This is a genomic window from Catenulispora sp. MAP12-49 (assembly GCF_041262705.1).
Taxonomy (GTDB): Bacteria; Actinomycetota; Actinomycetes; order Streptomycetales; family Catenulisporaceae; genus Catenulispora.
The window spans coordinates 56,611-106,993 of the sequence record NZ_JBGCCP010000035.1 but is presented as its reverse complement, the minus strand read 5'-3'; the positions used below and the strand labels follow the sequence as shown (position 1 = coordinate 106,993).

Genomic DNA, 50,383 nt, shown 5'->3' with positions numbered 1-50,383 from the left:
AGATCTACCGCCAACGCCTCGCGGAATCCTTCCGCCTGGACCCCGAAACCCCAACCACCACCACAGGAGGCGCAGTATGACAACACCGTCGGCACACCTAACACCCTGGTGCCCGCCCCATGCGCCTTCGGGATCTCAACGGCCTTCACCGGCGGCGGGAAGTACGACCCCGAGGACATCCGATTCCAGATCTTGAACAGATTATTCTTCAGATCCTTCTCAAACGCCTCGATCGACCGCCCATCCACCCCAGATGCGCCCTGGTTCGCCTTCACCTTCTCCCACGCCGCCTGGACAGCCCACTTCGAAATCACGAACGGCTTGTCCGGCGCTTTCAACTCGTCCACCCGACTCCTCCCCCAGACACCAGGTCTGAAGTTGATCGAACAAACAGGTCACGAACGACCCGGCCCCTTTGCTCCAGCCCCATTACAGGACCATCACCGCTACTACGAGCCGGTCCGCCGGCGCATCCGGCAACGGGTACTCAACAGCCACCGCCTACAGGCCCACGCCTGGACCGCGATGACCCTCCCCTGTCGCCCCACCCACGGCGAGGCTGCATCCGCATACGCCTTCTCCAGTTCCACTCGAACGCCGCAGACCGGGCTCACGCCACCTTCATGCCGGACACCACCTGGCCAGTAAGCGGATATCCGCCAGGCTCATCCCGGGACCACGACTACGCCCCGGTTTCGATGCCACCTGATTTTCTTTCGACACGTCAGCAGTGGTTCACTCACGTTCGCCTTCCCGGTCCCCACCTGACACCTCAACAGGTGCCTTTTCCTCGATCGCTCACCACGACGGTCTTCAGCCAACGCAGCACGAGGCGGTTTGAAGCCTCCCTCCGCAGGGCGACTCCGAAGGGCCAAACCTTCATCGTCCGAGCAGCACCGCTCCAGAGAACTCCCCTACAACGAGCCCCCTTCGCGTTCAGGACACACAGCCGTCAAAAAGGCTCAGCCCCCTGTGTCAGTCGGCCGCTAACCTCCAAGAATGACGACCGCCGCCGACATCGCCCGCTTCACAGGCCCCTACAACCTCCCCGACGGCGAAGTCCCGGTCATCGACGGCACACCGCGCTGGCCGTGGGACGAGGCGGTCGCGCGGCAGCGGTTGGTGCGGGTCGCGCGGTCGGCCGGGTTGGCGCTGACCGGGGACGAGGTGTTCGTCGAGAGCGGCTCCAACGACGCCTGGCTCCTGCCGGACGCGGTGCTGCGCGTGTGCTGGCGCGGCGACGTCGACCGGCTGGTGCGGGAGGCCGAACTCGCGGTGGCGTTGCCGGACGGCGTGCCGGGGCCGCGGGTGTTGGACTCCGGCCGTGACGACGCGGTGAGCTGGATGCTGGTCAAGCGCCATCATGCGACGTCGCTGTGGCACGCCTGGCAGTCCGAGCCCGCGCCGGTGCTGCGCGACTACGTCCGGCAGCTGGCCGATATCATCCGGCGGCTGCACGACTGGCAACCGCCGGCGGCGGTCCTGGAGCGCTACCGCGCCGCCGAGGCCGCCGACACCGAAGCCGACCCGATACGCATCGCCGCCAGTACCCTGACACCGTTGGCCGCCGCCCAGTTGCACCGGCTCATCGACCACGCCCGGGGCCGGCCGTACGTGGACGCGGACGTCCTGGACCGGATCGCCGCCCGCTTGTCGGCCACGGCCGCGGCCATCCTGCCGATCGACCGCGGTACCGACGTCCTCGTGCACGCCGACTGCACCCCGGCCAACGTCCTGATCGAGGACGGCCGCGTCATCGCGCTCCTGGACTTCGAATGGGCCCGCCTCGGCCCGCGCGACATAGACCTCACGCTGCCGGCGTTCTGGGCCTGGACCGACCGCCAGCGCCCCGACAACGGACGCCCGGCCATCGTGCCCTGGCTCACCGAGGCCTACCCCGCCCTGGCCACCACGCCCGAGCGCCTCTGGCTCTACCGCACCGGCTTCGCCCTCCGCGGGCTCATCCACTGGCCGGACTACGCACCGGAGGCCGAACTGCCACGCGCTCATCCGGTGCGGCAGCTGCGCCACCTCGCCAGCCCCGAAGAGGTATAGAGGAACAGTGAACGTCTCAGTGATCAGCGGGGTCCCCTTCGGTGCCGGCGGCCAGCGCTTGGATGCGTATTGCCCCGACACGGGCAGCCAGGCCTCCCCCATCGTGCTGCTGTGGCACGGAAAAGGACCGGACGAACGCGACGTCCTCGCACCCCTCGCCCTGGCGACGGCCGCCGAGGGCGTCGTGTGCTTCGTCCCCGACTGGCGGCCCGACGCTGAGGACGCCGGGCGTACCCACCTGCGCGAGTCCGTCACCTTCATCCGGGAGCACGCAGCCGACTTCGGCGGCGACGCGGCGTCGGCCACGCTCGCCGGCTGGTCCTTGGGCGGCAAGACGGCGGTGGCGGTCGCCCTGGACCCCGCGGCGCTCGACGGCTGGCGGCCCCGAGCTGTCGTCGCGGTGGCCGGAGGCTACACCACCCCGGATCCGCTCACCGGCCGGGCGGCGATGGACCGGCTCGCCAACAGCGACGAACCGGCGTCCTCACCCATCCCCATCCACCAGGTTCACGGCACCGCCGACACGATGGTCGACGTCGCGCAAGCCCGCGCCCTGCACGCGGCCCTGCGCCGCCGGAACTGGCCGACCACCCTCACCGAGCTCGACGCGGATCACGCCGGCGTCGTCATGACCGTCTACGACCCGGAGCTGTGCCGCTGCGTACCCAGCGATTCCGACCGTGTTCTGTCCGCCGGGCACCAGACGGCGCAGCTCATCGCTCAAGCCGCGACCGACCCGTCAACGAGCTCTGTCTAACCCCTCACCCGAGCTCACAGCTTCGACAGATCCACCACATTCGTCATCGCCTGATACCCCGCCGAGCTCGGGTGCAGGTGATCGCCGCTGTCATACGCCGCCAGCAGCGCGTCGGGGTTCGCCGGATCGCGCACCGCCGCGTCGAAGTCGACGTAGCTGTCGAACACGCCGCCGCTGCTGCGGATGAAGCTGTTCACCGCCTGCCGCTGCGTCTCGTAGGCACTCGTCCAGGCGCTGTAGCCCTCGAAGGGGGTGACGGTCGCGGCGATCACCGTGATGCCCTGGGCGTGCGCCTCGGCGGCGATCTGCTTCAGGCCGGCGATGACCGCGTCGGCCGAAGTGCCCGACTTGACGTCGTTGACGCCCTCGAGGATCAGCAGGGTCTTGACGTTGCTCTGGCTCAGGACGTCGCGATCGAGGCGACTCAGTGCACTGATTCCTCCGTTCCCGCTCCCCTGGACGCCGGTGAAGTCGTCGCTCACCACCCGGTTGGCGCTGATCCCCTCGTCGATCACGCCCCGGTGCGGGTACTGGCTGGCCGCCAGCCGCCGCCACAGGTCGTTCGGCCAGCGGTCGTTGCCGTTGTAGGTCGAACCGACGCCGTCGGTGATCGAGTCGCCGAGGGCGACCACCGTTCCGACGGCCGAGCCGCTGGGGACCACGTCCACGCCGGACAGCAGCGTCCAGAAGCCGAACGTGTTGTTCACCGGGTAGTTGCTCACATCAGCGGTCTGATCCCCGGCGTTGTCGGCCGTGGAGTACATGTCCTGCATGCCCAGGCTGTGTTGCGACTCCAGCTGCACCGTGCCCGGGAAGTACACGCTCACCAGCAGGTTCGCGTCGGCCGGCACGGTGAACGGCACCGCGTCGCTGATCGCCTGGCCGCCGCCGGGTATCGTCGTGGCCTGATTCCCGGCGAAGGTCAGCGTGGCCGGGGCGCCGGTGGCGACCGAGGTGCTGCTCTGCACCGCGACCGTGACGTGCCCGACGTTGACCGGCACGCCGACGAACGCGTTGTCCAGCCGCACCCGCACCTGCGTGCCGCCCACGCTGGAGTGCTCCACCATCCGCAGCGTGCGGTTCGTCCACGGCCCCGGCACGAGCCCGTCGTCGGCCGCCGCGGCCCAACTGCCGCTGAACGCCCCCGCCGAGGCCCGCACGCCAAGAGCGAACACGTGCAGCTCGTTGCCGGCCGGCGCAGAGACCAGGGTCGGCAGCGTCAGCGAGGCCAGCGTCTTGCCCGCCGCCAGCGGCACCGACTCGACATAGAACTTCGCCGTGGCCGTCGCCTGGCCGCCCGTCTGGTTCCAGTGCGGCAGCGTCACCGCGACGGTGTCCGTCGCCCCGGTGATCCAGTCCGGCGTGCCCATCGTGTAGTTCTGCGTGCTGCCGTCGCTGTACGTCAGCGTCCCCGAACCGGAGGCGGCGCCGTCGGTACTGGTGGCCAGGAAACTCAGGGCGCTGCCAGCGGCCGAGAAGGCGATCCGCTGTCCGTTGGCCACCACGTTGTCCGGCTGGCCCGCCGCGACCTGCGGCAGGGCCAAGGACGCGGCACCGGCCACCACCCGCGCGCCCGGCGACCAGCCGGCGGCGATCAGGTCCTGCTGGGAGAAGCTGTTGCCGTTGCCGTCCAGATTGGCGCCGGTGACGTTGCCGTCATCGCTGATGCCGACGTTGGTGAACGCCGCCGCCAAACCGGCCACCGGCGGCTTCGGCGCGAAGGCCGCGGCGAACACGTGCATCGCCGAGCCGCTGCCGCCGGTCGCGTGCGGCAGCGTCACCGAGGCCACCGTCTTGCCGGCCACCAGCGGCACCGAGGTCGTGAACAGGCTCACCTGGTGCACCTGCCGGCCGCCGGTGGAGTTCCGGTACGGCGCCACCGCCGCGATCGCGACGGTCCCGGTCCACCAGTCCGGCACCGACATCGCAAAGCTCTGCGTCGTGCCGTCGGAGTAGGTCACCGTCCCGGTCCCGGACGTCGTGCCGTTCGTGCTGGTCGCCACCAGGTCCAGCGCGCCGCCGGAGCCGGCGTCGGCGAACGTCTGGCCGGCGGCGACGGTGTCGTCGTTCTGGCCCGGCGCGATCTGCGGAACGCCCACCTGCGCCCCGTCGGCCAGGGTCACCACCGCCCCCGGCGACCAGCCGTCGGCGGCCAGCGCCTGCGCGGAGAAGGCCGAGCCGACCCCGTCCAGGTTCGCCGCGGTCGGCGCGGCGTCGTCGCTGATCCCGGCGTTGTCGAAGGTGGCCGCCAGGGCGTTCGAGGTCGAAGCCGCCGTCGCGGTCGCGGCACGCGCGGTGCCGTGCATGAAGCCTGCCGAGCTCAGGCACAGGGCGAGAAGGAGCACTGCGGGCCGGCGCAGCCGGGCCCGCTGGAAGGGAACGTTCACATCTTCCGAGTGTCGAAGTACTCTGCGACAATGTCAATGGCCTGCTACCGATTCTGGTAACGCTACCCGTCAAGGGATTCCGGGATCGCCCTGAGCAAAGCGGCGATCGAGGCGCTGCCGGTGCCCGCCAGATCCGCGGCGACCCGCGCCCGCTCCCAGGGCTGCGCGTCCCGCGCCAAGGCCGCGACCCGCTCGACGATCGCGGTGGAGACCACCGTGTCGCCGGCCGCCATCAGCTCCGCGGTCACCCCGTGCACGCCGCCCAGGAAGGCCCGGCCGTGCACCGCCAACTCGATCGTCCCGCACGCCCGCAACGCGCCCCAGTCACCGGCCGCGATCGCGGCACCGGCGACTTCGGAGGCCTCCTTCGGGCCGCTCACGCAGTGATAGCCGGCCTCGGCGCCGAGCGCCAGCAGCGCCCGGTGCACGGCGATCGTCCTGCGCAGCCGGGGATCGCCGAACGCGATCTCCACGAGCATTTCATCAGCATCCTGCGAACACAGCCGGCTGACCCGCGCGTCGTACAGCGCCCTGGACTCCTCCCACGACGGCGCAGAGATCCATGCCGCGACGTCATCGATGTCCTCGTCGGCGAAGAACGCCCACGCGGGAAGCCCCTCCCCCGTCTCGGCCCGCCACGTACACTCCACCACCTCCGGCTCGACCCGGGTCCGGTTCCGTACCAGAACCCTGACCTGTCCGCTCACCGGCGGTACCGGGCAGTGGCGCAGTCCGGCCGCCAGCCGTATGCCGTGCACGACCTCGCCGTGCAGCGCCTGGTACCACGCGTAGGCCAGCGTGATCAATGCCCGCGACGCCTCGTCGGGCAGGTTGGCGATCGCCTCCTCCCACAGCGCCGGCACCTCTGCCACCCGCCCCTGGGCCGCCATCGCGTTCGCCCGGTCGCCGAGCGAGGCCGCCACGGCGCGCATCGCGTCTGGATCCGGAGCCGGCATATCAGCCATCATGCGCCTCGATGTGTGTCAGCACTCTGTCATGCTGTGAATGAGTACAAATACGCGTATGTTCACGCTTGTCAGTCCGCACAGTGAGATATATACAGAACACATTGAGGACGAACCAGACGGTGATCCCCGGTCCGTCCCCCACCTTCCCCCCACCTTCGGAGGTCTCGCATGCCCAAAACCGAAGTCCTCGACCGCGCCGACGACGTCATCAGCAGCTGGCTGAGCTCGGCCGACGAGAGCCCGGCCGGCCCGCTGTACACCGGCGGCAAGTACGCCGAGGCCGACATCGTCGGCGCCGTGGTCATCATCACCCGGGGCACGTGCAGCTCCTGCACCGCCTCGCGCGGCGGCGAGTGCTGCTGACGCTCAGGTGACCTCCCGCTTCTCCGGCGAGTTCGCCGGAGCCCTGGGCTGCCTGGCCGCGCCGGTCTCGGCCGGCCTGGCGGCCCGGCTCGCCGGCGTCGAGGGCTTGTCCGGCCCCGAGCGTACCGCGATCGCGCAGGCGGCCGAGCGCGCCATCCTGGAGACCGTCCACCGCAAGGTCAGCAGGGTCCTGCTGCTCGAACTCAACGCGGCGCGCGTCACGGGGCGATTGACCGCCCCGGACCCGGCAGAGCGCTGGAACGAGTTCCTGAAGATCGCGGACGACCCGCAGTTCTGGCACTCCCTGGGCAGCCGCTACCCGAGCCTGGGCCGGCGCCTGGACACCGTCATGCAGCGCCGCGCCGACGCCGCGCTGACGCTGGGCCGCCGGTTCGCGGCGGATCGCAGTACCCTGACGGACCTGACCAAGGTCGACCCCGGCGAGCTGCGCCACGTCGACTTCGGTGCCGGCGACAGCCACCGGGGCGGGCAGTCGGTCGCGATCCTGGAGCTCGACCGGGCCAAGGTCGTCTACAAGCCGCGCCCGGTCGACGTCGACAAAGCCCTGGCGCACCTGCTGGACACCGTCCTGCCCGACGTCCCGGCGGCCACGCGCATCCGCGTCCCCGCCGTCATCACCCGCGACGGCTACGGCTGGAGCGAGTTCATCGAGCACCGCTACTGCGCCTCCGACGCCGAGCTCAGCACGTTCTACCGCGGCGTGGGCCACTGGCTGGCGGTGATGCGCCTGCTCGGCGGCAGCGACCTGCACACCGAGAACGTCATCGCGCACGGCCCTGTCCCGGTCGTCGTGGACTGCGAAACCCTGTTCAGCACCATCCCGCAGGGCCCGCCCTCCGGCATGGGCCTGGCGGTGGACGCCGCGGCCAAGCTCGTGGACGAGACCGTGCTGCGCGTCGGCATGCTTCCCAACCGCGGCGCGGCCCTGGGCTGGCGCGGCGTGGACTCCTCCTCCGTGGGCGCGCTGCCGGACGAACAACCCGCCGGCCAGGTCCCGGTCATCATCGACGCCGGCACCGACCACGCGCACCTGGGCTACGCCGAGGCGACGCCCCAGCCGGGCGCCAGCCTGCCCAGCCCGAAGCCGGCCCTGGCCGACCACTGGGAGACGGTCGCCGCGGGGTTCGAGGAAGGCTCGGCCGCGCTGGCCGCCGCCGATGACGCCGACGTCCTGGAAGCCGCGATGGCCGCCTTCGGCGACTGCCGGATCCGCATGGTGCTGCGCGCCACCGACGTCTACGAGGAAGTCGCGCGCATGCTCTGGCACCCGGTCTCGCTGCACGACGAGCCGGCCGCCGTGCACCGCGCCACAGGCCTGTTCGTCCAGATGGCACAGCAGTCCTCGGCGGCGCCGAGCGATCCGGACGTCGTCGCGGCCGAGATCGCCGACCTGCTGACCGGCGACATCCCCTACTTCGGCACCACGCCCCACACCGGCCGCCTCACCGGCCCCGACGACACCCACTGGCTGCCCGAGCGGGACCTGGTGGCCGACGCGCTGACCCGCTGGCGCGGCGCCGATCTGGAGTTCGACCGCAGCATCATCCGCGCGACGCTGGTCAGCGCGTATCTGAACTCCGACTGGACGCCCAGCAAGGGACTGCGGCCGCCGACCCTGATCAGCAGGCAGGACGTCGACAAGCGTCGCAGAGCCCTGGCAGCGGGCCTGGTCCGCGAGGTCCGCGACAGCGCGACCCGCGGCGCGGACGGCACCGCGACCTGGATCGCGCCGGTGCTCAGCCTCACCGGCTGGGTGGTCCAGCCGCTCAGCCCGGACCTGTACAGCGGACTGCCGGGCGTGGCACTGCTGCTGGCCGGCTACCGGCAGGAGGCCGAGGCCGGACGGGCCGATCCGCTCGAGGACCTCTCGCCGCTGCTCGACGCCACGGTCCAGACCATCCGCCTGGCCGGCGACCACGCGGCGAAGCTGCGCGCGGACGGCGTGGCGATGCGGCCCCGCGAGCCCGGCGGATGGGTCGGCCTCGGGTCGGAGCTGTGGACCTGGCTCACTTTGCGCGGCCTCGGCGTGGTCGGCGACGAGGCCCTGGACCGGGCCCGGGCACTGGCCGCCCAAGTCCCCGAGGCCATCGGCGACGCCGAGGAGTACGAGATCGTCTCCGGGCCGGCCGGCGCCGTCGTGCCGCTCCTGCACCTGGCGGCGGCGACCGGTGAGCAGCAGTGGACTGATATCGCCGCACACATCGGCACCGTGCTGTGCGATGCCGCGCTCCGCAAAGACGTCGGCGTCGCCTGGCCCACGACCCGCTGGCCCGGCGGCCTCGGCGGCTGCGCGCACGGAGCCTCCGGCATCGGCTGGGCCCTGGCCCGGCTCGCCCTGGCGACCGGCGACGCCCGGGCCGCCGCGACGGCGCGCTCCGCGTTCGCCTTCGAAGAGTCCTGCTACGACGAGGCCGCGGGCGGCTGGAGCGACCTTCGCGAGATCGAACCCGACCTGACCGCCAACGCCTGGTGCCACGGCTCGGTCGGGATCGCCTTGACCCAGCTGGATCTGGCGCGCCGCGGCTGGCGGGCCGCCAACGCCGCCAACGCTGCCAACACTGCCAACGCTGCCAACACCGACAGCGTCCTGCGACGCGCCGCTGCCGCCGCGTACGGCCACGGCATGGGCTGGAACCACACCGTGTGCCACGGCGAGCTCGGCGTGTGGGAGCTGATGGACGCCGCGCTGCGCGACGGCTTCGCCCCGGCCGGCGTGGACCGGGAGGGCTTCGAGGCGCGCATCCTGGCCAGCCTGGAGGAGAACGGCGCGATCAGCGGCATGGCCCGGGAGGCGTTCTCCCCGGCGATGATGTCCGGGCTCGGGGGCGTGGCCTATCAGCTGCTGCGGATGGGAGTGGGGAGCACCCTGCCGTCGGTGATGGTGCTCGACGATCCGCTTTAGAGGGCGGGTTCGGCCTCGGCGGGATGGATCGGTTGGGCTGGACCGATCCGCTCGCCGAGGCTGTCGCCTTTCTCAAAGCTCTGCCGCTGCAGCCGGTAGGAGCGCGCGTACCAGCCGTCGGCCGCGATCAGCTCGGCGTGCGTACCCTGCTCGGCGACCAGGCCGTCGGCGAAGACGTAGATGTAGTCCGCGCATTCGGCGACGTTGCCCAGGCGGTGCGTGATCATCACGACCGTCCCGCCGTACTCGCGCAGCCGGCGGTAGAACGCGGCTTCGGCGGCGGCGTCCAGGCTGGAGGTCGGTTCGTCGGCGATCACCAGACAGGCGCGCCGGAAGAAGCCGCGGGCCAGCGCCAGGCGCTGCCACTGGCCGCCGGAGACCGACAGGCCGCCGCTGAGGCTGCGCTCCAGCAGCGTGTCGTAGCCGCGCGGCAGGGCGCTGATGAACCGGTGCGCGTCGGCGTGCCGTGCCGCCTCCTGGATCCGTGCCGGTTCCGGATCCGCCGTCCACTCCCCGATGCGGATGTTCTCGCGGGCGGTGAACGGGAAGCGCGTGTGGTCCTGGTCGATGAAGGCGATCCGGGAGCGCAGCGTCTCGACGTCCATGGCGGCGCTGTCGTGGCCGTCCCAGGTGATCCGGCCCGCATCGGGCAGGTACAGGCGGGCCAGCAGCTTGGCCATCGTGGTCTTCGCCGCGCCGTTCTCCCCCACGAACGCGACGACCTGGCCCCGTTTCACCCGCAGCGAGACTCCCGCGACCGCCTGCGTCTTCGCCCCCTGATAAGCGAACACGACGTCCTCGGCGACGATCTCCTGGAAGTCCTCGGGTGTCGGTTCGTCCCCGGCCGGCGGAAGATGCCCGGCCGCGTCGTTGCAGAACGTGCGGTAGTCCTCCAGATACAGGCCCTCGGAATACAGCTCGTTGATGTCCATCGCCAGGCTCAGCAGCGCCTGCTGGACGCGGCTCACGGCCAGGTACGCCGTACCTCCGACGGCCAGCGGAATGGCCTGCTTCCACAGCAGCAGGGCCAGCACGGCGTAGACCACGCCGGTGAACAGCCCCGCGACGGCGTTGCCGGCGACCATGGACGAGGTCTCGGCACGGACCAGCTGCAGACGCTCGGTCAGGTAGGCGTCGGTGATGCGGCGGTAGCGCTCGACCAGGTATCCGGACAGCGACAGCGCGCGGACCGCCGCGGCCGAGGTGGTCGTCACCGACAGCTGGGTCAGCAGGGTCTGCCGGCGCCGCCCCTCCACCCAGCGGACGAAGACCTTGTAGTCCAGCCGTGCCACCCGTACCGCGGCCCACCAGCGCGGCACCACCGACAGCAGAAGCAGGGGCACCAGCACCGGATGCAGCACCGCCAGCACCCCGGCCACGCCGATGAGCATCGCAAGGCTCTGCAACACCTGCTGCGTGATGGCCAGCATGCTGCGCGCCGAGATGGATCCGCGCTCGGCGCGCTGCGAGGCGTCGACCCAGTCGGCCTTGTCGAACGCGACGAGTTCGGCGCGCGTGCACAGCTCCTGCAGCCGGATCATCGCCTTGGCGTCCATCATCGGCCCGAGCTGCTGCGCGAACGCCTTGGCCACCGAGTCGCACAGCGAGCGCGAGGCGGTGAGCACCAGCACCACGAGCATCGACGGCAGCGCCGCGCGGATCCGGTCCGGGGTGGCGCCGGCGCCGAACAGCGGGGCCAGCACGTCGGTGGTGGCGTACAGGCTGAACGCGCCGGCCAGCGAGGAGGCGGTCTGCACGACCAGCAGCGCGACGGTGCGGGGCTTGGAGGCCTCGGCGGCCAGCCGGAGCGAGGTCACGATCAGCAGCGGCAGCCGGCGCGCCACGGTGCGGAATCCGGTCCCGGCGGTGTCGGCGTAACCGGCGCTCCAGGCGTGCGGGTCCGGCGCCATGTCGTCGACGACGGTCACGGGCACCGCGTCCACGTCGAACATCCGGGTCATGCGCCGCCACAGGCGAGCCCACCGCGTCATCAGATCAGTCTCGCCGACCCGGCGGGAACCGTCGAGAGTCATCGTGGCCTGATATCGCCGGCGGGCACTCGTGCACGAACTCTGCGCGGAACTGATTGAAACTGACCCTTCCCAAACACTTGCGCACGGCGCTCGCGCTTCTTACGGTGACTCGGCGAGATCAGTCCTCTCCCTCGGAGGTGAAATGTCCCGCACCGCCCCACAACGGCTGTTCGGCGCGCTCGCCGCGGCCGTGATGGTGATCGGCGCCGTGACGGCCGCCGCACCGGCGGTCTCGGCCGACACCGGCACCGGCACCGCCGCCGCCGCGCCCGCGATCAACACCCACCCGTCCTACAACGGCCTGTCGCTGACCCCGCCCATGGGTTTCAACGACTGGGCCGGCTTCGAATGCAACAGCGACATGAACGAAGCGCTGTTCACCAAGACCGCCGACGAGATCGTCTCCCTCGGCCTGAACAAGCTCGGCTACGACTACGTCAACATCGACGACTGCTGGATGCAGAAGACCCGCGACGCCAACGGCAACCTGCAGGTCGACGCCACCCGCTTCCCGCACGGCCTGAAGTGGCTCGGCGACTACATCCACAGCAAGGGCCTGAAGTTCGGCATCTACGAGGACGCCGGCTACAACACCTGCCAGGGCGCGGCAGGCAGCTACGGGCACTTCCAGCAGGACGCCGACCAGTACGCGTCCTGGGGCGTGGACTACCTCAAGCTCGACTACTGCTACGAGCCGATGGACGCCTTCCCCGGCAAGTCCGAGAGCCAAGTCGCGCAGATCGTCTACACCGAGGCCAGCCAGGCGCTGCTGAACACCGGCCGTCCCATGCAGTTCTCCGAGTCGGCCCCGGCCTACGTCTGCTGTTCGGGCTCTGACTTCACCAACGAGCTGACGTGGCTCTACCAGCACGGCAACCTGTGGCGCTTCGGCTCGGACATCTACGACGCCTGGCCGAGCGTGCTGGAGAACTACAGCGAGGACAACACCCCGGGCCTGGCGCAGTGGGCCGGCCCCGGACACTGGAACGACGCGGACATGCTGGAGGTCGGCAACGGCGGGCTGACGCCCACCGAGGAGCAGACCCAGATGACCCTCTGGGCCGAGATGGCCTCGCCGATCCTGCTGTCCACCGACCTGTCGAAGCTGACGCCGACCGAGGTGGGGATCGTCTCCAACCCCGATGTGGTGGCGGTGGACCAGGACAAGCTCGGGGCGCAGGGGACGATCGTGCAGTCCGGCAACGGATACGACGTGCTCGCCAAGCCCCTGGCGAACGGCGACGTGTCGGTCGTGTTGTTCAACAAGGGCGACACGGCGCAGACCGTCACCACCAACGCGGCCACGATCGGCCTGCCGGGCGGCGGCGCGCCGTTCCAGCTGACCGATCTGGTCAGCAAGGCCGTCAGCGCCAGCGACGGCACGATATCGGCCTCGCTCGCGCCGCACGCGACGACCATCTACCGTGTGCACGCCAGGGGCGACAAGCACCTGCCGATCCACACCGCGGCGACGATCAGCGGCGCGACGCTGGCCGCCGGGGTTCCGACTCCGGTCACCGTCTCGTTCAGCGACTACGGCTACTTCGACGCGCAGCAGCCCGCTGTCACGCTGAAGCTGCCGACCGGCTGGACCGCGACGCCGTCCTCGGTGAAGCTCAAGAACGTCAAGCCGGGGACGTCGGCGACGGCCACGTTCGTCGTCACCGCGAGCACTCCGCCACCGGGGAAGGTGACGACGACGTTGACCGCGTCGGTCGCCTACCGCGACCGCGGAGCCCCGGCGACTGACAGCGCGGACCTGTCCAACGTCACGAACACCCCCTTCCCCTCACTGGCCGGCGCGTTCAACAACACGGCGATCAGCGACGAGACCAACCCAGGTCCCGGCAACTTCGACGGGGACGGCGACAGCTACTCCGCGCAGGCGCTCGCCGCCGCGGGTGCCACGCCGGGCGCCACGGTCACGGCCGGCGGCACGACGTTCACCTGGCCGTCTGCGGCGACCGGGACGAACGACAACGTCGCGGGCAGCGGGGTCATGGTGAACCTCAGCGGGCAGGGATCCAAGCTCGGCTTCCTCGGTTCGGAGGCCGGGTTCGACACCGACACGGTGACGGTGACGTACACGGACGGCACGACCAGCAGCGGCAGCCTCGGATTCCCGAACTGGTGCTGTTCCTCGCCGACCGCGTACGGCGCCACCCCGGCGATCGTCACCACCCATCGGAACACGCCCAGCGGCCCGGCCAACTTCGGAGTCGATTACGACGTGTTCTACAACTCGATCGGGATCGACGCGACGAAGACGGTGAAGACCGTGACCGTGCCCGGCGATCCGGCCATCCACATCTTCGCGATGACGGTTCAGCCATAGGTCAGCCATAGATCAGCCATAAGTCAGCCATAAGGTGAGCGCCGCCGGGCTACTGCGGGCCCGACGGCGCTCCCCGGCGTCACCGGATGTTGCGCAACGAGATGTTGAGGATTCCTCACGCTTACCCCGCGCCGCGTTTAATCTTCAGCCCATGACGACTGGTTTGCATCGCAGAAGGCTCACTTATTGGGCCGCGGGCGCCGCCGCGCTGGCGCTGACCGGCGGTGTCGTGGCCATCGCCACGCAGGCTTCGGCGACCAGCCCTCAGGCTGCGCCGGCCGCTCGGGCAGCTCAGCCCGGCAAGGTTGCCCAGGCCGGCGACAGCCCCACTCAGGCCGCCCCGCCTGCCGGTGATGCCGCTCAGCCCGCTCAGCCCGCTCAGCCGGCCGGCGGGACCAGCACCAGCAGCGCGCCGAGCGCCGCCGGGAAGGTGCTGTGGAAGCCGAACACGGCGGTGGGGCCGTCCACGTTCGCCTCGGTGCAGTGCGCCCCCGGCGACTTCAAGGTCGTCTCCAGCGGCGCGAAGGGCAAGGTGTGGCAGGCGGTGCAACCCGCCGGGCAGGAGCGCTGCGAGGCGCTGGGCCCTACGCTGGTCGCCGGCCAGACGTTCTACGTCGGCTGGTCGGCGAAGGTCGACATCGCCGACAACGACGACCGGTACATCTTCCAGCTCAAGTGCGACCCGAGCACCGGCACCGCCAACCACCCGATCGAGATCGACGCCACCAACGGCCGCGTACGGCTGCAGGAATGGGACACGCACCACGTGGCGCACCCGCTGTGGACCGCGCCGATCGTGAACGACCAGTGGCACTCCTACGCGCTGAAGATCCATCTGGCACGCACCGGGGGCACCATCGATCTCTGGTACGACGGGACTAAGCAGACATTCACGACCGGTTCCGGGACGTTCACCGGGACCACGTACGACGGCACCAGCGACTACCTGAAGTGGGGCTCGTACCACCCCTCCCCCGGGGACGCCGCGACCACTTTCACCAGTCCGACGATGGCGACGACGCTCCAGTTGGCGACCGCCGGCTCCTGAGGGCCCCGGCCGGCGGCGATGCCCGGAATGCCCGGCCGCCGCCCGGCCTGTGTACTGCGCGGATACGTTTCCGACCACCTGAGTGACGATCTGTCGCAGCAGGCTGCCTTCCGCTATGGTCACTCCATGGTGGACATCCGCGAGCTGGCACGCCTCAGCGGCGTCTCCCCTGCCACCGTCTCGCGCGCGCTCAACGACCGGGCCGAGGTGAGCCCGGAGACCCGGCGGCGGATATTGGAGATGGCCGACCGGCTCGGCTACTCGCCGAACCAGCCGGCCCGCACGCTGGTCCGCCGGCGCTCGGACATGATCGGGCTGATCTGGGACACCGGCTACACCAACCAGGACCGGCGGCATCCGTTCCTGCTGGACCTGTTCGTCGGGATCAAGCAGACGCTCGCGGAGTCCGGCTACCACCTGATGGTGCTGTCCACGGCCGGCGCGGCCAGCCCCGGCGACGACACGCTCTACCTGCGCGCGGCCCAGCAGCACAGCCTGGCCGGCGTCATCATGATGGGCGTGGACGCCGCCCACCCGGCGATCACCGCCCTGGTCGACGCGGGCACCCCGTGCGTCGGCATCGACCTGCCCCTGCACCGCAACCGCACCACCTACGTCACCTCCGACAACCGCGCCGGCGCCGCGACCGCCGTCCGCCACCTGCACAGCCTCGGCCACACCGCGATAGCCACCATCACCGGCCCGCTGGGCCTGATGCCGGCCGACGAACGCCTGGCCGGCTACCGCGCCGAGATGGCAAGCCTGGGCCTGACCCCGGACCCCCGGCACATCGTCGACGGCGACTTCTTCCTGGCCAGCGGTTACGAAGCGGCCCGCCGCCTGCTCGACCTGCCCGAACCCCCCACCGCCGTCTTCGCCGCGGGCGACGAGATGGCCATCGGCGCCCTGCACGCCCTGGCCGACGCGAGCCTGCGCGTCCCGCAGGACATGGCCGTCGTCGGCTTCGACGACATCGAGGCCGCGGCCCTCCTGCGCCCGACCCTCACCACCATCGCCCAGGACCGCGTCGCCCTCGGCGCCGGCGCGGTCGAGGCCCTCGTCGACGCGCTGGACGCGGACAACGGGACGGCGCACGCACCGCTGCAGGTGGCGACGCGCTTGGTGGTGCGGGGATCTTGCGGGGGCGAGGTGCGGGCGGTCCGGAGTTAGTGCCGCAACAGGCACCGCTTGCCCTGTCGGCGTTGTCTCCGCAAGGGCAGCACTACGTGGTCCATCCGGCAGTCCCCGCGTCAACCAAGAAGATCGGCCGATGCCATGCGCCAGGCCCGTGCTGTCACCCTCCCGCCTCCCCGGTTGGCGTGCCGCGCCGCGATCGTGTAGCTATCTGCCATGCCAGAACGCCCCGGCGACGGATCCGCGACACCGGTCGCCGCGTCCTCGCCTGCCACGTCGACCGCAGCGTCCGTCATCCTCGTCGGAGGTGGGAAGGCTCAGCTGAGCGAGCCCGCCGCGGTCCGCGATCTGTATGCCAGCCCGCTGTTCGCACGCCGGCGGGCCCGCGCGGAAGCGAGCGGGGTGCCGTGGTTCGTTGTCAGCGGTCGATGGGGGCTGCTCGATCCCGGTGATTTTCTCGCGCCCTATTCCTTTTCCTTCGCGGCGCAGTCAGTGAACTACCGGCGGGCCTGGGGACGCTTCGTGGCCGAGCAGCTCTGCGTGGTCAGCCCGATCGGCCGCGGCGACATCGTCGAGATCTGGGCCGCGGCCGGCTACACCGCCGCGCTCACCAACCCGATTCAGTATCTCGGCGCCCAGGTTCGCCGGGCGGACGTGGACGTGGACGCGGGCGATTCGGGAGACGGGCCGCGATAGCCGGAGCGCCGACGGGGTTCTCCGGCTGAGGCGGCTGAGGCGGCTGAGCGCCAATTGCCGGAGTCCCTGCCGCCCGCGACCATCCCCGCCTCAGGCCGCCGCCTGACCGCCGCCCGCGCCCCCGGCAATAGTCGTGAACCCGAGCGCGGACCGGATCGCCTGCATGTCCTTCATGTCGAACGCCGCGTTGGCCTGGTGCGCGTCGTCCTCGAACGTGCTCTCGTCGTCGTCCCCCGCAGCGCGCGCCCACAGGTGCGCCACCTGGCCCTGCTTCGCCACGAGTGCGTCGACCATCGGCTGGACGTCGGACGGCCACGGCTGCGCCGTCAGTGCCGTCACCTCGGCCTGCGCGGCGTTCGAGATGGCGCCCGCACTCATCTGCAACGTCGACAGGTCCGCCGAGTCCGGCAGGGCGTTCAGTTCGCTGACGGCCTCGGCCAGCGGGTTGACCGCGTTCAGGAAGCGCACCTGGTCGGCGTTGTAGCTCGACAGGTCACGCTGGACCGACTGCGTCATCGTGGCCGACGGGAACTGCAGGAAGCACGTCACGCGGCGCTCGCCCTGGCCCCAGGCGTCCTTGTTCGGGTAGATGAACTGCACGCGGCTGCCGCTGGGCAGCGAGGCCGGGTCCGGCAGGTACCCGTCCAGCTTCTGCACGCACTGCGAGACGCCGTCGGTGCGCAGCCCGTCCACCCCGGGGAAGGAACTCTCGGTGGCGTCGAAGTAGGCGAACGCCTCGCTGTCGTGCGGCGTCGAGCAGGGGACGACCTTCAAGGTCCGGGTGTCGTTGTTCGAGGAGCCGAGCGCCCCGGCCGGCAGCGTGAAGCAGTCCTTCGGGTGCAGCTTGAAGACCGGGACCGCGCCCGCCTTGACCACGTTCCCGTTGGCGTCCCGCTGCGCCGGGTCCGGGGTGACGATGATGGCGACCGTGATGAGCGTGGCGAAGAGCGCGATCCACAGGCTCGACAACACGATCCCGCTGACCGCCAGCCCTTTGCCCTTCTGCCCGGTCCTGCGCACCGACGACAGCGCCACCAGCCCGAGCACCAGCCCGACGATCGGCGTGACGAAGAAGAACCCGCAGATGCCCAGGACGAGCGCGGCGATCGCCATCCCGTTGGTGCCGGGCGGGCGCTGCGGCTGGTATCCGTAGCCGTAGGGCGGGTAGCCGTACGGGGCCCCCGGAACCTGCCCATAGCCGGGGCCGGGGCCGTAGCCAGGACCGGGACCGTAGCCAGGCCCAGCTCCGGGACCGTAGCCAGGCCCAGGACCGGGACCGTAACCAGGTCCGGGGCCGGGGCCGTAACCGGATTCCGGACCGTAAACAGGACCGGATCCAGCTCCGGGTCCAGCTCCGTACCCGGGCCCATAACCAGGCCCGCCACCAGGCGCGTAACCCGGCCCGTACTCGGACCCGTAACCCGGCCCCGCCTGCGTCGGGTAAGGCGGCAGCCCCGCCGGCGGCGTCGGCTGCGGACCCGGCTCGACCGCCGCGAACGGCCCGTTCTCAGCGCCGGGCTCCTCCGAACGCGGACCGTCGCCCGCCTCGGGACCCATCTCCGATTCCATCCCCGGTTCCTCCCCTTGCCGTCCACCCGCGGGTCGGCTCAGGGAGCATACCTCCCAGCTCAGTCACGTGATCGGCGCTCCCCCAACACCGCGTCCAAGTGCGCCGCCCAAGCCCGCACCACCTCCGCGCGCCGCGCCGAGTCGTCGGTCAGCACGTCCGCGAGCCCGAGCCCGCGCGCCAGGTCGAGCGTGGCCTGGACCAGCCGGTGCCCGGTCTCGTCCTCGTCGCCGACGCCGAGGGCCTCGATCGCCATCCGGTAGGCGACGCGGCCGAACTTCTGCTCCAGCGGCACCACGCGCTCGCGCAGCGCCTCGTCGGCCGCGGCCGCCGTCCACACCTGCAACGCCGCCTTGAACAGCGTGCCGGTGAAGTGCTCCACCACCCGCGCGACCACCGCCTCGGTGGTCGGCGACGTCCCGGGCGCGGCGAGTTCGGCGCGCGCCGAGTCGATCCGCTCGTCGAACATGTGCTCCAGCGCGGCGGTGATCAGGTCCTCGCGCGTGGGGAAATGGTGCTGGGCCGCGCCCCGGGAGACGCCCGCGCGCTCGGCGACCACGGCCACGGTCGTGGCGCTCCACCCCCCGTCGGCCAGGCAGTCCACGCACGCCTCCAGCAGTCGGCGGCGGGTGGCCCGGCTTCGGTCCTGCTGAGGTTCGCGCATCAGGGGTGCTCGCTGTCCGGTCGGTCGGGGAGATGGTGGGACGCTCATTCTGCCCAGGACGGCGGCCGGCGCTGCAAGAACGCGGTCATCCCCTCCCGGGCCTCGTCCGAGGCGAACAGCCGGGCCGAGGCCGAGGCCAGGGCGTCGGCCCGGGCGTCGAACGCGGCCAGGACCGGGGCGGTGAGCAGCTTCTTGGACTCGGCCAGCCCTTGCGGGGAGCCCTGACGCAGCAGCCCGACCAGCTCGGCGACCGCCGCCGGGACGTCCGAGGCGGCCGCCGTGATCAGCCCCAGCTCCGCGGCGTCCCCCGCGTCGAACTTCTCCCCGGTCAGGAAGAGCCGCGAGGCGGCCGCCGAGCCCAGCCGGGGCAGCACCGTCAGGGAGATGATCGACGGCGCGACGCCCAGCCGCGCCTCGGTCAGCGCGAACGTCGCCGCCTCCCCGGCCACGGCCAGGTCGCACGCCGCGACCAGCCCCATCCCGCCGGCCCGCACATGCCCGTCGACGGCCGCGACCACCGGCTTGGGCAGCTCGACGATCGCGCGCAGCAGCCCGGCCAGCGCCCGCGCACGCCCCGCCACCGGCCCCTCGGGATCCACCGGCCCGGAGGTGGCCTCCGACAGGTCGGCCCCGGCGCAGAAGGTGTTGCCGGTGTGCCCGAGCACGACCACGCGCACGCCCGGATCGGCCGCCGCCCGGCGCAGACCGTCGTGCAGCTGCGCCACCAGGGTCGAGGACAGCGCGTTGCGGTTGGCCGGCGAGTCGAGGGTCAGCGTCGCCACGCCGTCCTCGGCCTCGTAGCGCACCAGGACCGGGGTCTCATTGGTCTCGCTCATGCCGCTCCACCTTCCGCAACCGTTTCAACGACCGGTTCAACGACCGGTTCGACGACCGCCAACACGGTCCCCACATCCACCTGGCTGCCGACCGACACCGGCAGCGCGCTCAGCACACCGGCGACCGGCGCGGACACCTGGTGCTCCATCTTCATCGCCTCCAGCCACAGGATCGGCTGCCCGGCCTCGACCGCGTCGCCGACCCCCGCCGACCCGAGCCGCACCACCGAGCCCGGCATCGGGGCCAGCAACGAGCCGGCGGCGACCGCGTCGGCGGGGTCGGTGAACGTCGAGACCACCGTGAAGGTCACCGAACCGAGTGCGGAGTCGACGACCACAGTCCGGTGATGCCGACCGATCCGGAACGTCCGTCGCAGGCCCTTGATGTCGAGCACGACCTCCGAGGGCGTCGCCGAGACCACGGCGACCCCGTCGTACCCCTCGGCGAGCAAACCGTTGCGCCCGAAGCGATAGCGCACCTCGTACTCGGACGAGCCGACGGTCAGCACCCGTCGCTGGTACTGCGAGGGCACGTTCCGCCACCCGCTCGGCAAAGCGCCCAACACCGTCGCCCCGGTCCGGTTCGCCGCGGCCACCGCCAACGCCCCGGCGAGCGCCGAGATCCGCTCGGTCTCCGGCGAGGCCAGCGGCGCGGCCAGAGCGTCCAGACCGTGGGTGGCGAAGAACGCCGTATCCGTGTCACCGGCCAGGAACGCCGGGTGTCGCAGGATGTTGACCAACAGGTCGCGGTTGGTCACGACCCCGTGTATCCGGGCCCCCGCGAGCGCCGAGGACAGCAGCCGAGCCGCCTCCTCACGCCGCGGTGCCCACGCGATCACCTTGGCCAGCATCGGGTCGTAGTACACGCCGACCACCGACCCCGACTCGACGCCGGAGTCCAACCGCAGGAACGGCTCGTCGCGCCCCACCAGGACCTCGAACTCGCAGCCGACGCCCGGCACTCCGAACGTGTGCAGCGTCCCCGAAGCCGGCTGCCAGTCCTTGGCCGGGTCCTCGGCGTACAGCCGGACCTCGATCGCCGAGCCGCGCGTGCCGGGTTCGCCGGACTCACCGGAGTCGCCAGAGTCCGGCAACGCCTCCCCCGCGGCGATCCGCAGTTGCCAGGCAACAAGATCCAGCCCTGTGGTGAGCTCGGTGACCGGATGCTCCACCTGTAGCCGCGTGTTCATCTCCAGGAACGCGAACGACCCGTCGGGCGCCACCAGGAACTCCACGGTCCCGGCGCCGACGTACCCGATCACCGCGGCCGCGTCCCGCGCCGCCGCGAACAGCTTCTCGCGCAGCTCCGGATGCGCCTGGACGAACGGCGAGGGCGCCTCCTCCACCACCTTCTGGTGCCGCCGCTGGATCGAGCACTCCCGCTCCCCCACGGCCCACACCGTGCCGTGCGCGTCGGCCAGGATCTGCACCTCGATGTGCCGGCCGGTCTCGATGTACTGCTCGCAGAACACCGTCCCGTCGCCGAACGCCGAGGACGCCTCGCCCTGCGCGGCCTGCCACTTCCCCGGCAGCTCGGCCAGGGTGCGCACGACGCGCATCCCGCGTCCGCCGCCGCCGGCCGAGGCCTTGATGAGCACCGGCAGGTCCGCCTCGGTGACGTCCTCGGCGCCGAGCTCGCGCAGCACCGGGACCCCGGCGGCGGCCATCATCTTCTTGGCCGCGACCTTGGAGCCCATCGCGGCGATCGCCGACGGCGGCGGGCCGAGCCAGCGCAGCCCGGCGTCCACGACCGCCTGGGCGAAGTCCTCCTTCTCCGACAGGAAGCCGTAGCCGGGGTGGAGCGCGTCGGCCCCGGCGGCCAGCGCCGCGGCGACGATCAGATCAGAGCGCAGATACGTCTCGGCGGAGGCGGCGCCGGGCAGCCGGACCGCGACGTCGGCCTCGCGTGTGTGCGGCGCCTCGGCGTCGGCGTCGGAGAACACCGCGACGGTGCCGTACCCGAGGCGGCGGCACGTCGCGAACACCCGCCGCGCGATCTCGCCGCGGTTCGCGACCAGGACGGAGGTCAGCGGTCCCGTCGTGAAGTCAGCCATAGCAGAGTCCTTCCAGCCCTTCTAAAGACGGAACACGCCGAATTTGTCGGTGCCCCGCACCGGGGCGTTGGCGATCACGGACAGAGCGAACCCGACGATGGTCCGGGTGTCGCGCGGGTCGATGACGCCGTCGTCGTAGACCCGCCCGGACAGGAACAGCGGCAAGGACTCCGCCTCGATCTGCGCCTCGACCAGCTCGCGCATCTGGGCGTCCGCGGCCTCGTCGAACGGCTGGCCCTTGGCCGCCGCCGAGCCGCGCATCACCAGCGAGATGACGCCGGCCAGCTGCGCCGGCCCCATGACCGCGGACTTCGCGCTCGGCCAGGCGAACAGGAAGCGGGGGTCGTAGGCGCGGCCGCACATGCCGTAGTGCCCGGCTCCGTAGGAGGCGCCCATCAGGATCGAGATGTGCGGGACCGTGGAGTTCGAGACCGCGTTGATCATCTGGGCGCCGTGCTTGATGATCCCCTTCTGTTCGTACTCCTTGCCGACCATGTAGCCGGTGGTGTTGTGCAGGAACAGCAGCGGGGTGTCGTATCGGTTGGCCAGTTGGATGAACTGCGTGGCCTTCTGCGCCTCCTCGCTGAACAGCACGCCGCGCGTGTTGGCCAGGATGCCGACCGGGTAGCCGTGGATCTCGGCCCAGCCGGTCGCGAGCGAGGACCCGTACAGCGGCTTGAACTCGTCGAAGTCCGAGCCGTCGACGACGCGGGCGATCACCTCGCGCGGGTCGAACGGGGTCTTCAGGTCCGGCGGCACGATCCCGAGCAGGTCCTCCTCGGCGAACAGCGGCGGGAGCACCTGGCCGCGCGGCTCAGGGCCCTGCTTGCGCCAGTTCAGCCTGCTGACGATGCGGCGGCCGATGCGGATCGCGTCGTGCTCGTCGGCGGCGAGGTAGTCGGCCAGGCCGGAGGTCCGGGCGTGCATCTCGGCGCCGCCGAGTGACTCGTCGTCGGACTCCTCGCCGGTGGCCATCCTCACCAGCGGCGGACCGCCGAGGAAGACCTTGGACTGCTCCTTGATCATCACCACGTGGTCGGACATGCCGGGGATGTACGCGCCGCCGGCGGTGGAGTTGCCGAACACGATGGCGATGGTCGGGATGCCGGCCGCCGAGGCCCGCGTGATGTCGCGGAAGGTGCGCCCGCCGGGGATGAAGACCTCTTTCTGCGTCGGCAGATCGGCACCGCCGGACTCGACCAGCGCGATCACCGGCAGCCGGTTCTGCTCGGCCACCTCGTGCGCCCGGAACGACTTGCGCAGCGTCCAGGGGTTGGTCGCGCCGCCGCGCACGGTCGGGTCGTTGGCGACGATCAGGCACTCGACGCCCTCGACCACGCCGATGCCGGTGACCAGCGCCGCGCCGACGGTGAACTCGCTGCCCCAACCGGCCAGCGGGCACAGCTCCAGGAACGGGGAGTCCGGGTCGAGCAGCAGTTCGATGCGCTCGCGGGCCAGCAGCTTGCCGCGGTCGTGGTGGCGCGCGACGTACTTCTCGCCGCCGCCGATCAGGGCCTTGGCATGCTCGGCCTCGATCTCGGCGAGCTTGGCGCGCATCGCCTCGGTGTTGGCCAGGTGCCCTGCGCCCGCGGCGTCCAGCGCCGTGCGCAGCGCGGTCACGAGCGGAAGCCCAGCACGCGGGCCGCCAGGCCGTTCATCACCTCGGTCGCGCCGCCGCCGATGCCCAGGATGCGGACGTCGCGGTAGTGGCGTTCGACCTCTGATTCGCGCATGTAGCCCAGGCCTCCGAACAGTTGGAGCGCCTGCGTCGCCACCCACTCGGCGGTCTCGACCGCGGTGTTCTTGGCGAAGCAGACTTCTGCGATCAGGTCTTGCTGTGCGCTTCCCTCTGCCGCTCCCACGATGGAGCGGTCGATCAGGGCATGGGTGTAGGTGCGCGCCACATCGATCTTGCGGGCCATCTCGGTGAGCGTGTTCTGGACCAGCTGCCGGTCGATCAGCGGCTTGCCGAACGTCTCGCGGTTCCGGGTCCAGTCCACCGCCAGGTCCAGGCAGCGCTGGGCATGGGAGTAGGCCTGCGCGGCCAGGGCGACGCGCTCGGACAGGAAGTGCTCGGCCAGCTGGAAGAAGCCGCTGTTCTCGGCGCCGACCAGGTTCTCGACCGGGACCCGCGCATCCTGGAACGCCAGTTCAGCGGTGTCGGAGCACAGCCATCCCAGCTTCTCCAGCTTGCGGCTGACGGTGAAGCCCGGCGTGCCCTTCTCGACGACCAGCAACGAGATCCCGCCGGCGCCGGAGTCTCCGGTACGCACAGCGGCCACCACGTAGTCGGCGCGCACGCCGGAGGTGATGAAGGTCTTGGCACCGTTCACCACGAAGTGGTCGCCATCGCGGCGGGCCGTGGTCTGGATGCGGGCCACGTCGCTGCCACCGCCGGGTTCGGTGACGGCCAGCGCCCCGATCAGCTCCCCGGCCAGGGTCGGCTTGACCCAGCGCTCGAGCTGCGCCGAGTTGTTCGCGGCCACCAGGTGCGGCGTGGATATGCCGCAGGTGAACAAGGATGCGAACAGGCCGCCCGAGCCGCCGGCGTAGTGCATCTCCTCGTTGACGGTGATGGCGTCGATCAGATCGCCGCCACCGCCCCCGGCCGCGACCGGGTGTGCGACGCCGAGCAGACCCAGCTCGCCGGCCTTCTTGGACAGCTCGCGCGGCAGCTCGCCGGCACGCTCCCAGCCCTCCAGGTTCGGCAGGACCTCCTGCTCGGTGAACCTGCGGACGGTGGCTCTCAGGGCCTTGCGTTCCTCGGTCGACCAGGCCGGAGAGGACAGGCGGTTCACTGCTCGCTTCCTTTCAGCAGGGAGACGGGGAGGTCGGCGTTGCGGGCCCGCAGCCATTCGCCCAGGCCCTTGGCCTGCGGGTCGAAGCGGGCCTGGGAGGCGACGCCGGCGCCCAGGACGCCCTCGACGACGAAGTTCACGGCCCGCAGGTTGGGGAACACGTGGCGGGTGACGGTCAGCTCGGCGGTCTCGGGCAGCAGGACCTTGAACCGCTCGACGGTGAGGTTGTGCGCGAGCCAGCGCCAGGCCTCGTCACCGCGGGCCCAGACCCCGACGTTCGCATCTCCCCCCTTGTCGCCGCTGCGCGCGCCGTAGACCAGTCCGAGCGGAGCCAGCCGGGTCTCCTCGACAGGGATTTGTTCTGGGAGAACAGGATCCGGCTCTGTGTCTACCTCCCGGGTGAGTCCTGGGTGAAGAACCGTGACGTGCTCGCCATTGGGCAATACCGCGACGTGAGTGACCTCCGCGGCGTCGACGTAGGCAGCGGTATAGACGCCGTACGGCGAGGCCGCGCCTGGCGGGGCCGTGACGTGGAAGCCCGGGTACCCGGACAGGGCCAGCTCCACGGCGGCACCGGTGAACGCGCGGCCGATGGTGTCGGCGTTCTGGTCCCGGACGACGCAGCGCAGCAGCGCGCTGGCGGTCTCCTCGGTATCGGCGTCGGGCTGGTCGGTGCGGACCAGGGTCCATTCCAGCGACTCCGGCGTGCTCGTCAGCCCGGCCAGCAGCTGCTCCTTGGCCAGGTCCGCCTTGGCCTCGATCGACAGGCCGGTGAGGACGAACTCGACCTCGTTGCGGAAGCCGCCGAGCTTGTTCAGCGCCACCTTCAGCCGCGGCGGCGGAGCCTCGCCGACGACACCGCTGATTCCGACCCGGTCGGGGCCCTGCTGGGTCAGCGTCACGGTATCCAGGCGCGTGGTGACGTCAGGGTTCGCATACCGGTGCCCGGTGATCTCGTACAGCAGCTGCGCGGTGACCGTCCCGACGCTGACCGCGCCGCCGGTACCGGGGTGCTTGGTGATGACGCTGGAGCCGTCGGCATGCAGCTCGGCGATCGGGAAGCCGGGCCGGCGCAGGTCGGCGATCTCGGTGAAGAAGGCGTAGTTGCCGCCGGTGGCCTGCGCGCCGCACTCGATGACGTGCCCGGCGGCGACGGCGCCGGCCAGCCGGTCGTGGTCGGAGTGCTGCCAGCCGAAGTGCGCGACCGCCGGGCCGACGACCAGCGAGGCGTCGGTGACGCGTCCGGTGACCACGACATCGGCCCCGGCGCGCAGACACGCGGCGATGCCGAAGCCGCCGAGGTAGGCGTTGGCCGTCAGCGCCCCGGCGAATCCGAGCTCTGCGGCGCGCGGCAGCAGATCGTCGCCCTCGACGTGCGCGATCGCGGCGTCCAGGCCCAGCTTCTGCGCGACCTCGCGGAGCTTGTCGGCCAATCCCGCCGGGTTCAGCCCGCCGGCGTTCGCGACGATTTTGACGCCGCGCTCCAGCGCCAGTCCGAGGGCGTCCTCCATCTGGCGCAGGAAGGTCTTGGCGTAGCCGAGCTCCGGGTGCTTCATCCGGTCGCGGCCCAGGATGAGCATGGTCAGCTCGGCGAGGTAGTCGCCGGTCAGCACATCCAGCTCGCCGCCTTCGAGCATCTCGCGCATGGCACTGAAGCGGTCGCCGTAGAAGCCGGAGGCGTTGCCGATCCGGAGGATGTCCGGGTTCTGCGACAGGCTGTGCGTGGTGCCGTTGCCCGCGGTCATGCGAACTGTCCTTTGCTCCGGCCGGGCCCGCTCGGCCCGGCGAAAACCTGCGCGATGTCCAGCCACTGGTCGGCCTGCGCGCCCGCGGCCCGCACGCCGAGGTCGTCACGGTGCCTGCGCTGGGCCACCAGCAGACAGAAGTCGAGCGCCGGCCCGCTCACGCGCTCCTGCGCCGTCTCCGGGCCCCAGGTCCACAGGCTGCCGTCGGGGGCGGTGAGCTCGATACGGAACTCGGCGTCCGGGACCGGCAGCCCGCGCTGGACGAAGGCGAAATCGCGGGTCCGGACGCCGAGGTGAGCGACGTTCCGCAGCCGTGCGGTCGGCTCCCGCTTCACGCCGAGCGCGTCGACGACGTCCTGCCCGTGCGCCCAGGTCTCCATGAGGCGGGCGGTGGCCATGGTCGCTGCCCCCATCGGCGGCCCGAACCAGGGCAGCTTGCCGCCGGGCGGGACCTCGGCGAGCGCCGCGGCCAATTCGGCCCGATCGGCGCGCCAGGCCGCGAGCAGCTCGGCCGGCTCCAGCCGCGCGCCGCGTTCGGCCTCCTGGTCGACGAACGTGGCGCCGTCCTCCTGCAACGCGCGCGTCAGCATCGCGTTGAACCCGGACGGATCGCGGGCCGCGAGCGCCGCGACGCGGTCGGTCCAGGCCAGGTGCGCGATCTGGTGCGCGACCGTCCAGCCGCCGGCCGGGGTCGGGGTACGCCATGCGGCCGCGTCGAGCGGGGCCAGCACGGCGTCCAGTGCGCCGCTCTCGGCGGCCAGGTCTTCGAGCAGATCGTCGAGCACTGCCATCGCGCCTCCCGGTGGGCGTTCGCTGCGGGCGTCCTCGGCGAGCCTTTCAGGCGGGCGAGAAAAAATCAATCATGCACGCTTGATTTCTTCCGCGCGCGCCTGTCGGAAGCGGCGGCTACGGTGGCCGACATGGTGAGCGACCTGCAAGGCCTCGTCCAGTCCGCGGTCGACAACGGCTCGGTCCCCGGCGCCGTCGCCCTCGTCGCCCGGGGCGACGCCGTGGAGGTCGCGGCAGCCGGCACCGCCGAACTCGGCGGCCGAACGCCCATGGCCCGCGACTCGATCTTCCGCATCGCCTCCCTCACCAAGTCGGTCGCCTCGGCCCTGGCGCTGCTGCTGATCGAGCAGGGACGCATCGGGCACGACGACCCCATCGCCACCTGGCTGCCCGAACTGGCGCACCCGAAGGTGGCGCGCACCCCCGACGCGCCGCTGGACGACGTGGTCCCGGCCCGCCGCCCGATCACCGTCGCGGACCTGCTGACCTCCCGCGCCGGCTGGGGCTTCCCCGACGATTTCACCTGGCCCGCCATCGGCGCGCTGTTCGACAAGGGCTCCCAGCAGCACGGCCGCGACCCGCAGCTGGTCCCGGCACCGGACCAGTGGCTGAAGAACCTCGCCGAAGTCCCCATGGTGTTCCAACCGGGCGAGCGCTGGCTGTACAACACCTGCAGCGACATCCTCGGCGCGCTCATGGCCCGCGCCACCGACACGCCGCTGCCGGAGCTGATGGCCGAGCTCGTCTTCGAGCCGCTGGGCATGACCGACACCGGCTTCGCAGTGCCCGCCGAGCAGATCGCCCGGTTCACGTCCGGCTACGCCCCCGGCGAGCACGGCCTGGACCTGGTCGACCCCCGCGAGGGCCAATGGAGCACCCTGCCGGCGTTCCCCTCGGGGGCCGGCGGCCTGGTGTCGACGGTCGACGACTACCACGCGTTCGCCCGCACCCTGCTGCCCGGCGCGACCGGACTGCTGTCCGAGCAGTCGGTGCGGGAGATGACCACAGACCACCTCACCGCCGAGCAGCGCGCGGCCTCACGCCTGTTCCTGGAGGGTCAGGGCTGGGGCTCGGGCGGCTCGGTGGACATCGCGCCGGTCGAGCCCTGGAACGTCGTCGGCCGCTACGGCTGGACCGGCGGCACCGGCACGACGGCCCACGTCATCCCGGCCACCGGCACCGTCGCGGTCCTCATGACCCAGGTGGCGATGACGAGCCCGACGCCGGTACCGCTACAGCGCGACTTCTGGACGTACGCGGCGCGTCGGTAGGGCTCAAGCCTCACCACCCGAGCTCGTGCAACCGCTCGTCGTCGATGCCGAAATGGTGCCCCACCTCGTGAATCACCGTCGTGCGCACCTCGCGCACGACATCCTCGTAGCTGTCGCAGATCTTCAGGATCTGGTCGCGGTAGATGCTGATCCGGTCCGGCAGCACGCCGGAGTACCACTCCCCGCGGCCGGTCAGCGGCACGCCTTCATACAGGCCCAGCAGGCCCGGGTACGGCGCCTCGGGCTCGACGACGACCGCGACGTTGCGGATGTGCCGTCCCAGCTCCTCCGGGATGGAGTCCAGCGCTTCGCCGACCAGTTCCTCGAACTGCTCGGGCGCGACGGTGATCACCGCTTCATTGTCGCACGCTAGGCTCACGACGGCAGGAAACAGAAGGCTGGCTCGGGGAGGGTGTGTCATGGGCGCCACAGTGACAACCGTCAAGATCGACGTGCTGAGCCGCAGGGCCCGGCGCGCCAAGGCAGCGGCGGAGGAACTGATCAGCGCGTTGGCCGAGGTCCCGGAAGCCAACGATGAGCAGCGCAAGCTGCTGTCCGCGGTGCTCGGATAAGATCGATCCGAAGTGTGAATTCGAAGTCGGATGGGCTCTTTCCGAACATTGGAGTATTCCGTGGCCAAGGGCTACTGGGTCAGCGTCTACCGCACCATTTCAGACCCCGAGAAGCTGGCTGCCTACGACGAGCTGGCCCGTCCGGCCGTCCAGGCCGGGGGCGGGCGGGTTCTCTCCCGCGGCGTTCGGGTCGTCGCCCACGACGCCGGCATCGCCGAGCGCACCATTCTGATCGAGTTCGACAGTTTCGAACAGGCCGTCGCGACGCGGGAGAGTGAGGCCTACCAGAAGGCGCTGGCCGTCCTCTCCGACGCCGTCGAGCGTGACTTCCGCATCATCGAAGGCCTTGACTGACCGACAGGATCGGCGGGATCGGCGCCCTACCAGCCCACCACCTGAGGATTGCTCGGCGCGCTCTCGTGGTGCAGCCGGTCCACCGCCGTGACGTAGTACGAGTACTGCTTCCCGGCCACGGCAGCGGTGTCCGTCCAGCCGTTGAACAGCTGCGGCACCGCCCGCACCGTGCCGAGCAGGTTCTCGGCGTCGGCGAAGTCGCAGGCGCTCTGCGGCGGGTGGCCGTCGAAGCGGTACACGGCGTAGTACGCGGCCTCGACGCCGTGCGGGCGTCCCAGGTGCAGCCACTGAAGCTGCGTGCCGGTTCCGGTCGGCTTCGCCTCGGTCAGTGCCGTGCGGTCGGGGGCGGGGCCGGCATGCCGTGCCATCTCCGGGACCAGGGCCGGGTACTCATACAGATCGTCGATCAGCCGGGTCTGGAAGCCCAGCGGGTCGGTGAGCAGCTTGGTGACGTTGAAGAAGATGTCGCCGGCGACCTGCGGGTACTGCCGGTTGAGGATCAGGTGGTTCGGCATCTCATCCGGGTTCAGCCACGCCGGCGGGCTGGAGGTGCCGATCTTGGAGACGGTCTGGCCGATCAGCAGCTGCGTACCGGTGCCGTCCACGACCTTGGACCACCAGTCGACCAGGACGTCGTAGGCGGCCGGCGGGAAGCCGATGTTCCAGTACAGCTGCGGCGCGATGTAGTCCAGCCAGCCCTTCTGGACCCAGCCCCGGGTGTCCGAGGACAGCGCGTCGTAGGACTGGAGCCCGTTCGTCGCCGAGCCGGAGGGGTCGGTGGCCGCGTTGCGCCAGATGCCGAAGGGGCTGATCCCCCACTTCACCCAGGGTTTGGCCGCGCGCAGCTCGCGTTGCAGGGTACTGACGAGCTTGTCGACGTTGGCCCGGCGCCACGTCGCCTTGTCGGGGAAGCCCGCGCCGTAGGCGGCGAAGGTGGCATCGTCGGGGAAGTCGGCCGTGCCCACCGGGTAGGGGTAGAAGTAGTCGTCGAAGTGGATGCCGTCGATGTCGTAGCGGGTCGCGACATCGGTGATCACCTGGACGTCGAAGTCCATGACCGCCGGGACGCCCGGGTTGTAGTACAGCTGCCCGCCGTATTCCACACACCAGTCCGGGTGCACCCGCGCCGGGTGTGTGGGTACCAACTGGCCCGGATCCGGTTGTGTGGACACGCGGTAGGGGTTCATCCAGGCGTGCAGCTCCAGGTTCCGCTTGTGCGCCTCGGCGACGGCGAACGCCAGCGGGTCGTACCCCGGGTCCTGGCCCTGCGTGCCGGTCAGGTACTGCGACCACGGCTCGTAGGGCGAGTCGTAGAGCGCGTCCGCGGCGGGCCGGATCTGAAGGTAGACCGCGTTCATCCGCATCCGGACCGCCGCGTCGAGCAGACCGGTCAACTCAGCCTGCTGCTGCTCCACGCTCAGGCCCGGGGCCGAGGGCCAGTTGATGTTCGACACACTGGCGATCCACACACCCCGCAGCTGCCGCTTGGGGTGCGCGGGATCGCCGGCGCACGGCGGCGACGACGGGTTCCCAGCGGGCGCGGCAGTCGCAGCCGCTGCGGCCGGCGCGCCGCCGATCAACACTCCGCCGCCGGCCAACGCGGCCGTGAGCCCCGCGGACGTCGCCAGGAAACCCCTCCGGCTGGGAACCCTCGTCATCGCTACCTCGCCTGTTCGTCGAACTACTTCACTGTGATGGAAGTGGTGCCTGATATGCCGCCGGCGGTCACGGTGACCGTGGCGGTCCCCTTGCAGTGCGCCGTCACCACGCCGCTGGCGGGGTCGACGGAGACCACGCGCGGGTCCGAAGACGTCCAGTGCCGCGACACCGGATCGGCGATCGGCACCTGCAACGCCGGGGCGTCCGTGCCGGTCAGCGATGTCCCGGTCGCGCTCAGCTGCTCCGTCGTGCCGCGCGCCAGCTGTGCCGAGGGCGCCGTGACCGCCACCGAGGCCAGCAGCGGCTGCACCGCGAACTGCACGGTGCCGTCGGGCAGCACGTTGAACAGCCCGTAGTTGTAGAACCCGCCCTGGTCCTGCGGCGCGTACGGCGGGGCGCCGAGGTCGGCGACGACGAAGTTCGGGATGCCGTCCGGCGACTCGGTGCCGTCCGGCAGTCGCACGTCCTCGGCCCAGCCGCGGGCGTGGCCGAACAGCATCATCACGTGGACGCCCGGATGCGTCTGCTGGTAGCGCTGTACCAGCCGCTCGTACATCTCGGCCTCGTAGCGGTCGGAGAACTGGCTGTCGTCGCGGGGATGCGGGTCGTAGGCCGGGACGTGCGTGGTGACGATCGCGACCTTCTGCGTGTTCTGCGTCAGCTGCTGCGCCAGCCACAGGTACTGCGACTCGTCGGTGTCCACGTTCTGATACGGGTCCGAGGCGGTGATGCCGATGTGGCCGCTGTCGGTGACGATGACCCGCGCCGCGCCCTGGTCGTAGGCGTAGTGCGTGGCCCCGAACACGCTGGCGAAGTTGCCGTTCTCCGGGGTCGCGCCCTGGGTTATCTCGTGGTTGCCGACCGCGTCGTGGTAGGGCAGCCCGAGACCGTCCAGCAGGGTCTTGAGATTGGTCAGGTCCGGCAGCTGGCCGTCGTCGGACATGTCGCCGAGCGCCTGCACCATCGAGGGCCTCGCGGCCGCCGGCAGGCTCGCCAGCAGTCCCGGCATGGCCTGCATCGCCACGGTGCCGGTGGCTGTGGTGCCGGCCGCGGTGGTGTGCGCGTCGTCGAAGGCTGCGATGGTCGAGCCGCCGGCCTTGAACGAGCCGACGTCGGAGAACTTCAGCCAGGACGGGTTCTTCGGGATCGCCGTGTACGTCGGCGGGACCGGCGGGCGCGGGGAGTAGACGGCCTGCAGGTCGGCCAGGTGCACGTCGCCGCTCAGGTTCGCACCCGGCTTGATGACGACCAGGCCCAGGTAGTTGACCCGCAGCGGGTACTGCAGGCCCGGCGGCAGCTGGGCCACGACGTACTGCCAGCCGTCGAAGGTGATGCCGGTCGGGTAGAAGCTGGTCGGCTGGTTCGTGGACTGCCAGATGCCGACGTTCAGCGTGACGATGCCCGGCGCGAGCCCGGCCCCGGGGCGCGAGGCCAGATCGGGGTTGCCCTTGACCCACACGCCGATCCCGATCGGGGCCTGGGTGCCGTTCAGCAGCGGGATCTGCTCGCTGTCGGGGTCGTTGAGGTAGACACTCAGGTCGAGGGTCTTGCTGACGTTCGGGTAGTTGTAGTGGATGTCGAAGGACCCCGCGTCACCGGGCTGGGCCTTGGTGGCCGCGTCGAAGGTCATCGAGCCGTCGGAGGTGCTCTGCGAACCGGGGCTGGGCACCTTGCGCGGGTAGACGTTCATGTACGCGTCGGTGATCGACCACTTCGAGGTGTCGGTGAGCGGGTCGACGCTCGTGGTCGAACGGCCGACGGCGACACTGACCGTGGCGCTGCGTCCGCCGGCGCTGGCCGTGACGGTGACCATGCCGGAGCCGGAGGCCGCGGCGGTGAACGTGCCGTCGGCGGCGACGGTGCCGAGCGCGGGCTGGTCGACACTCCACTTCACCGCCGAGGCGGGAAGGTCGACGGCGCTGCCGTCGGGCGCGGTGGCCGAGGCGGTGATCAGCTGGGTCCCGCCGCTGTCCAGATCGACCTGCCCCGGGGTGAGGCTCAGCGAGCCGAGGCGGTCGACGATGTTCAGCGGGACGGTGGAGTGCGCATGCCCGGCGGTGATGTGCAGGACGCCGTGGCCGGCGCGCGGGAACGTCAGGGTGCTGCCATCAACGCCGGCGGCCTTGCCGGGTGAGACCTTGAGCGAGGCGGCGTCGCGCGCCGGGTTGTCGGCGGCGTCCAGGGCGTAGGCGGAGACCGGGACGGTGGTACCGGCCAGCGCGGTCAGCGGCTTGCCGTCGTTGACGACGGCCTTCACCGCGGCGCCGGGGGCCTTCTCGGTGCTGTAGATGAACAGGCCGTTGGCGACCGGGCGCTCGTGGCCGTCGGAGGGGACGTTCAGGACAGAGGCCTGAGTCTGTCCGGGCAGGCGGCCGACCATCTGGGTGGAGCCACCGCTGTCGAACAGGATGGCGTTGTAGGCGCCGTGCTGCATCATCCAGCCGGCGATCTGCGGGCGGGTCAGGCCCTGGGCGACGTCCTCGCTCTGGTGGCCGTCGAAGGCGGCGAAGACCGCGTGCTTGCCGTCGCTGGTGACGCCGACCGCGGTGACCGGGTTGTCGACGTTGTTCTCGCCGGGGCCCTGCAACGGCACGGCGCGCTGGCCGTTCTGCACCAGGATCGCGCCGCCGGACAGGCCCTGCTCGACGTCGGCGTCGGGGCCGATCTTCTCGCTGACCGCGACCCGGTCGCCGGTGTGCACGTTCTGCGACAGCCACTGGGCCCGACTGCCGGAGCCGACGAGGTCCTCGGTGCCCTTGGCCAGTTGCGGCAGAGAGGTCACACCGGAGGTGACACCGTCGACGACAAGCGTTGTGCCGTCAGGGTCCAGGTGGCCGGCGACGACGGTCGAGGCGGGGATCGGCGAGGGGGTGCCGAGGTCGGGGGTGACGCGCACGATGGCGTCGCCGGACAGGCTGTTCACGGCGTTGACCGAGGTGATCGCGGCGGTGGGCGCGCCGGACGCGTTGGAGGTGTCTGAGGTGTCTGAGGTGTCGGTCAGGGTGCCGGTGTAGGTCTCGGTGCCGATGCCGATGCTGCCGTCGTGGCGCACCCACAGATCGGCGTTCCAGCTCGGGTCGGGGCTCTTGACCAGGCCGCCGTCGATGACGACCATGCCCAGCGGCCGGCCGCTGCCGTAGATCTCGAAGAAGTCGCCGTTCACCCCGGCGACCGCGCCGGTGCGGTGCGCCATGGACGACGGGACCTCGTCCGCGGTGTCGGTGAGGTGGTCGTGGGACTCCACAACACCCAACCGCACGTTGGGGTCGGCGAGGTCGACATCCATCACCTGCGCACGCTGTGCGCCGCCGACGGTCTTGAGCAGATCAGAGTGCTGCTGCACGCCGTGGGTGAGCGTCACGCTCGGCGAGACCGTCTCGTCCACGACCAACGGCCACTGGTCCGGCGTCGTAGGCAGCCACGACGACGCACTCCCGCCGCTGCTCGCAGCCTTGATCGGCGCGGACGCCGAATGCGCGGGCGCCGCGGCCGCGACACACCCCGCCACGGCGACGGCGAGCGCGGCGGCCACCCGCCCGCGCCCCCGCCGCCGGAAACCTCTTGGGGTCGACACCATGCCCTCCCTGGCCGGCACACGAGGCACCGTTTGGCATTTTGTGGATTCTACGCGACCGTAGGCAGGATTCAAGGCATTGAATCCACGTGAATCCAACGCTGCGGTGACGGGCGGGAGGCGCGCCGGGGATACCGGCGAGTCACATGCCGGATCGGTATGGCAGGGGTCGACAGAGAGCGATCAAGGACGCGGAACGGTCAGGCTTCTTGCCCCGCGGGGACGGCGACCAGTTCGGTGAGCCGGAGCAGCGGGCCTGCGAACACCGCCGTTCCCAGTCCGCACAACGCAGCCAGCACCAGCCACGCTGTCAGAGGACTGAAAGCCTGAAGCAGCAGCCCCGCCATCAACGGACCGAAGCTCGCGACGCCGCCGGTCAACGTGCCGGCCGCGGTGTTCACCCGGCCCAGCAACTCGCGAGGCGTCCCTCCGACCAAGGCCGAGCCCAATGCGATGTTGCCGACCGGCGTGATGCCGATCATCACCACCAGGGCCAGGCCCACCACCCACGGCGCCCGGGTCGCCGCGATGGCCGCGAGACCGGCGGTCCAGATCACGCCCGCCACCGCGAACGAGGCGCCCGGCCGGATCCGTCCGATGATCCTGGGCGCGAGCAGGGCCCCGATGACGGCGCCGACGCCCGCACACGCCATGACCACGCCGATCACCGTGGCGCCGCTCCCCGCGGAACGCAGCGAGATCACCACGCCGACCTCGGCGGCCGTGCCTGCGACGTTGACCACGGTCCCGAAGAACAGGGCCCTGAGAAGCGCGGGCTGCCGCCGCATCCAGCGCAGGCCCGCGCTCCAGCCCCGGGTGTCGGCGGCCGGCTTCGCGGTGGACACCGGAGGCTTGGTCCGCAGGCTCAGCAACAACGCGGCCGACACGGCGTAGGAGATCGAGTCGAGTGTGAAGGGCAGAATCTTGTCCACCGCGAAGAGCGCACCACCGAGCGCGGGGCCCGCCATGGCGATGACGCCCTCCGTGGCCTGGGTCCGGCTCATCGCCTCAGCCAGATGCTCCTTCGCCACGACGTCCCGGAACGCGATGCCGGATGCCGGAGCGAACAGCAGCGCCGTGGCCGCGCCCTCGACGATCGCGACGACGAGCAACTGCGGATAGGTCAGGTGCCCCAGCCCCGAGGCCACCGGGATCGAGGCCAGTGCCAGCATGCGGATGGCGTCTCCGGCGAGCATCAACGTCCGCCGGTTCCACCGGTCTGCCAACAGGCCGCCGGGTAGGCGAAGGACAAGGCGGGTGACGAGCGAGCACGTGGCCACCGCGCCGGCCTGCGCCAGGTTGTCACCCAGCGCCAGTACCAGAAGCGGGAACGCGATCAGGGAAAGCGCCGTGCCGAGTTCCGAAACGGCCCCGGCGGACCAGTAGCGGAGGAAGTCACGGTTCTTATTCAGTGCGTCGGCAGGCGTCACCGCGTGAGCGTGATCTCCGCGGTCCCGCCTGTCAACCGTTCCGTTTGAGCAAGATCCACACGAACAAGTGCCCCGAGGCGGCTTGCGCCACTATCTCAGAGTTCGTCAATAAACCCCTCATCCACTATTGTGGTACGGAGCCGTTTCGTATTGGACAAGGTGGTGCGGATGTACGTCGTCAAGTCCCGCGCCACACGTCAGCGACACGACAATGCGCGAATAAGCCGCTGAGGCGCGGCCGTCTCGCACTGCTCGCACTTTCATTGCGAATTTCCATGTGACGCCCCCTCGTGCTCACATCCTCGATATTTCCCAGCAGTTGTTCCGTTAGGTGTAACTCCCCATGTCCTCAACCAACCCCGCCGCCGCGTCGTTCGTGGATCCCCGCCGCTGGAAGGCGCTGGCCTTCGTCGGCCTGGCGCAGCTCATGGTGGTGCTCGACGGCACCGTGGTGAACATCGCGCTGCCCTCGGCGCAGCGCGATCTGGGCTTCTCCGATGCGGACCGGCAGTGGGTGGTCACCGCCTACGCGCTGCCGTTCGGCGCCCTGTTGTTGTTCGGCGGGCGGCTGGCCGACCGGCTCGGGCGCAAGCGGACGTTCCAGGTCGGCGTCATCGGGTTCGCGCTGGCCTCGGCACTCGGCGGGGCCGCCGTCGACACCGGGATGCTGCTCGGCGCGCGGGCGTTGCAGGGCTGCTTCGGGGCGATGCTCGCACCGTCGGCGCTGTCGCTGGTTACGGTGATGTTCACGGCTCCGGCCGAGCGGGCCAAGGCGTTCGGCATCTGGGGGTCGATCGCCGGCGGCGGCGCCGCGGTCGGGCTGATGCTCGGCGGGCTGCTGACGCAGTACCTGAGCTGGCGCTGGACGATGCTCGTCAACGTCGTGTTCGCGATCATCGCGTTCACCGGGGCCGCGATGACGGTGCGCGAGCCGGCGCGCCACCGCGACCACGGGCGGTTGGACTTCCTGGGCATCTTCCTGGTGACCGGCGGGCTCGGCAGCCTGGTCTACGGGCTCTCGCGCGCCGAGTCCGACGGATGGAACGCCCGCATCACCATCAGCCTGCTGATCGCCGCGGGGGCCGCGCTGGTCCTGTTCGTCATCGTCGAGGCGGTGTCCAAGGCTCCGCTGCTGCCGCTGCGCGTGGTATGGAACCGCGACCGGGGCGGCGCGTACCTCTCGCTCGGGCTGGCGATCATCGGGATGTTCGGGGCCTTCCTGTTCCTGACGTACTACCTGCAGGCGGTGCGGGGGATGTCGCCGATCCGCAGCGGCGCGGCGTTCCTGCCGATGGTCGGCGGCATGCTGATCGGCGCGACGCAGATCAGCGCGCGCCTGATGACCCGGGTCCGGCCGCGCTACCTGATGCCGCCGGGCTTCCTGCTCGGCTCGGCCGGCATGCTCTCGCTGACCCGGATCACCGTCGGCGGCTCGTACCACACCTGGATCCTGCCCGGCATCATCGCGCTGGGCCTGGGCATGGGCTGCGCGTTCATGCCCGCGATGAACGTCGCCACCGGCGGCGTGCACCCGCGCGACGCCGGCGTGGCCTCGGCCATGGTCAACACCTCGCAGCAGGTCGGCGGTGCGGTCGGCACCGCGCTGCTGAGCACGCTGGCCCTGAGCGCCACCCGCCGCTACACCGACGCGCACCCGGTCGCGGACCCGACGTCGCAGCAGGCTGCGATGCTGCACACGCAGGCCCAGGTGCACGGGTACATCACGGCGTTCTGGTGGGCCGCCGGGTTGATGCTCGCCTCGGCGGTGGTGTCGTTCGTCATGATCAGCTTCCGTGTCGGCGTTCCCCTGGTGACTAACACCGGGGCCGAATCCGTAGGCCAGGCCACAAATGCCGAGTTGGTGGATGCCGTCTCCCCGGAACCCACGGAGCTCCGGCTCCCCATGCACGACGCAGTCCCGGCCATGAGCCCGCAGCCGCCGACGCCGGACTTCGCCTACGGCCAGTCCACCATCGGCCACCAGGGCCAGGGTCAGGCCCACCTGCCCGGCGCGTACAACGGCGACGGCGTACTCATCCACGGCCGGGTCCGCGACCGCGACGGCGCCCCGATGCCGATGGCCGTGATCACCGCGGTGTCACCGCAGGGCCGGCAGGTGGGCCGCGCCCGCAGCGGCGCCGACGGCGGCTACCAGCTCGGCGTACCGCGCGTCGGCACCTACGTGCTGATCGTCGCCGCCGACGGCCGCGAACCAGAGGCCTCGACCATCACCGCCCGCGAACGCAGCGTCCGCCACGACATCGCCCTGGCCGAACGCGGCCGCCTGGCCGTGACGGTCCGCGCCACCGACGGCACCCGCATCGGCGGCGCCACCCTGATGCTCACCAACCCCGCCGGCGACCTCCTCACCAGCCGCCGCACCGGCGAGGACGGCACCCACACCTTCCGCGACCTGCCGGTCGGCCCCCTCACTCTGGCCGTGAACGCGATCGGCCACCGCCCCGGCGCCCAGTCGATCACCATCGACGGCCACGGCACCACCCGCACCGACCTCGAACTCCACCCGGCGGTAAGACTGATCGGCACAGTCCGAGCCTGGTCCACCGACTCCCCCCTCGCCGACGCCCGCGTAATGCTGATGGACGGCGCCGGCAACGTCGTGGCCACCGCCGACAGCGACCCCGAGGGCTCCTACGCCTTCGCCGACCTCGACGCCGGCGAGTACACCCTCATCGCCAGCGGCTACCCGCCGGTCGCCAGCGCGGTGCGCGTGGACGCGCGCATCGACAGCCGGCACGACGTGCAGCTGGGGTATCCGGAGTGAGGAGCACCGCGCCCCGCACCGTGTTGTACACCGCCGCGGATCGGCTTAGCGTGCCGGTATGCCCGAATCACCGGCCGAGTTGCGCGCCGGGTTCCGTGCGGGGGGCGGCGGACCGACGTCTGGGCTGGCGCCTGGGTTTCGGCAGGCGAACCTGTTGGTGGTGCCGGTGGAGTGGGCGTTTGATGTGCTGCTGTTCGTGCATCGCAATCCCGGGCCGTGTCCGGTGCTCGATGTCACCGATGTCGGGGCGCGTCGTACGCCGCTGGGGGTCGGGTCCGACCTGCGGAGCGATCTGCCGTTGTACCGCGTGTGGCGTGATGGGCGGCTGGTTGAGGAGCCCGCCGATGTGACGCATGTGTGGCGTGAGGACTCGGTGGCGTTCCTGACGGGGTGCAGCTTCGGCTTCGACAGTGCTCTGACAGGTGCCGGGGTGCCGTGGCGCTACCCGGGGCGGAATGTCGCGATGTACCGGACCGACCGCGAGTGCCGGCCGGCGGGCCGGGTGCACGGTCGGCTGGTGGTCTCGATGCGTCCGGTGCCGGCGGAGCTGGTGGAGGCCGCGTCGCGGATCACGGCCCTGATGCCGGCCTCGCACGGTGCGCCGGTGCACGTCGGCGCTCCGGAGGAGCTCGGCATCAGGGATCTGGCGCGGCCCGACTTCGGGGATCCGCCGGAGATGCTAAGTGGGGATGTCCCCACTTTCTGGGCCTGCGGGGTGACCTTGCAGGCGGCGGTGGTCGCCTCGCGCATGCCGTTCGCCATCACCCACGCGCCGGGGCACATGTTCATCACCGACGTGCGCGAGCCCGAGGTCACCGTGTGAGCACCGAAGTCACCGGGGTCACCGTGTGAGCATCGGGCGCGGGATCACGGTGCCCGTGTGAGGATCTCCATGGCGTGGCCGTCGGGGTCGTCGAAGTACACCCCGCGGCCGCCCCAGCGGGTGTTGATCTGCCCGTGTCCGTCGCCGCCGGGCTCGGCGTAGTAGTCCAGCCCCTGCTCCTGGATGCGGGCGAAGGCGGCGTCGAACTCCTCGTCGTCGAGCAGGAAGGCGTAGTGCTGCGGCTGCGGGTCGGCGGCGGTCATGTAGTCCAGCGTCACGCCGTTGGCAACCGCGACCGGCGCGAACCGGCCGAAGTCGGGGCTGACTTCCAGCCCGAGTATGCCTGCGAGGAAGGCGGCCGAGGCGTGCTTGTCGCGGGCCCGGACGATCGTGTGGTTCAGCTGGATGCTCATTTCTTCTCCTGGGTTGAACGGATCATTACCAGCATCGCCGCGGCCATGGCGGCGAGCAGTCCGGCGGCCCACGCGATCGCCGTGGCGTAGCCGTGGACGAGCGCGGCCTGACGGCCCGGTGCGGTGGTCGGGTGGGAGAGGAGATACGCGGCGGTCGCGCCGACCGCCAGCGAGTTCAGGACCGCGGTGCCGACCGAACTGCCAACCTGAGTCGCGGCATTGACGACAGCGGAAGTTATACCCGCGTCGCGATGGGTCACCCCGCGGATGGCGAGCTGGAACGAGGGCGGGAACAGCATCCCCATGCCGGTGCCGACCAGGATCTCGGCCGGCAGGATCGGCACGAGGTAGCCGCTGCCTGGAGTCAGCCGGGTCATCAGGAACAGCCCCGCAGCGGCGACGAGCAGGCCGCCGGCGATCAGGAAGCGCGGCGCGACGCGCAGCATCAGCCGGTTCCCCAACTGGTAGCCGCTGACGGCGTTGGCCAGTGCCATCGGCAGCACCGCGGCCCCGGCGCGCGCCGGCGAATAGCGCAGCACCTCTTGCAGGTGGTACGTCAGCATCAGGAACATCCCGAACGCCCCGACCACCGCGGTGCCGACCGCCACACACGCGGCGGCCCGGTCGCGGTCGGCGAGAATCCGCAGCGGCAGCATGGGATCCGGCACCCGTCTCTGCCGCACGGCGAACGCCGCGAGCAGCGTCACTCCCCCCATCAGGGCACTGATCACGACCGGCGAGGACCAGCCGTCCCGGGCCGCCTGCCCGCACCCGAGCACCACGGCGGCCAGTCCCCCGGTGGCCAGCACAGCAGAGACGGCGTCGAGGCCGCCGACGGCCGTACCGGGCTGGTCGGGCAGCACGGCACGACCCACCGCGAGTACTACGACCGCCAGGACGACGTTGACGAACAGGCACCAGCGCCATCCCAGGTACTCGGTGAGGATCCCGCCGAGCAGCAGTCCCAGCGCGGCCCCGCTGCTGGCCACCGCGCCGTAGACGGCGAACGCCCGGGCCCGCTGCCTGGCCTCGGTGAACGTGACCGCCAGCAGCGACAACACGCTCGGGGTGATCAGCGCGGCGAACGCGCCTTGCAGCGCGCGGCCGGCGGCGAGCACCGGGAGCGAGGGGGCCAGCCCGGCCAGCAGCGAGGACAGTCCGAACCCGGTCAGCCCGAGCTGGAAGGTCCGCCGGCGCCCGAACAGGTCGGCGACCCGGCCGCCGAACAGCAGCAGGCCGGCGAAGCACACGGTGTAGGCGGTGACGACCCACTGGCGCTGGGCGTCGCCGAAGCCCAGCGCGCGCTGGGCCGAGGGCAGCGCGATGTTCACGATGGTCGCGTCGAGGGCGGTCATGAGCTGGGCGGACGCGATGACACCCAGGATCAGCCGGCTGCGGTCCGGGCGTGCTGCGACGTCCCGGTCTGTCGTGGTGGCGGTCATGGTCGGCACCTCCGGATAGAGCGCCTCCGAGTGAACCCGGATAAACGAAGGGGTTCCCTCCGATACTAAGCGAAGGGCTTCCCTCCGTCTACTGGTAGGCTTGACCGGGCTTGACCTTGACCGGAAGGGGCCCGCATGCGAGCCGACGCGCGCCGCAATCGAGAGCGGCTGATGACCGAGGCCCGCGACGTGTTCGTGGAACGCGGACCGGAGGCGTCGCTGGAGGAGATCGCCCGACGCGCCGACGTGGGCATCGCCACGCTCTACCGGCACTTCGCCGACCGCGGCACCCTGATGCACGCCGTGGTGCTCCATGCGCTGACCTCGACGATCGAGGCGGTGCGGCAGGCCCGGCGCGACCACGAGGACCCGCTGGACGCCCTGGCGGCCTACATCCACGCGGTCATCGACCTGCGCACCTCCGCGGTGATCCCGGCCTTGATGGGCGCGATCGACATGGACGAACCGCAGATCAAGGAGGCGCGCACGACCTCGGCGCGCCTGATCGAGGAGTTGCTGGAGACCGCGCGCAAGGCCGGCCGGCTGCGCGAGGACGCGGCGTTCGCCGACATCGGCCTGCTCGTCGTGCGCTTCTCGCAGCGGCTGCCGGGGCCGTTCACCGCGCAGGCCCAGCAGGCCCTGGCCCACCGTCATGCCGATCTGCTCATCGCGGGTCTGCGGGCCGACCCGGCGGCGCCGCCGTTGAGCGGTCCGGCGCTGAATCTGGCTGATCTACGGCATTTGCTGCCCGAGAGGTAGAACGGGCGGGAGGGCCGAACGGGCGTGCCAGGCCAGACTCCGGCTCACGAAAGAGCCGCGGCGCGGGCTCTCCCGCCTGGGAGCCCGCGCCGCGAGATGAGGGTTCTGCTGAGCCTGCTTTGTCAGCCGCTGTATACGGCCTTGCTGCCGTAGAGGACCTTCGTGAAGCTGGATATGTAGCTGTGGATATCCGTAGCGCCCAGGTTGTAGGTCATGAAGACGCCGTAGCCGCCGTTGACCGTCTGCTGCGCCAGGCTCGCCGCGTCGCTGGACGGCGTCGAGGTGACATCGATCGCCGCCGGGGACAGCTTGCTCTTCGGCAGGTTGATGTCCGGGACGTTCCACGAGTCGTAGTACGGGTTCCACGCGTAGTTGAACAGCGGGCCGACGTCGGTGCCGTTGTAGGTCAGGCTGGAGGCCGCCGGGCCGATGTCGTACATGGTGATGAGCTTGTTCGGCATGTCGTTGCGCAGCGCCTGGACCAGGTACACGAAGGAGCTGGCGTTGGGCTGGCCGGTGCCGTTGGTGCCGTAGTCGGCGTACTCGTCGTCGAAGTCGATGCCGTCCAGGCCGTACTTGGTGACGGCGTTCGACAGCTGCTTCGCGAAAGCCGCGGCGGCGGACTGCGACGGGAAGTTGGCGAAGCCGGCGCCCTGGTGGTTGCCCAGGATCGACAGCTCGACCTTGATGCCCTTGGCCTGCAGGGGCTTGATCTGGGTCGCGGCGTTGTCCAGGACGCTTTGCACCTGCGGGTTGAAGTACAGCTGGGCGTTGGTGCCGTCGTAGTTGATGTTGGCGGCGAAGATGACGGCGATGTCGAAGACGTTGGCGCCGCCGTTGGCCAGCTTGTACTTGCCGACGTTCAGCATGCTGTTGTTGTTGACCTCCACGTACGCCACGGAGATCGGGCCCTTCTTGGCGGCAGCGGCCTTGCCGGGGGCGGCCTGCGCGACGCCCGCCATGCCGGCGAACGTCAGCGTCAGCGCGCCGGTGGCGAGCAGGGCCTTCCACCTCGAACTGGATCCGCGCATCGTCGATCAGGCTCCCTTGCTGGGTGAGGGTGGCAGATAAAGCGTTTCAGTGAGGTGAATATGCTCCCGCCTCCACGGTGTGTCAAGAGGCGGGCATGGACTCGCGAAACTCTGAAGCGTTTTAGGTGAGCCCTGATCCGTCGCATACGCGCCGGGCTATAGTGGCGCGATTCGAGCAGGACCGCAGTGTCCTGCGCGACCAATGGGGAGGGTGTGCTGTGGGGTCGTTGGAGAAGCGGGCGTGGCATGCGCCGGGGATCGTGGGGTTCCTGCCGGCGTTGATCTGTCTGGTGTTCCCGCCGTTGGGACTGTTCCTGTTCCGCTCGCCGGTCGTGGTGCGGCCGAACGAGGCGATCGTGCTGACCCGGCTCGGCAAGTACTCCGGGACGCTGCGCAAGCCCGGCTGGTACGCGGTCAACCCGCTGGCGCACAAGGCCCGGGTCTCGCTGAAGATCCGCACGAACGACAGCGAGTACCAGAAGGTCAACGACATGGACGGCAACCCGGTCGAGGTGTCGGCGATGGTCGTGTGGCAGGTGCAGGACACCGCCAAGGCGGTGTTCGACGTCCTGGACTACGACGACTTCGTCGCCCTGCAGACCCAGGCCGCGCTGCACCACACGGCCAGCCGCTTCCCCTACGACAGCCACGGCAAGCAGCGGCTCTCGCTCAGCGGCGACCCCGGGGCGGTGGCCGAGGCGCTGCGCGCGGAGCTGGGAGAACGGCTGGTCCCGGCCGGGATAGTGGTCACCGACGTGCGGCTGCGCCGCATCGCCTACGCGCCCGAGGTCGCCGGGAACATGCTGCGGCGCCAGCAGGCCGACGCGGTCGTGGGGGCGCGGGCGAAGATCGTGGAGGGCGCGCTGGGGATGATCGACTCCGCGCTGGACCACCTCGGCGAGCGGGGCGGCGTGACCTTGGACGACGACCACAAGGCGAAGCTGGTGTCGAACCTGCTCGTGGTGCTGTGCAGCGAGCAGCATGTGCAGCCGGTGCTGAACACCGGTTCCGGCGCGGAGTGAACCGGCACTGAAGCGCCCTCGGTCCGGTCGGCAAGCGCCGGCCGGGCCGAGGGCGGTGGCTACAGTGTCGCGCCCGGGCTCAGCCCTTCGGGAACTGGAAGACCGCGGTGGGAATCAGGCCCCTGTCGTCCGGCGGCGGGGTGCTGCCCTGCGGGTAGGCGGCGAAGTTCACGTCGACCGGAGCGATGTCGCTGTCCGTGCCGGCCGGTACGACGGCGTCGAGGTCGTCGGTCTGGTCGGAGTAGACGGCCACCGGCTCGTCGGTGTTGTTCTCGACGTTGGCCGCCTTCAGGCCCCTGATCTGGAAGTCGGTGCCGATCGGCAGGCCGTTGCCGGTGATCACGTCGCAGCCGCTGCCGGTGCGGCCGGGGCCGGTGTAGAGCGCGACGTTGCCGAGGCCGACCATGCCCAGGGCCATGGTCATGGCCTGGATGTCGGCGGCCGGGCCGCAGGCGGCGTCGTAGCCGTTGACGCTCTGGACCGGCAGGTGCTGGCTGTTGTTCGTGCTCTGACTGGTGTTCGTGATCCGGCTGTGGTTCGTGCTCTTGTGCGTCACGGTCGCGGCCGAGGCGATGGCGGCGGGGACCAGGATGCCGGTGGCCGCGAGGGCGACGGCGGCGGTGCGTCGAGTACGGGGACGGAGATCGGCCATGGGTAGAGAGCCCTTCCCTCGATAGACGGAGCGCTCAGACTTGCAACGGCGTTCTCCCAAGATCAAATCCGGTTGCTCCGTTCGTGCCGGGATTGCTCCGAACGGGTTCGGCGCGGTCGCGGCCCCGCGCGGGGGCTGCCTACGGTCGATCGACGGGGCAGCGGGCACCGTCCGAGCACGGGAGAGGCCGGCGATGGCCAGGGCGGCACGGGTGCGGGTGGTCGTCTGCCGTTTCGCCGCCTTGGCGTTGCTGCTGCTCGGTGCGTCGGCCGGGTGGAGCGTGGGTGCGGTCCAAGCTGATGCCCCGATCCAGCTGGACCGGGTCGGGCAGATCACCGACAAGGTCAACGCCCTCGGCAACCGGCGTGACGAGGTCACGGCCGCGTTGGCCCAGCTCGACGCGCAGCGCGGGATCCAGCTGTTCGTGGCCTACGTCCGTGACTTCTCCGGCAAGACCCCGGGCAACTGGGCGAACGAGACCGCGACGAGGAACGGCCTGGGGCTGCACGACGTCCTGCTGGCCATCGCCACCCACGCGCGTCAGTACGGGTACTCCACCGACACCGACTCCGGCGTGACCCCGTCGCAGCTGGCGTTGGTCGCGTCCTCCGCGGTCGAGCCCGCGCTGCGGCAGAACGACTGGGCCGGGGCGGCGATCGGCGCGGCGGACGGGATCGGGGCGGTGGTGGCCGGGCTGCCGGTGCCGACCGTCGATGTCACACCGGGGCATCCCGATCCGGCGGCCTCGTCCTCGGACACCGCAGGGTGGATCGCCGGATCCGTGGTGGTCGTCGGGGCGATCGCGGCGGCAGGCTTCTACACGTACTCGCGGTCGCGGCGGCAGACCCGATCACGGGGACCTGCGGGGGTGGCGTCGATCAAGTCGATCAAGGAGCTGGACGCCTCGGCCAAGCACGCGTTGGTCGCCACCGACGACGCGGTGCGTACCAGCGAGGAGGAACTCGGTTTCGCCAGTGCGGAGTTCGGCGACGAGGCGGCGGCCCCCTTCACCGACGCGCTGGCCGAGGCCAAGGCCGACCTGATGGCCGCGTTCCGGGTCCGGCAGGCGCTGGACGACGACATCCCGGAGGACGAGCCGACGCAGCGCCGGATGCTCGCGGAGATCATCGAACGCTGCGACCGCGCCAACGCCCGCCTGGACGCCGAGGCCAAGGCCTTCGACCGGCTGCGGGACCTGGTCGAGCACGCGCCGACCGCACTGACGTCCGCCGCTCAGGCCGCCGGCGCGCAGGAGGCGCGATCTACCACCGTGACATGGCAAGGCCGCCGCTCCCTCACAAGCGGCGGCCCCACCGGTCTTACTCCCCTGCCGGCCTCACTCCTCCGTCGGCCCCAGCTCCGGCACCGGCCGCAGCTCGGCCCGTCCCGTCCGGGTTCCGTGCAGTTCGAGCACGATCAGCTCGTTCGCACCGGGGCGCAGCAGCGGGCCCGGGACGTACAGCGAGCCCTGCGGGCCGCGCGACCAGTAGCGGCCCAGGTTGAAGCCGTTGATCCAGGCCAGGCCCTTGGTCCAGCCGTCCAGGTGCAGGTAGGTGTCCGCGCCGGCGTCGAGGTGGAACTCGCCCCGGTGGTAGCACGGGCCGACCACCGCGCCGCCGGTCTCGGCGAAGGTCAGGCCGGACAGGTCGTCCAGGGTCAGCGGGCGTGAGGTCCAGCCGGTGAGCGGCACGCCGTCCAGGTCGACCGCGCCTATCAGGCCCTTGCGATCGGCGAGCTTGGAGCCGTAGTTCACCCGGCCCTGGTTCTCCACCAGCACCCGCAGCTGGGCCCCGTCGCGCGGCACCGTGAAGGCCACCACGTGCTCGTGCCGCTCGCGTTCCAGCACGCCGACCGGCTGGCCGTCGACGAACACCTGCGCGCGGTCGCCGATCTGCTCGAAGGCCAGGGTCACCGGGCCCGCGGCGGGAAGGCGGGCCTCGTAGAGCACGAACCCGAAGTCCTGGCCCAGCTGCTCCATCGTCAGCGGCGTCTCAGAGTCCTGAGACTCGCCGAGGACGGCCAAGGCTGCCGGGTCGAACAACGGCGCGCGCCCGGTCAGGTCCACCGAGACCGGCCCCAGCTTCGGGGAGGCTTCAGGAACCTCCTCCTCCGGCAGGCTCTCGTACTTGCCGATGATGGACCGGAACCGGCGGTACTTCTCCGTCGGGTCGCCGGCCTCGTCCAGCGGCGAGTCGTAGTCGTAGGACGTGACGGTGGCCCGGTACGAGCCCTTGTCGTTGGCGCCGTTCGTGAATCCGAAGTTCGTCCCGCCGTGGAACATGTAGAAGTTGACCGACGCCCCTGCCTGGAGCATCTCGTCCAGCGCGGCGGCGGCGTCCTCGGCCGAGCGCTGTGCGTGGATGCCGCCCCAGCGGTCGAACCAGCCGTTCCAGAACTCTGTGCACATCAGCGGTCCGGTCGGCTGCTGCGCGCGCAGTGCGGCCAGCGAGGCGGTCACCTTGCCGCCGAAGTTGGCGGTGGCCAGGACTCCGGGCAGGGCGCCGTCGCCGAGGTCGCCGGGCTGGTCGGAGGTGAACAAGGGCACGTCGATGCCCCGCGATGTCAGTGCCTCTTGCAGCCGTTCCATATAGGCGGTGTCGGAGCCGTACGCCCCGTACTCGTTCTCGACCTGTACGGCGATGATCGGCCCGCCGTGTGTTCCCAGCCGTGGCAGCACGATGGGCATCAGCGCGTCGAGGAAGCCCTCGACCGCCCGCAGGAACGCCGGGTCGGTGCTGCGCAGCCGCAGCTCCGGGTCGGCCAGCAGCCACGACGGCAGGCCGCCGCCCTCCCACTCGCCGCAGATGTAGGGCCCGGGCCGCAGCAGTACGTGCAGACCCTCGGCGGCGGCGAGGTCCAGGAAGCGGGCCAGGTCCAGGATGCCGGTGAAGTCCAGGGTGCCGGGGCGCCGCTCGTGCAGGTTCCACGGCACGTAGGTGTCGATGGTGTTCAGGCCCATCAGGCGGGCCTTGCGCAGGCGGTCTGACCACTGCGCCGGGTGGACTCGGAAGTAGTGCAGGCCGCCGGAGACGATCCGGAAGGGCCGACCGTCGAGCGCGAAACCGTCGTCGGTGATGTCGAGTACTGCCACGTTCGTGTTGCTCCCTGTGGTTCTCCACGGCGGGGCCGGTTCGCGGCAGGGCTGCCCGTGCGGCCGCCCCCTTCGGTGGGCGCGGCCGCACAGGGCCCTTCTTCCGCGGGTCGGGCCGCCGGCGCTACTTGACGGTGAAGCCCTGGTCCTTGGCGTACTTGGTCGAGGCGTCCTGCCAGGCCTTCAGGCCGTCGGCCAGGGACGAGCCGCCGATGTAGGCCTTGCCCGCGGTGTCGTTGAAGACGCTGTTGGCGTAGACCTGGAAGGGCAGGTAGGACCAGCCCGGGGCGACCTCGGCCGCGCTCTGGGCGAGCACCTGGTTGATCTTCTGGTCACCGAAGTAGGGGTCGGTCTTGTTCAGGAAGTCCGGCGAGTTCAGCTGCTTCACCGTGGCCGGGAAGGCGCCGTTGTCGACCCGGGTCTGCGCGCCCTCGTCGACGGTCGCGTACTTCAGGAACGCGTAGGCCAGCTTCTGGTTGGTGCTGGCCTTCATCACGGCCAGGGAGCTGCCGCCGTTCTCGGAGGTGACCTTGCCGCCGGCGGTCCACTGCGGCAGCGGCGCCACGCGCCACTGGCCCGAGCCGGACTTCACGCCGGACTCCAGGGAGGCGGGCATCCAGGCGCCGATGACCAGCGAGGCGATCTTGCCGGAGGCCATGCCCTGGTACCAGGCGTCGCTCCAGGAGCTGATCGGGGCCAGGTCGTGGCCGTCGATGAGCTGCTGCCACTCGGTCGCGTACTTCTGGGTGCCGGCGTCGGTCGCGAAGTTCACACCGATGTTGGTTCCGCTGACCGAGTAAGGCTTTCCGCCGGCCTGCCAGATCATGCTGGTGGTGAAGCCCGCGTCGCCGGTGTCGTTGGTGATGTAGGCGGTCGGGTCGGCGGTGTGGATCTTCTTGGCGTCGGCGGCGTACTCGTCCCACGTGGCCGGGGGCGTGGTGATGCCGTACTTGGCGAAGACCGTCTGGTTGTAGAACAGGGCCATGGGTCCGGAGTCCATCGGCAGGCCGTAGACGCCGCCGTCGGCCTGGACCGAGTTCCACGGGCCCGGGGTGAAGGTGCCGTTCAACGAGGCCGCGCCGAACTGGTCCAGGTTCGCCACCGACTTGGTCAGCTCGAACTGCGGCAGCGCGTAGTACTCGATGTGCGCGACGTCCGGGACGCCCTTGCCGGCCTGCACCGCGTTCTGCAGCGCCTTGTACTCGTCGTTGCCGGTGCCGGCGTTGACCAGGTTGACGTGCACGTTCGGGTACTTGGTCTGGAAGTCGGCGACGACCTTCTTCAGGGTCGGCTCCCAGGCCCAGACCGTCAGGTTCCCGCCGGCGGTCAGCGCCGCCTGCAGGTCCGCGTCGGTGACCGTGGCGGCCTGCGAGGAGGCCGAAGAGGTCTTGCCGCTGCCACCGCCGCTGGACGAGGATCCGCAGGCGGTCGCGGCCAGCGCCACGGCCAGCGCGGTCGCGCCCAGCAGGACGCCGCGTCGACGGGTTATCGTCATTGCTGTTCCCTTCTTTTCATCATTGGGAGGGTTCCGCGGTCGGGCCGGGGCGCCGTCAACCTTTCACGCTTCCGGCGCTCAGGCCCGACTGCCAGTACCGCTGGAGCAGCAGGAACGCCGCGATCAGCGGGATGATCGTGATGAGCGAGCCGGTGATGACGAGGTTGAACACCACGTCCCCGCCGGCGGTGTGGGCCTGGTCGTTCCAGGTGCTCAGGCCCAACGTCAGGGGGTACCAGTCCTGGTTCTTCAGCATGATCAGCGGCAGGAAGTAGTTGTTCCAGGTCGTGACCACGTTGAACAGCAGCACCGTCACGATGCCGGGCCCCAGCAGGGGCAGGCTGACGGAGAAGAACGTGCGGAACTCCCCCGCGCCGTCCATCCGCGCCGACTCCATGATCTCCGCCGGCACCGCCTCGGAGCTGAACGTCCACATCAGGTACAGGCCGAACGGCGAGATCAGCGACGGGATGATGATCGCCCACGGTGTGTCGGTGATCCCCATCTTGGAGAACATCAGGAAGGTCGGGACGGCCAGCGCCGTGGCCGGCACCGCGACCGCGCCGATCACCACGGCGAACACGGCCTTCTTGCCCGCGAAGTCGAACTTGGCCAGGCCGTAGCCGGCCAGCGTGGCCAGCACCGTCGCCCCGCCGGCCCCGACCACCACGTACAGCAGCGTGTTGAGCAGCCACCGGCCGAAGATGTCGTGCTGGTAGCTGAACGTGTCGCCGACGTTGGAGAACAGGCCGAACCCCTTGAACCACAGCCCGAAGGAGTTGAACAGGTTCTGCTGCGTCTTGGTCGCGTTGATCGCCAGCCAGGCCAGCGGGAGCAGGGTGTACACGGCCATCACCG

At 70.7% G+C, this 50,383-nt stretch carries 37 protein-coding genes and 3 pseudogenes (1 of these 40 cut by a window edge); 17 read left to right on the top strand and 23 right to left on the bottom strand.

The genetic code is table 11. From position 1 onward, the window contains the following. Positions 1 to 347, bottom strand: a pseudogene (locus tag ABIA35_RS40025) (hypothetical protein); the annotation flags it as partial. Positions 348 to 999: 652 nt separating this feature from the next. Between ABIA35_RS40025 and ABIA35_RS40020 the strand changes: the two are divergent. Continuing rightward, positions 1,000 to 2,055: a phosphotransferase family protein gene (locus tag ABIA35_RS40020; protein WP_370334652.1), complete on the top strand. Its 1,056-nt coding sequence runs from the start codon at positions 1,000 to 1,002 to the stop codon at positions 2,053 to 2,055. A gap of 7 nt (positions 2,056 to 2,062) precedes the next feature. Next, positions 2,063 to 2,812 (top strand): alpha/beta hydrolase, encoded by a 750-nt coding sequence (locus ABIA35_RS40015; RefSeq protein WP_370361403.1) that lies wholly within the window; start codon positions 2,063 to 2,065, stop codon positions 2,810 to 2,812. Between the two features lie 14 nt (positions 2,813 to 2,826). Here ABIA35_RS40015 and ABIA35_RS40010 read toward each other — a convergent pair whose 3' ends face one another. Together ABIA35_RS40010 and ABIA35_RS40005 are read right to left on the bottom strand one after the other, a co-directional pair. Next, complete coding sequence (locus tag ABIA35_RS40010) at positions 2,827 to 5,199, bottom strand: GDSL-type esterase/lipase family protein (RefSeq protein WP_370334656.1); 2,373 nt, start codon at positions 5,197 to 5,199, stop codon at positions 2,827 to 2,829. Positions 5,200 to 5,261: 62 nt separating this feature from the next. Beyond that, entirely contained in the window at positions 5,262 to 6,155 is an 894-nt protein-coding gene (locus ABIA35_RS40005) for a hypothetical protein (protein WP_370361402.1), read from the bottom strand. Positions 6,156 to 6,335: 180 nt separating this feature from the next. Between ABIA35_RS40005 and ABIA35_RS40000 the strand changes: the two genes are divergently transcribed. Continuing rightward, positions 6,336 to 6,530 carry a DUF6229 family protein gene (locus ABIA35_RS40000; protein ID WP_370334660.1) on the top strand — a complete coding sequence of 65 codons (195 nt, stop codon included), beginning with the start codon at positions 6,336 to 6,338 and terminating at the stop codon, positions 6,528 to 6,530. A 7-nt stretch (positions 6,531 to 6,537) separates the two neighbouring features. Beyond that, on the top strand, positions 6,538 to 9,453 hold the full coding sequence (locus ABIA35_RS39995) for a type 2 lanthipeptide synthetase LanM family protein (protein WP_370361401.1): 2,916 nt from the start codon (positions 6,538 to 6,540) through the stop codon (positions 9,451 to 9,453). Here the strand turns inward: ABIA35_RS39995 and ABIA35_RS39990 are convergent. Next, complete coding sequence (locus ABIA35_RS39990) at positions 9,450 to 11,486, bottom strand: ABC transporter ATP-binding protein (RefSeq protein ID WP_370361400.1); 2,037 nt, start codon at positions 11,484 to 11,486, stop codon at positions 9,450 to 9,452. The genes ABIA35_RS39995 and ABIA35_RS39990 overlap by 4 nt on opposite strands. A 142-nt stretch (positions 11,487 to 11,628) precedes the next feature. Between ABIA35_RS39990 and ABIA35_RS39985 the strand changes: the two genes are divergently transcribed. The 4 genes from ABIA35_RS39985 to ABIA35_RS39970 all read left to right on the top strand — a co-directional run bounded on the left by ABIA35_RS39985 (position 11,629) and on the right by ABIA35_RS39970 (position 16,699). Next, on the top strand, positions 11,629 to 13,821 hold the full coding sequence (locus ABIA35_RS39985; protein ID WP_370361399.1) for an NEW3 domain-containing protein: 2,193 nt from the start codon (positions 11,629 to 11,631) through the stop codon (positions 13,819 to 13,821). A 151-nt stretch (positions 13,822 to 13,972) separates the two neighbouring features. Continuing rightward, positions 13,973 to 14,869 (top strand): heparin lyase I family protein, encoded by an 897-nt coding sequence (locus ABIA35_RS39980; protein ID WP_370361398.1) that lies wholly within the window; start codon positions 13,973 to 13,975, stop codon positions 14,867 to 14,869. 126 nt (positions 14,870 to 14,995) lie between these two features. Beyond that, the gene (locus ABIA35_RS39975; RefSeq protein ID WP_370361396.1) at positions 14,996 to 16,039 is read left to right on the top strand and encodes a LacI family DNA-binding transcriptional regulator; all 1,044 of its coding nucleotides are present in this window, start codon (positions 14,996 to 14,998) and stop codon (positions 16,037 to 16,039) included. Between the two features lie 180 nt (positions 16,040 to 16,219). Beyond that, positions 16,220 to 16,699 carry a DUF6884 domain-containing protein gene (locus ABIA35_RS39970; RefSeq protein WP_370334673.1) on the top strand — a complete coding sequence of 160 codons (480 nt, stop codon included), beginning with the start codon at positions 16,220 to 16,222 and terminating at the stop codon, positions 16,697 to 16,699. Positions 16,700 to 16,789: 90 nt separating this feature from the next. On the opposite strand, the gene ABIA35_RS39965 is transcribed toward ABIA35_RS39970, so the two are convergent. From ABIA35_RS39965 to ABIA35_RS39930, 8 genes are all read right to left on the bottom strand, one after another. Further along, positions 16,790 to 17,812 carry a DUF4190 domain-containing protein gene (locus ABIA35_RS39965; RefSeq protein ID WP_370361395.1) on the bottom strand — a complete coding sequence of 341 codons (1,023 nt, stop codon included), beginning with the start codon at positions 17,810 to 17,812 and terminating at the stop codon, positions 16,790 to 16,792. A 515-nt stretch (positions 17,813 to 18,327) separates the two neighbouring features. Next, positions 18,328 to 18,933 carry a TetR/AcrR family transcriptional regulator gene (locus ABIA35_RS39960; RefSeq protein ID WP_370335201.1) on the bottom strand — a complete coding sequence of 202 codons (606 nt, stop codon included), beginning with the start codon at positions 18,931 to 18,933 and terminating at the stop codon, positions 18,328 to 18,330. 41 nt (positions 18,934 to 18,974) lie between these two features. Further along, positions 18,975 to 19,766, bottom strand: a complete 792-nt coding sequence (locus tag ABIA35_RS39955) for an enoyl-CoA hydratase family protein (protein WP_370361394.1) — start codon at positions 19,764 to 19,766, stop codon at positions 18,975 to 18,977. Then, positions 19,763 to 21,820: a biotin carboxylase N-terminal domain-containing protein gene (locus ABIA35_RS39950; protein ID WP_370361393.1), complete on the bottom strand. Its 2,058-nt coding sequence runs from the start codon at positions 21,818 to 21,820 to the stop codon at positions 19,763 to 19,765. The genes ABIA35_RS39955 and ABIA35_RS39950 overlap by 4 nt, the downstream gene beginning before the upstream one ends. A 21-nt stretch (positions 21,821 to 21,841) precedes the next feature. Further along, positions 21,842 to 23,377: an acyl-CoA carboxylase subunit beta gene (locus tag ABIA35_RS39945; RefSeq protein WP_370361406.1), complete on the bottom strand. Its 1,536-nt coding sequence runs from the start codon at positions 23,375 to 23,377 to the stop codon at positions 21,842 to 21,844. Between the two features lie 59 nt (positions 23,378 to 23,436). Further along, entirely contained in the window at positions 23,437 to 24,618 is a 1,182-nt protein-coding gene (locus ABIA35_RS39940) for an acyl-CoA dehydrogenase family protein (RefSeq protein ID WP_370361392.1), read from the bottom strand. Further along, positions 24,615 to 26,363, bottom strand: coding sequence for an acyclic terpene utilization AtuA family protein (locus tag ABIA35_RS39935; RefSeq protein ID WP_370361391.1), 1,749 nt, complete (start codon positions 26,361 to 26,363; stop codon positions 24,615 to 24,617). Before ABIA35_RS39935 ends, ABIA35_RS39940 begins: the two co-directional genes overlap by 4 nt. After that, complete coding sequence (locus ABIA35_RS39930) at positions 26,360 to 27,154, bottom strand: TIGR03084 family metal-binding protein (protein WP_370361390.1); 795 nt, start codon at positions 27,152 to 27,154, stop codon at positions 26,360 to 26,362. The genes ABIA35_RS39935 and ABIA35_RS39930 overlap by 4 nt, the downstream gene beginning before the upstream one ends. A gap of 129 nt (positions 27,155 to 27,283) precedes the next feature. Between ABIA35_RS39930 and ABIA35_RS39925 the strand changes: the two genes are divergently transcribed. Further along, a complete protein-coding gene (locus tag ABIA35_RS39925; RefSeq protein ID WP_370361389.1) occupies positions 27,284 to 28,423 on the top strand; it encodes a serine hydrolase domain-containing protein in 1,140 nt (379 codons plus the stop codon). 10 nt (positions 28,424 to 28,433) lie between these two features. Here the strand turns inward: ABIA35_RS39925 and ABIA35_RS39920 are convergent, their stop codons facing one another. Further along, positions 28,434 to 28,775: a metallopeptidase family protein gene (locus ABIA35_RS39920; RefSeq protein WP_370334689.1), complete on the bottom strand. Its 342-nt coding sequence runs from the start codon at positions 28,773 to 28,775 to the stop codon at positions 28,434 to 28,436. 67 nt (positions 28,776 to 28,842) lie between these two features. On the opposite strand from ABIA35_RS39920, the gene ABIA35_RS39915 reads away from it, so the two are divergent. Both ABIA35_RS39915 and ABIA35_RS39910 read left to right on the top strand, forming a co-directional pair. Then, positions 28,843 to 28,995 (top strand): hypothetical protein, encoded by a 153-nt coding sequence (locus ABIA35_RS39915; protein ID WP_370361388.1) that lies wholly within the window; start codon positions 28,843 to 28,845, stop codon positions 28,993 to 28,995. 60 nt (positions 28,996 to 29,055) lie between these two features. Further along, positions 29,056 to 29,349 (top strand): DUF1330 domain-containing protein, encoded by a 294-nt coding sequence (locus ABIA35_RS39910; protein WP_370361387.1) that lies wholly within the window; start codon positions 29,056 to 29,058, stop codon positions 29,347 to 29,349. Between the two features lie 26 nt (positions 29,350 to 29,375). On the opposite strand, the gene ABIA35_RS39905 is transcribed toward ABIA35_RS39910, so the two are convergent. The 3 genes from ABIA35_RS39905 to ABIA35_RS39895 form a co-directional block, all read right to left on the bottom strand. Beyond that, complete coding sequence (locus ABIA35_RS39905) at positions 29,376 to 31,007, bottom strand: glycoside hydrolase family 10 protein (protein WP_370361386.1); 1,632 nt, start codon at positions 31,005 to 31,007, stop codon at positions 29,376 to 29,378. Positions 31,008 to 31,030: 23 nt separating this feature from the next. Then, positions 31,031 to 34,585 (bottom strand): phosphodiester glycosidase family protein, encoded by a 3,555-nt coding sequence (locus ABIA35_RS39900; protein ID WP_370361385.1) that lies wholly within the window; start codon positions 34,583 to 34,585, stop codon positions 31,031 to 31,033. A gap of 197 nt (positions 34,586 to 34,782) precedes the next feature. Further along, positions 34,783 to 36,012 (bottom strand): MFS transporter, encoded by a 1,230-nt coding sequence (locus ABIA35_RS39895; protein WP_370361384.1) that lies wholly within the window; start codon positions 36,010 to 36,012, stop codon positions 34,783 to 34,785. 343 nt (positions 36,013 to 36,355) lie between these two features. Here ABIA35_RS39895 and ABIA35_RS39890 point away from each other — a divergent pair. The 3 genes and pseudogenes from ABIA35_RS39890 to ABIA35_RS39880 form a co-directional block, all read left to right on the top strand. Then, a pseudogene (locus ABIA35_RS39890) lies at positions 36,356 to 37,801 on the top strand (MFS transporter); the annotation flags it as partial. After that, a complete protein-coding gene (locus tag ABIA35_RS39885; protein ID WP_370361405.1) occupies positions 37,793 to 38,797 on the top strand; it encodes a collagen binding domain-containing protein in 1,005 nt (334 codons plus the stop codon). The pseudogene ABIA35_RS39890 and the gene ABIA35_RS39885, both read left to right, overlap by 9 nt. Positions 38,798 to 38,855: 58 nt before the next feature. Beyond that, entirely contained in the window at positions 38,856 to 39,620 is a 765-nt protein-coding gene (locus ABIA35_RS39880) for a putative hydro-lyase (protein ID WP_370334699.1), read from the top strand. A gap of 44 nt (positions 39,621 to 39,664) precedes the next feature. On the opposite strand, the gene ABIA35_RS39875 is transcribed toward ABIA35_RS39880, so the two are convergent. Then, entirely contained in the window at positions 39,665 to 40,033 is a 369-nt protein-coding gene (locus ABIA35_RS39875; RefSeq protein WP_370361383.1) for a VOC family protein, read from the bottom strand. Then, on the bottom strand, positions 40,030 to 41,475 hold the full coding sequence (locus tag ABIA35_RS39870) for an MFS transporter (protein WP_370361382.1): 1,446 nt from the start codon (positions 41,473 to 41,475) through the stop codon (positions 40,030 to 40,032). The genes ABIA35_RS39875 and ABIA35_RS39870 overlap by 4 nt, the downstream gene beginning before the upstream one ends. Positions 41,476 to 41,610: 135 nt before the next feature. Here ABIA35_RS39870 and ABIA35_RS39865 point away from each other — a divergent pair, with 135 nt between their 5' ends. Continuing rightward, on the top strand, positions 41,611 to 42,234 hold the full coding sequence (locus tag ABIA35_RS39865; protein WP_370334705.1) for a TetR/AcrR family transcriptional regulator: 624 nt from the start codon (positions 41,611 to 41,613) through the stop codon (positions 42,232 to 42,234). A gap of 122 nt (positions 42,235 to 42,356) precedes the next feature. Here the strand turns inward: ABIA35_RS39865 and ABIA35_RS39860 are convergent, their stop codons facing one another. Beyond that, the gene (locus ABIA35_RS39860; protein ID WP_370361381.1) at positions 42,357 to 43,265 is read right to left on the bottom strand and encodes an endo-beta-N-acetylglucosaminidase H; all 909 of its coding nucleotides are present in this window, start codon (positions 43,263 to 43,265) and stop codon (positions 42,357 to 42,359) included. Positions 43,266 to 43,483: 218 nt separating this feature from the next. Between ABIA35_RS39860 and ABIA35_RS39855 the strand changes: the two genes are divergently transcribed. After that, on the top strand, positions 43,484 to 44,287 hold the full coding sequence (locus ABIA35_RS39855; RefSeq protein WP_370361380.1) for an SPFH domain-containing protein: 804 nt from the start codon (positions 43,484 to 43,486) through the stop codon (positions 44,285 to 44,287). A 79-nt stretch (positions 44,288 to 44,366) separates the two neighbouring features. On the opposite strand, the gene ABIA35_RS39850 is transcribed toward ABIA35_RS39855, so the two are convergent. Then, on the bottom strand, positions 44,367 to 44,939 hold the full coding sequence (locus ABIA35_RS39850; protein ID WP_370361379.1) for a hypothetical protein: 573 nt from the start codon (positions 44,937 to 44,939) through the stop codon (positions 44,367 to 44,369). A 193-nt stretch (positions 44,940 to 45,132) separates the two neighbouring features. Between ABIA35_RS39850 and ABIA35_RS39845 the strand changes: the two are divergent. Beyond that, a pseudogene (locus ABIA35_RS39845) lies at positions 45,133 to 45,561 on the top strand (TPM domain-containing protein); the annotation flags it as partial. Positions 45,562 to 46,275: 714 nt separating this feature from the next. Here the strand turns inward: ABIA35_RS39845 and ABIA35_RS39840 are convergent. From ABIA35_RS39840 to ABIA35_RS39830, 3 genes are all read right to left on the bottom strand, one after another. After that, a complete protein-coding gene (locus ABIA35_RS39840; RefSeq protein ID WP_370361378.1) occupies positions 46,276 to 48,030 on the bottom strand; it encodes a beta-galactosidase family protein in 1,755 nt (584 codons plus the stop codon). A gap of 124 nt (positions 48,031 to 48,154) precedes the next feature. Next, positions 48,155 to 49,525, bottom strand: a complete 1,371-nt coding sequence (locus ABIA35_RS39835; protein ID WP_370361377.1) for a sugar ABC transporter substrate-binding protein — start codon at positions 49,523 to 49,525, stop codon at positions 48,155 to 48,157. Between the two features lie 55 nt (positions 49,526 to 49,580). After that, a protein-coding gene (locus ABIA35_RS39830; protein WP_370361376.1) for a carbohydrate ABC transporter permease crosses the window boundary here: on the bottom strand, positions 49,581 to 50,383 show its 3' portion. The gene runs 160 nt beyond the window's last position; the window shows 803 of its 963 coding nt (coding positions 161-963); the start codon falls outside the window, past its right edge — the gene reads right to left on this strand; it ends in the stop codon at positions 49,581 to 49,583.

Coding starts and splice junctions, on each gene's coding strand:
- ABIA35_RS40020 (WP_370334652.1), top strand. CDS start 1,000: ATGACGACCGCCGCCGACATCGCCCGCTTCACAGGCCCCTACAACCTC.
- ABIA35_RS40005 (WP_370361402.1), bottom strand. CDS start 6,155: ATGCCGGCTCCGGATCCAGACGCGATGCGCGCCGTGGCGGCCTCGCTC.
- ABIA35_RS40000 (WP_370334660.1), top strand. CDS start 6,336: ATGCCCAAAACCGAAGTCCTCGACCGCGCCGACGACGTCATCAGCAGC.
- ABIA35_RS39990 (WP_370361400.1), bottom strand. CDS start 11,486: ATGACTCTCGACGGTTCCCGCCGGGTCGGCGAGACTGATCTGATGACG.
- ABIA35_RS39985 (WP_370361399.1), top strand. CDS start 11,629: ATGTCCCGCACCGCCCCACAACGGCTGTTCGGCGCGCTCGCCGCGGCC.
- ABIA35_RS39980 (WP_370361398.1), top strand. CDS start 13,973: ATGACGACTGGTTTGCATCGCAGAAGGCTCACTTATTGGGCCGCGGGC.
- ABIA35_RS39975 (WP_370361396.1), top strand. CDS start 14,996: ATGGTGGACATCCGCGAGCTGGCACGCCTCAGCGGCGTCTCCCCTGCC.
- ABIA35_RS39970 (WP_370334673.1), top strand. CDS start 16,220: ATGCCAGAACGCCCCGGCGACGGATCCGCGACACCGGTCGCCGCGTCC.
- ABIA35_RS39965 (WP_370361395.1), bottom strand. CDS start 17,812: ATGGCGATCGCCGCGCTCGTCCTGGGCATCTGCGGGTTCTTCTTCGTC.
- ABIA35_RS39955 (WP_370361394.1), bottom strand. CDS start 19,766: ATGAGCGAGACCAATGAGACCCCGGTCCTGGTGCGCTACGAGGCCGAG.
- ABIA35_RS39950 (WP_370361393.1), bottom strand. CDS start 21,820: ATGGCTGACTTCACGACGGGACCGCTGACCTCCGTCCTGGTCGCGAAC.
- ABIA35_RS39945 (WP_370361406.1), bottom strand. CDS start 23,377: ATGCGCGCCAAGCTCGCCGAGATCGAGGCCGAGCATGCCAAGGCCCTG.
- ABIA35_RS39935 (WP_370361391.1), bottom strand. CDS start 26,363: ATGACCGCGGGCAACGGCACCACGCACAGCCTGTCGCAGAACCCGGAC.
- ABIA35_RS39930 (WP_370361390.1), bottom strand. CDS start 27,154: ATGGCAGTGCTCGACGATCTGCTCGAAGACCTGGCCGCCGAGAGCGGC.
- ABIA35_RS39925 (WP_370361389.1), top strand. CDS start 27,284: ATGGTGAGCGACCTGCAAGGCCTCGTCCAGTCCGCGGTCGACAACGGC.
- ABIA35_RS39915 (WP_370361388.1), top strand. CDS start 28,843: ATGGGCGCCACAGTGACAACCGTCAAGATCGACGTGCTGAGCCGCAGG.
- ABIA35_RS39905 (WP_370361386.1), bottom strand. CDS start 31,007: ATGACGAGGGTTCCCAGCCGGAGGGGTTTCCTGGCGACGTCCGCGGGG.
- ABIA35_RS39900 (WP_370361385.1), bottom strand. CDS start 34,585: ATGGTGTCGACCCCAAGAGGTTTCCGGCGGCGGGGGCGCGGGCGGGTG.
- ABIA35_RS39885 (WP_370361405.1), top strand. CDS start 37,793: ATGATCAGCTTCCGTGTCGGCGTTCCCCTGGTGACTAACACCGGGGCC.
- ABIA35_RS39880 (WP_370334699.1), top strand. CDS start 38,856: ATGCCCGAATCACCGGCCGAGTTGCGCGCCGGGTTCCGTGCGGGGGGC.
- ABIA35_RS39875 (WP_370361383.1), bottom strand. CDS start 40,033: ATGAGCATCCAGCTGAACCACACGATCGTCCGGGCCCGCGACAAGCAC.
- ABIA35_RS39870 (WP_370361382.1), bottom strand. CDS start 41,475: ATGACCGCCACCACGACAGACCGGGACGTCGCAGCACGCCCGGACCGC.
- ABIA35_RS39865 (WP_370334705.1), top strand. CDS start 41,611: ATGCGAGCCGACGCGCGCCGCAATCGAGAGCGGCTGATGACCGAGGCC.
- ABIA35_RS39860 (WP_370361381.1), bottom strand. CDS start 43,265: ATGCGCGGATCCAGTTCGAGGTGGAAGGCCCTGCTCGCCACCGGCGCG.
- ABIA35_RS39850 (WP_370361379.1), bottom strand. CDS start 44,939: ATGGCCGATCTCCGTCCCCGTACTCGACGCACCGCCGCCGTCGCCCTC.
- ABIA35_RS39835 (WP_370361377.1), bottom strand. CDS start 49,525: ATGACGATAACCCGTCGACGCGGCGTCCTGCTGGGCGCGACCGCGCTG.